The organism is Prevotella sp. E9-3, from assembly GCF_022024015.1.
Taxonomy (GTDB): Bacteria; Bacteroidota; Bacteroidia; order Bacteroidales; family Bacteroidaceae; genus Prevotella.
On record NZ_CP091786.1, the window covers coordinates 2,076,170 to 2,133,840 of the forward strand.

General features: G+C 43.1%; 58 protein-coding genes and 2 tRNA genes (1 of these 60 cut by a window edge). 31 read left to right on the top strand and 29 right to left on the bottom strand.

The window, feature by feature from the left end:
- The first annotated feature begins 212 nt into the window (after nt 1-212).
- The 3 genes from L6475_RS07725 (at nt 213) to L6475_RS07735 (ending at nt 6,387) form a co-directional block, all read left to right on the top strand.
- Nucleotides 213-2,696 carry a DUF262 domain-containing protein gene (locus L6475_RS07725; protein ID WP_237818755.1) on the top strand — a complete coding sequence of 828 codons (2,484 nt, stop codon included), beginning with the start codon at nt 213-215 and terminating at the stop codon, nt 2,694-2,696.
- A complete protein-coding gene (locus L6475_RS07730) occupies nt 2,677-5,043 on the top strand; it encodes a DUF262 domain-containing protein (protein WP_237818758.1) in 2,367 nt (788 codons plus the stop codon). Before L6475_RS07725 ends, L6475_RS07730 begins: the two co-directional genes overlap by 20 nt.
- A gap of 183 nt (nt 5,044-5,226) precedes the next feature.
- Nucleotides 5,227-6,387, top strand: a complete 1,161-nt coding sequence (locus L6475_RS07735) for an IS4 family transposase (RefSeq protein ID WP_370641581.1) — start codon at nt 5,227-5,229, stop codon at nt 6,385-6,387.
- Nucleotides 6,388-6,648: 261 nt separating this feature from the next.
- Here L6475_RS07735 and L6475_RS07740 read toward each other — a convergent pair whose 3' ends face one another.
- The 3 genes from L6475_RS07740 to L6475_RS07750 all read right to left on the bottom strand — a co-directional run bounded on the left by L6475_RS07740 (nt 6,649) and on the right by L6475_RS07750 (nt 9,352).
- Nucleotides 6,649-7,566, bottom strand: coding sequence for a nucleotidyl transferase AbiEii/AbiGii toxin family protein (locus tag L6475_RS07740; RefSeq protein ID WP_237818760.1), 918 nt, complete (start codon nt 7,564-7,566; stop codon nt 6,649-6,651).
- Nucleotides 7,559-8,323, bottom strand: coding sequence for a type IV toxin-antitoxin system AbiEi family antitoxin (locus L6475_RS07745; RefSeq protein ID WP_237818761.1), 765 nt, complete (start codon nt 8,321-8,323; stop codon nt 7,559-7,561). Before L6475_RS07745 ends, L6475_RS07740 begins: the two co-directional genes overlap by 8 nt.
- Before the next feature lie 390 nt (nt 8,324-8,713).
- The gene (locus L6475_RS07750) at nt 8,714-9,352 is read right to left on the bottom strand and encodes a VWA domain-containing protein (RefSeq protein ID WP_237818762.1); all 639 of its coding nucleotides are present in this window, start codon (nt 9,350-9,352) and stop codon (nt 8,714-8,716) included.
- 808 nt (nt 9,353-10,160) lie between these two features.
- On the opposite strand from L6475_RS07750, the gene L6475_RS07755 reads away from it, so the two are divergent.
- From L6475_RS07755 to L6475_RS07775, 5 genes are all read left to right on the top strand, one after another.
- Nucleotides 10,161-10,535, top strand: coding sequence for a hypothetical protein (locus tag L6475_RS07755; protein ID WP_237824085.1), 375 nt, complete (start codon nt 10,161-10,163; stop codon nt 10,533-10,535).
- Between the two features lie 10 nt (nt 10,536-10,545).
- A complete protein-coding gene (locus L6475_RS07760; protein ID WP_237818763.1) occupies nt 10,546-11,073 on the top strand; it encodes an N-acetyltransferase in 528 nt (175 codons plus the stop codon).
- A gap of 114 nt (nt 11,074-11,187) precedes the next feature.
- Nucleotides 11,188-11,589, top strand: coding sequence for an FKBP-type peptidyl-prolyl cis-trans isomerase (locus L6475_RS07765; RefSeq protein WP_237818764.1), 402 nt, complete (start codon nt 11,188-11,190; stop codon nt 11,587-11,589).
- Nucleotides 11,590-11,774: 185 nt separating this feature from the next.
- Nucleotides 11,775-12,269, top strand: a complete 495-nt coding sequence (gene fldA / locus L6475_RS07770) for a flavodoxin FldA (RefSeq protein ID WP_237818766.1) — start codon at nt 11,775-11,777, stop codon at nt 12,267-12,269.
- A gap of 11 nt (nt 12,270-12,280) precedes the next feature.
- Nucleotides 12,281-12,673 carry a DUF2023 family protein gene (locus L6475_RS07775; protein WP_370641582.1) on the top strand — a complete coding sequence of 131 codons (393 nt, stop codon included), beginning with the start codon at nt 12,281-12,283 and terminating at the stop codon, nt 12,671-12,673.
- A gap of 75 nt (nt 12,674-12,748) precedes the next feature.
- Here the strand turns inward: L6475_RS07775 and L6475_RS07780 are convergent, their stop codons facing one another.
- Both L6475_RS07780 and L6475_RS07785 read right to left on the bottom strand, forming a co-directional pair.
- Nucleotides 12,749-13,159 carry an Hsp20/alpha crystallin family protein gene (locus L6475_RS07780; protein ID WP_237818768.1) on the bottom strand — a complete coding sequence of 137 codons (411 nt, stop codon included), beginning with the start codon at nt 13,157-13,159 and terminating at the stop codon, nt 12,749-12,751.
- Nucleotides 13,160-13,384: 225 nt separating this feature from the next.
- Entirely contained in the window at nt 13,385-13,678 is a 294-nt protein-coding gene (locus tag L6475_RS07785; RefSeq protein ID WP_237818770.1) for a hypothetical protein, read from the bottom strand.
- Nucleotides 13,679-13,871: 193 nt separating this feature from the next.
- On the opposite strand from L6475_RS07785, the gene L6475_RS07790 reads away from it, so the two are divergent.
- On the top strand, nt 13,872-14,486 hold the full coding sequence (locus tag L6475_RS07790) for a YqiA/YcfP family alpha/beta fold hydrolase (protein WP_237818772.1): 615 nt from the start codon (nt 13,872-13,874) through the stop codon (nt 14,484-14,486).
- A 162-nt stretch (nt 14,487-14,648) separates the two neighbouring features.
- Here L6475_RS07790 and L6475_RS07795 read toward each other — a convergent pair whose 3' ends face one another.
- Nucleotides 14,649-15,710, bottom strand: a complete 1,062-nt coding sequence (locus L6475_RS07795) for a glycerate kinase (RefSeq protein ID WP_237818775.1) — start codon at nt 15,708-15,710, stop codon at nt 14,649-14,651.
- Nucleotides 15,711-15,852: 142 nt separating this feature from the next.
- On the opposite strand from L6475_RS07795, the gene L6475_RS07800 reads away from it, so the two are divergent.
- From L6475_RS07800 to L6475_RS07835, 8 genes are all read left to right on the top strand, one after another.
- Nucleotides 15,853-16,362: a NimIJ family nitroimidazole resistance protein gene (locus L6475_RS07800; protein ID WP_237818777.1), complete on the top strand. Its 510-nt coding sequence runs from the start codon at nt 15,853-15,855 to the stop codon at nt 16,360-16,362.
- A 10-nt stretch (nt 16,363-16,372) separates the two neighbouring features.
- Entirely contained in the window at nt 16,373-16,681 is a 309-nt protein-coding gene (locus L6475_RS07805; protein WP_237818779.1) for a hypothetical protein, read from the top strand.
- Nucleotides 16,674-17,240, top strand: coding sequence for a sugar O-acetyltransferase (locus tag L6475_RS07810; protein WP_370641584.1), 567 nt, complete (start codon nt 16,674-16,676; stop codon nt 17,238-17,240). Before L6475_RS07805 ends, L6475_RS07810 begins: the two co-directional genes overlap by 8 nt.
- 213 nt (nt 17,241-17,453) lie before the next feature.
- Entirely contained in the window at nt 17,454-17,978 is a 525-nt protein-coding gene (locus tag L6475_RS07815; protein ID WP_237818781.1) for a GNAT family N-acetyltransferase, read from the top strand.
- Nucleotides 17,979-18,267: 289 nt separating this feature from the next.
- Nucleotides 18,268-18,672 (top strand): PaaI family thioesterase, encoded by a 405-nt coding sequence (locus L6475_RS07820; protein ID WP_237818783.1) that lies wholly within the window; start codon nt 18,268-18,270, stop codon nt 18,670-18,672.
- Nucleotides 18,673-18,715: 43 nt separating this feature from the next.
- Entirely contained in the window at nt 18,716-19,057 is a 342-nt protein-coding gene (locus L6475_RS07825; protein ID WP_237818785.1) for a hypothetical protein, read from the top strand.
- Nucleotides 19,058-19,059: 2 nt separating this feature from the next.
- On the top strand, nt 19,060-19,596 hold the full coding sequence (locus L6475_RS07830; RefSeq protein ID WP_237818787.1) for a sugar O-acetyltransferase: 537 nt from the start codon (nt 19,060-19,062) through the stop codon (nt 19,594-19,596).
- A gap of 8 nt (nt 19,597-19,604) precedes the next feature.
- Nucleotides 19,605-19,913 carry a hypothetical protein gene (locus tag L6475_RS07835; RefSeq protein WP_237818789.1) on the top strand — a complete coding sequence of 103 codons (309 nt, stop codon included), beginning with the start codon at nt 19,605-19,607 and terminating at the stop codon, nt 19,911-19,913.
- Nucleotides 19,914-19,917: 4 nt separating this feature from the next.
- Here the strand turns inward: L6475_RS07835 and L6475_RS07840 are convergent, their stop codons facing one another.
- The 3 genes from L6475_RS07840 to L6475_RS07850 all read right to left on the bottom strand — a co-directional run bounded on the left by L6475_RS07840 (nt 19,918) and on the right by L6475_RS07850 (nt 21,877).
- Nucleotides 19,918-20,217 carry a glutaredoxin gene (locus L6475_RS07840; protein WP_237818791.1) on the bottom strand — a complete coding sequence of 100 codons (300 nt, stop codon included), beginning with the start codon at nt 20,215-20,217 and terminating at the stop codon, nt 19,918-19,920.
- 52 nt (nt 20,218-20,269) lie between these two features.
- A complete protein-coding gene (locus tag L6475_RS07845; protein ID WP_237818793.1) occupies nt 20,270-20,533 on the bottom strand; it encodes a GlsB/YeaQ/YmgE family stress response membrane protein in 264 nt (87 codons plus the stop codon).
- A 654-nt stretch (nt 20,534-21,187) separates the two neighbouring features.
- Nucleotides 21,188-21,877, bottom strand: a complete 690-nt coding sequence (locus L6475_RS07850) for an Abi family protein (protein WP_237818795.1) — start codon at nt 21,875-21,877, stop codon at nt 21,188-21,190.
- Between the two features lie 242 nt (nt 21,878-22,119).
- On the opposite strand from L6475_RS07850, the gene L6475_RS07855 reads away from it, so the two are divergent.
- From L6475_RS07855 to L6475_RS07865, 3 genes are read left to right on the top strand one after another with little or no spacing between them, the layout of a single operon-like run.
- Nucleotides 22,120-22,614, top strand: coding sequence for an RNA polymerase sigma factor (locus tag L6475_RS07855; RefSeq protein ID WP_237818797.1), 495 nt, complete (start codon nt 22,120-22,122; stop codon nt 22,612-22,614).
- The gene (locus tag L6475_RS07860; protein WP_237818798.1) at nt 22,611-22,985 is read left to right on the top strand and encodes a hypothetical protein; all 375 of its coding nucleotides are present in this window, start codon (nt 22,611-22,613) and stop codon (nt 22,983-22,985) included. Before L6475_RS07855 ends, L6475_RS07860 begins: the two co-directional genes overlap by 4 nt.
- 54 nt (nt 22,986-23,039) lie before the next feature.
- Complete coding sequence (locus L6475_RS07865) at nt 23,040-24,134, top strand: hypothetical protein (RefSeq protein ID WP_237818800.1); 1,095 nt, start codon at nt 23,040-23,042, stop codon at nt 24,132-24,134.
- A 565-nt stretch (nt 24,135-24,699) separates the two neighbouring features.
- Here L6475_RS07865 and L6475_RS07870 read toward each other — a convergent pair.
- The 5 genes from L6475_RS07870 to L6475_RS07890 form a co-directional block, all read right to left on the bottom strand.
- Nucleotides 24,700-25,731, bottom strand: coding sequence for a TlpA disulfide reductase family protein (locus L6475_RS07870; RefSeq protein ID WP_237818802.1), 1,032 nt, complete (start codon nt 25,729-25,731; stop codon nt 24,700-24,702).
- Nucleotides 25,732-25,895: 164 nt separating this feature from the next.
- On the bottom strand, nt 25,896-26,201 hold the full coding sequence (locus tag L6475_RS07875; protein WP_027455657.1) for a helix-turn-helix domain-containing protein: 306 nt from the start codon (nt 26,199-26,201) through the stop codon (nt 25,896-25,898).
- The gene (locus tag L6475_RS07880; RefSeq protein ID WP_027455656.1) at nt 26,173-26,514 is read right to left on the bottom strand and encodes a type II toxin-antitoxin system RelE/ParE family toxin; all 342 of its coding nucleotides are present in this window, start codon (nt 26,512-26,514) and stop codon (nt 26,173-26,175) included. The genes L6475_RS07875 and L6475_RS07880 overlap by 29 nt, the downstream gene beginning before the upstream one ends.
- 93 nt (nt 26,515-26,607) lie before the next feature.
- A tRNA-Arg gene (locus L6475_RS07885) sits at nt 26,608-26,681 on the bottom strand.
- Between the two features lie 34 nt (nt 26,682-26,715).
- Nucleotides 26,716-26,789 (bottom strand) — tRNA-Arg (locus L6475_RS07890).
- A 153-nt stretch (nt 26,790-26,942) separates the two neighbouring features.
- Between L6475_RS07890 and L6475_RS07895 the strand changes: the two genes are divergently transcribed.
- The 5 genes from L6475_RS07895 (at nt 26,943) to L6475_RS07915 (ending at nt 33,994) form a co-directional block, all read left to right on the top strand.
- Complete coding sequence (locus L6475_RS07895) at nt 26,943-28,151, top strand: GH25 family lysozyme (RefSeq protein ID WP_237818804.1); 1,209 nt, start codon at nt 26,943-26,945, stop codon at nt 28,149-28,151.
- A gap of 146 nt (nt 28,152-28,297) precedes the next feature.
- Nucleotides 28,298-31,582, top strand: coding sequence for a carbamoyl-phosphate synthase (glutamine-hydrolyzing) large subunit (gene carB, locus L6475_RS07900; RefSeq protein ID WP_237818806.1), 3,285 nt, complete (start codon nt 28,298-28,300; stop codon nt 31,580-31,582).
- Nucleotides 31,583-31,703: 121 nt separating this feature from the next.
- Nucleotides 31,704-32,105: a thioesterase family protein gene (locus L6475_RS07905; RefSeq protein WP_237818808.1), complete on the top strand. Its 402-nt coding sequence runs from the start codon at nt 31,704-31,706 to the stop codon at nt 32,103-32,105.
- A 39-nt stretch (nt 32,106-32,144) separates the two neighbouring features.
- The gene (locus L6475_RS07910) at nt 32,145-32,582 is read left to right on the top strand and encodes a LexA family transcriptional regulator (protein ID WP_237818811.1); all 438 of its coding nucleotides are present in this window, start codon (nt 32,145-32,147) and stop codon (nt 32,580-32,582) included.
- Between the two features lie 56 nt (nt 32,583-32,638).
- Nucleotides 32,639-33,994, top strand: coding sequence for a Y-family DNA polymerase (locus L6475_RS07915; protein WP_237818812.1), 1,356 nt, complete (start codon nt 32,639-32,641; stop codon nt 33,992-33,994).
- Nucleotides 33,995-34,085: 91 nt separating this feature from the next.
- Here L6475_RS07915 and L6475_RS07920 read toward each other — a convergent pair whose 3' ends face one another.
- From L6475_RS07920 to dapA, 5 genes are all read right to left on the bottom strand, one after another.
- On the bottom strand, nt 34,086-35,039 hold the full coding sequence (locus L6475_RS07920; RefSeq protein ID WP_237818814.1) for an SPFH domain-containing protein: 954 nt from the start codon (nt 35,037-35,039) through the stop codon (nt 34,086-34,088).
- 36 nt (nt 35,040-35,075) lie between these two features.
- Nucleotides 35,076-35,525: an NfeD family protein gene (locus L6475_RS07925; RefSeq protein WP_237818816.1), complete on the bottom strand. Its 450-nt coding sequence runs from the start codon at nt 35,523-35,525 to the stop codon at nt 35,076-35,078.
- Nucleotides 35,526-35,555: 30 nt separating this feature from the next.
- A complete protein-coding gene (locus L6475_RS07930; RefSeq protein ID WP_237818818.1) occupies nt 35,556-36,218 on the bottom strand; it encodes a hypothetical protein in 663 nt (220 codons plus the stop codon).
- A gap of 162 nt (nt 36,219-36,380) precedes the next feature.
- A complete protein-coding gene (gene pyk / locus L6475_RS07935; protein WP_237818820.1) occupies nt 36,381-37,781 on the bottom strand; it encodes a pyruvate kinase in 1,401 nt (466 codons plus the stop codon).
- A 34-nt stretch (nt 37,782-37,815) separates the two neighbouring features.
- Nucleotides 37,816-38,703, bottom strand: coding sequence for a 4-hydroxy-tetrahydrodipicolinate synthase (dapA, locus tag L6475_RS07940; RefSeq protein ID WP_237818822.1), 888 nt, complete (start codon nt 38,701-38,703; stop codon nt 37,816-37,818).
- Nucleotides 38,704-38,872: 169 nt separating this feature from the next.
- Here dapA and uxuA point away from each other — a divergent pair, with 169 nt between their 5' ends.
- From uxuA to L6475_RS07960, 4 genes are all read left to right on the top strand, one after another.
- Entirely contained in the window at nt 38,873-40,165 is a 1,293-nt protein-coding gene (gene uxuA, locus L6475_RS07945; RefSeq protein WP_237818824.1) for a mannonate dehydratase, read from the top strand.
- Nucleotides 40,166-40,180: 15 nt separating this feature from the next.
- Entirely contained in the window at nt 40,181-40,993 is an 813-nt protein-coding gene (locus L6475_RS07950) for an SDR family oxidoreductase (RefSeq protein WP_237824091.1), read from the top strand.
- A gap of 161 nt (nt 40,994-41,154) precedes the next feature.
- On the top strand, nt 41,155-42,510 hold the full coding sequence (locus tag L6475_RS07955) for a glucose-6-phosphate isomerase (RefSeq protein ID WP_237818826.1): 1,356 nt from the start codon (nt 41,155-41,157) through the stop codon (nt 42,508-42,510).
- A gap of 43 nt (nt 42,511-42,553) precedes the next feature.
- Nucleotides 42,554-43,291, top strand: a complete 738-nt coding sequence (locus L6475_RS07960) for an HAD family phosphatase (protein WP_237818828.1) — start codon at nt 42,554-42,556, stop codon at nt 43,289-43,291.
- Here L6475_RS07960 and L6475_RS07965 read toward each other — a convergent pair.
- The 10 genes from L6475_RS07965 to L6475_RS08010 all read right to left on the bottom strand — a co-directional run bounded on the left by L6475_RS07965 (nt 43,242) and on the right by L6475_RS08010 (nt 55,912).
- The gene (locus L6475_RS07965; RefSeq protein ID WP_237818830.1) at nt 43,242-43,796 is read right to left on the bottom strand and encodes a DUF4738 domain-containing protein; all 555 of its coding nucleotides are present in this window, start codon (nt 43,794-43,796) and stop codon (nt 43,242-43,244) included. The genes L6475_RS07960 and L6475_RS07965 overlap by 50 nt on opposite strands.
- 261 nt (nt 43,797-44,057) lie before the next feature.
- A complete protein-coding gene (locus L6475_RS07970) occupies nt 44,058-44,513 on the bottom strand; it encodes a DUF4890 domain-containing protein (RefSeq protein ID WP_237818832.1) in 456 nt (151 codons plus the stop codon).
- A 305-nt stretch (nt 44,514-44,818) separates the two neighbouring features.
- Nucleotides 44,819-47,380, bottom strand: coding sequence for a TonB-dependent siderophore receptor (locus L6475_RS07975; RefSeq protein WP_237818834.1), 2,562 nt, complete (start codon nt 47,378-47,380; stop codon nt 44,819-44,821).
- Nucleotides 47,377-48,195 carry a sensor histidine kinase gene (locus L6475_RS07980; RefSeq protein ID WP_237818836.1) on the bottom strand — a complete coding sequence of 273 codons (819 nt, stop codon included), beginning with the start codon at nt 48,193-48,195 and terminating at the stop codon, nt 47,377-47,379. The genes L6475_RS07975 and L6475_RS07980 overlap by 4 nt, the downstream gene beginning before the upstream one ends.
- A gap of 7 nt (nt 48,196-48,202) precedes the next feature.
- The gene (locus tag L6475_RS07985; RefSeq protein WP_237818838.1) at nt 48,203-50,971 is read right to left on the bottom strand and encodes an ATP-binding protein; all 2,769 of its coding nucleotides are present in this window, start codon (nt 50,969-50,971) and stop codon (nt 48,203-48,205) included.
- A gap of 22 nt (nt 50,972-50,993) precedes the next feature.
- Nucleotides 50,994-52,559, bottom strand: a complete 1,566-nt coding sequence (locus tag L6475_RS07990) for a hypothetical protein (protein WP_237818840.1) — start codon at nt 52,557-52,559, stop codon at nt 50,994-50,996.
- A gap of 24 nt (nt 52,560-52,583) precedes the next feature.
- The gene (locus tag L6475_RS07995; protein WP_237818842.1) at nt 52,584-53,750 is read right to left on the bottom strand and encodes a PP2C family protein-serine/threonine phosphatase; all 1,167 of its coding nucleotides are present in this window, start codon (nt 53,748-53,750) and stop codon (nt 52,584-52,586) included.
- A 90-nt stretch (nt 53,751-53,840) separates the two neighbouring features.
- Nucleotides 53,841-54,563 carry a tRNA (N6-threonylcarbamoyladenosine(37)-N6)-methyltransferase TrmO gene (tsaA, locus tag L6475_RS08000; RefSeq protein WP_237818844.1) on the bottom strand — a complete coding sequence of 241 codons (723 nt, stop codon included), beginning with the start codon at nt 54,561-54,563 and terminating at the stop codon, nt 53,841-53,843.
- A 13-nt stretch (nt 54,564-54,576) separates the two neighbouring features.
- The gene (locus L6475_RS08005; RefSeq protein ID WP_237818846.1) at nt 54,577-55,338 is read right to left on the bottom strand and encodes an ABC transporter permease; all 762 of its coding nucleotides are present in this window, start codon (nt 55,336-55,338) and stop codon (nt 54,577-54,579) included.
- 13 nt (nt 55,339-55,351) lie between these two features.
- Nucleotides 55,352-55,912, bottom strand: a complete 561-nt coding sequence (locus L6475_RS08010; RefSeq protein ID WP_237818848.1) for a hypothetical protein — start codon at nt 55,910-55,912, stop codon at nt 55,352-55,354.
- Between the two features lie 223 nt (nt 55,913-56,135).
- On the opposite strand from L6475_RS08010, the gene L6475_RS08015 reads away from it, so the two are divergent.
- Both L6475_RS08015 and L6475_RS08020 read left to right on the top strand, forming a co-directional pair.
- Nucleotides 56,136-57,155 carry an agmatine deiminase family protein gene (locus L6475_RS08015; RefSeq protein WP_237818850.1) on the top strand — a complete coding sequence of 340 codons (1,020 nt, stop codon included), beginning with the start codon at nt 56,136-56,138 and terminating at the stop codon, nt 57,153-57,155.
- A gap of 26 nt (nt 57,156-57,181) precedes the next feature.
- Nucleotides 57,182-57,671, top strand: the 5' portion of a protein-coding gene (locus L6475_RS08020; RefSeq protein WP_237818852.1) for a carbon-nitrogen hydrolase. It continues 401 nt past the right edge of the window; 490 of the gene's 891 nt are visible here — the first part of the coding sequence; its start codon is at nt 57,182-57,184; the stop codon falls past the right edge of the window.

A 57,671-nucleotide genomic window follows, 5' to 3' on the forward strand; every position in this document is an offset into this window, starting at 1 on the left:
TTTTTATGACGATTGACCCGATAAAGCTCATAAAAGAGTTCATTCACGATTATCTACATGATAATTTGGACGAATTAGTTAACTTCCGACTGTATGATCTAAGAGAAGACGAGAAGTATGGTTGTCCCAATCGGAAGTTCGATTCGGATGACACTAATATAATGCGTGCAATCTATTGTGTTTTATTCTCCGACGCATGGCAAGGGCTGACAATGGATACACTCGAAGATTATACCTTCAGAGGTGATACTATGAACACGTACAATACGATGTTTGGAAGACCATGTAATGATTCGCTTCATCCTGGATTAGATAAGTTCAGCCCGTCTAGTGAACTTATCACAAAGGTGGAATATTTCCAAAACTGTGTATGTGGCACCATTGGCAATATGTGTGTCCTGCCGAATATTGGGCATAAATACAACGGTGAGTACGAAACATTGAATACTTACCGAGGATGCCACTATATCTGGCATGACTTCTTCGATCAATTCCTTGTTGCTTTAGAATCCGTGTTGGAGAAAAAAAAAGATGCGGACTATCCTCTTCAGAAACATATAATGCTTAATGAGCAGGCTTTTCGCCCTTATATGAATGATGATGGTATTACACGCCTTTCCCAAGCCTTGCTGTGGGAAGACTACCTTAATAAGGATGGAAAGCCCTTTATATCATCTAAAGGTTTCTTCTATTGGAGGAATTTTGACATGACTGCTGATGATTATTTGCTTGAAGCGGAACGCTATGTAGATTTTGCTACAAGAGTCATCCGTCATAGAGCAGAAATTATGGTTAAGAAATTAAAGATTAAACTATATATGAAACACAGAACAATTGACCCAGTGGCAATTAAAGAGTTGACTTGCTTAGATTTTCATATTCCATCATATCAACGCGGTTACAGATGGACCACGCAACAGGTTAGCGAATTACTTGAAGATATTGAAGATTTCTGCGAAAAGGGAGCAAAAGGTATTTACTGCATACAGCCGCTTGTAGTGAAGGAACACGGCACTTCCTGGGACGTGATAGATGGACAGCAACGACTTACCACCATCAATATCATTCTTTCCTGTTTAAATCAGGAAAAGTATAAGCTGCAATATCAGACAAGGCCCAAAAGTCAGATGTTCCTCAGCTATATTCTCAATCGTACGGAAGAGGAAGCCAAGGAGAATATCGACTTCTATCACATGATTGAGGCACGTAACTTCATTCTTCGTTGGAAACAAGGTAAGGATGAAGAGTATATCAAGGAATTCACAAAAATCTTGTTAGACAAGGTTAAATTCATATGGTATGATACGGACACACAAGACCCAATTGAGGTATTTACTCGCTTAAACATTGATAAAATACCGCTTACTTCAGCAGAACTCATTAAAGCTATCCTGCTTAACCGTTCTAACTTCCCGTCAGACGATAACTATGAGAGGATTCGGCTCATACAACAGGATATCGCTTCACAATGGAACGAGATAGAAGCCATGTTACAAAACGATGAATTTTGGCTTTTCTTTCATGATGATACTTATACACAAGAAACACGAATTGATTTCATCTTTGAATTGATGTGTAGCCAGCGTGTATTGGGTGAGCCGACAGAGGATATTGGCACCGACCAATCTCGTGTATTTCGCTATTTTTATGGTTATTTTCACGATTCAAAATACAGCGAAACGACGCTAAAAATTGTTTGGGAAAAGGTTAAGAAAATATATAGTACACTCTATGAGTGGTTTACGCATCTTGAACTTTACCACTATATAGGATACTTGATGGCTCGTCCTAAGGAATCCACACGACAGAAAGGAAACCCCGCAGCCCAGCAAGCACTACTCTTCAAATATCTCACTGAATGGAACAAGCCAGGCATGACTATTGGAAAGTTCAAGGAATATCTCATTGGTGAAATCAACAACACGCTGAATGATTGCGCAGACCTTGGAAAGATTTACGAACTGAAAGGTTGCCCGAAGACACAATGTCGACCACTATTGCTCCTACATAATGTAGAATCGGTCATCCAACAGGGTCTGATCGTGCAGAAGGAGTATGGTCAGAGTGTCTTTACAAAATTCCCGTTCAATCTTTACAAAAAAGAAAAATGGGATGTAGAACACATTGACTCCAATACTTCTAATGAACTCACAAGTTTTAATGATCAGAAGGAATGGCTTCTGACAACATACATTATCTCGACTGATGAACAAAGGAAAGACATAAAGAACTTCTGTCTTAATATGCAGGACAACGATAATGAGGCAGAGCGTAAGCGTATTTTTGATAAACTGGCACAGGAGATTCTTCCAGAAGGAAATGCTGAAGAATATCTCGACGAAGAAGAAAAAAACATGGTATGGAACTTCACTCTGCTAGACGAAAGTACGAATAGAAGCTACGGAAACGCAATCTTTCCTGCCAAGCGTCGCACCATCATAGGGAAGGAACAAGGCGTGTATTATCCTATACCTACATTTAATAAGGAAAAAGGCTTTGAGGTTCCCGTGGAGCGCAAAGCCAAGTCTGCCTTCATTCCACCTTGCACGAAACAGGCATTCATGAAATATTACAGCCCTACATCCGGAAGCATGGTGGCATGGACTAAAAATGATGCCGAAGCTTATCTGAAGAATATTTATCGTATCTTATCCCAGAAATTCAAAGTTAAAGACTATGTTTCAGACACTATATAATATACTGCGTCAGCAACGCATCGAAATTCCCATTATTCAGCGCGATTACGCTCAGGGACGTGAAAATAAGGTGTATCTTCGTGAGCGCTTGCTCGGGAAGATGATTAAGGCTCTGCAAGATAAGTCTGGCAAAGATACTTTGAGCCTTGATTTCGTTTATGGCACAAATGAACATGGTGCCATGTGGCCATTGGATGGACAGCAACGTCTAACTACACTGTGGCTACTTCACTGGTATCTTGCCGTGAGGACAAATAACCTTGCCTCTGCAGAGGGGTGGCTCAGTCAGTTTACTTATGAAACCCGTACAACTTCTCGCGATTTCTGCAAGAGTCTCTGCAACATGGATACGGAGGCCTTCAATCAGAGTGGCATGAAACTCGTGGATTTCATTAAAGACCAGACATGGTTCTACTCCAAATATAAGCAAGATCCTACTATACAGGGAATGCTCCGGACGCTGGGAGGAACGAATATCACAAATTCTGAAAACGTGGACATTCAAGATGGTATAGAGGAGTTTCTTGCTGACGACAATAACTGTTCTGAGTATTGGGAGCGATTGTTAGCTGACGATTGTCCAATTTACTTTCTCTTCAAGGACATGAAGGATGAGAATCTGCCATTATCGGATGATCTTTATATAAAGATGAATGCCAGAGGAAAACAGCTGACGGACTTTGAAAACTTTAAAGCAGATCTTATCGGATATGCTCCAAACGAGGACAAGCCCAACGAAAAACTTTTCAATCATAAAACAGCTTCGCTCATTGACAATGAGTGGACGGATGTGTTCTGGAAAGAAGCGAGTTCTAAGGGTATTTTTAAGGTGGATGACATATACTATAAGTTCTTGCGCCGCTATTTTCTTGACAGGCTGATTGCCACGACATCCCGTAACGTACAGGAAACGCAACAGATTAATCTGTATCAAGACCTCTATAAAGGCAAAGAGAACTATGATGGACTAAAAGGATATGGCGAGGTACTAACATCAGAAACAATTAATTCTTTAGAAAAGCTGTTTGCTCGTTGGAATGGAGCGAAGATTGCTCCTTATTGGGAAGAAACCGACGTTTTCGCCTTTATTCCAGAATATGTTGTCAAAGAAACAGGCAAAGATGACGAGCCTACAGTTGTGGAGGTTTCATCTATTAGTCAAAAACAACGGGCTGTATTCCATGCAGTTTGTTGCTATTTTGAATATAATGAGATATTCAACAAAGAACAATTTGAACAATGGATGCGCTTCGTCTGGAATGTCGTGGAAAACAGCAGCTTGAACAACGAGGAAGCAATGATTGGTGCTATCCGTTTATTTGAAGAACTGCGTCCCCAAAGTGATAATATCTTGCAATTCCTCGCTTCTGATGAAAAAATACGATCTAGTTTCGCGGCAAAGCAGGTGGAAGAGGAACGCTTCAAGGCTAAACTGCTATGTGGTAAAAATAGAGAAGAATGGCTAAAACTCATAAGAGAAGCCGAGGAAATGCAGTTCTTTAAAGGAAACATCGCTTGTTTGCTCCGTTATGATAGCAAGGAATTCGTAGAGGATATTGAATGTTTCAAAGTGAAACTCTTGCATGCAAGTACTTACTTCGATGACAAAGAGGTCAGAAAGGAATATGCGCTGTCACTCACAAAAGCTTTAATCCGTATAGCTCATCACTGGGAGCAGCTCGTCGAACAATATATTTATGACACCAGTGCTGATGCATGGAAAGAAAAAATACTTCATAGCACAAATCCAAATTACTATAAGGAAGTACATACACTCTTGACAGCAGATAACCTTGATGAGCTTGACTTTATAAGCATTGAGGACAGAGAAAGGGATTGGGTTAAATCAGCCAATCATATTAAAATGCTATTCGCTGAAAGCAAATTCTTAGAGGAAGAACCATACTATCGTTATGGAAAAATCGTAAGTAATGGATCTGAATGGAGGCTTCACTGGACTGCAGGTGTATTGACATTCTTCCCATATAGAAGGAACTATGCCTACTGTTTCGATTGGATTGACACAGATAGTAACTACTCTTTCCGTCGAAATATTATGCTGTCGCATCCAAACATAGAAGTTGATTCTGATGTAAATTCATGTAACCAAGGAATATTCTGGAATTGGAGAGTGTATTTCAATTACAATGGAAACTCGTTCATGTGGGGATATGACAATATCATATATCTCCTTAATCGAATAAATGAACCCAAGAAAAGAGATTCAAATCATAAGAACGAAAGAGATGACAAATACTTCTGTATTCACATGAACGAACTGCCTGATATTTCGCAACAAGGACTGCTGATCCGGCTAACACATCTAGCAGAAGAAGCTTCAATGTGATTACGATTATCAAGGTGTCTCTTCAATCTAACGATTTTTGTTATAAACAATATCACTAGTGTCCGGTTAATTTTTTCCGAACGTTAATTAAATGTTTAAATTTCAATGAGATACAGCGATTTAAAAATTTTCCGATTTGATTTTTTATCTTTGTACTGTCTCATATATAAGATAGCACAGGATATGAATGCCGGAAATACTGTATTCTCGCAACTGATGTCTCTCATCCCTGACTACGAGCTCAGGAAATGTATTGACAGATATAGAGGGGATTTTCATGCAAGACGATTCACTTGCCGTGACCAGTTCCTTGTCATGAGTTATGCTCAGCTGACCAGCAGCGCAAGCCTCCGTAGCATAGAGGCTCAGTTGACTGCTTTCAACTCCAAGTTGTATCATGCCGGTCTGAAGGTGATGCCCAAGTCCACTCTCGCCGACATGAACGAGAAGAAGGACTGGCGTATCTATCAGGACTACGCAATGGTACTTGTCGAGAGGGCTAAAGTCCTGTATAAACATGAATACTATCGGTTGGGCATTGACAATATGGTGTATGCCTTTGACAGCAGTACCATCAACCTGTGTCTGCAACTCTGTCCATGGGCGAAGTTCCATCATGACAAAGGTGATTTCAAAATGCACACTTTGATTGATGTAAAGAACAACATACCCAACTTCATCATGCTTACTCCTGGCAATGTGCATGATACTCAGGCTATGGACAGCTTGCCTGTAGAAGCAGGGGCTTACTATCTGATGGATAAAGGCTATGTGGACTTTGACCGTCTTTTCCGTCTCTTCCAACAGCAGAAGGCTTACTTTGTAACCAGAGCAAAGGACAACATGAAATATTCCGTATTCGAGGCAAGAGAGGTTGACAGGCAGACTGGCGTCATCACTGACGAGTCCATCAGTCTTACTGGTCTCTTTACAGCCAAGAAGTACCCTGATTTGTTGCGTCTGGTCGTCTATGAGGACTTTGCGCAGAACGTAGCGTATCGATTCCTGACGAATGACTTCACCCTTGAAGCAATTACCATTGCGGAACTGTACCGAGAGCGCTGGACTATCGAAACGTTCTTCAAATGGATCAAGCAGCACCTGCACATCAAGACGTTCTATGGGACGTCCCAAAATGCAGTCTTCACACAGATATGGATTGCCATCTGTGACTACCTGCTGCTTATTATTGCTCTGAAGATGTATCATATCGAACAAAATCTTTACATATTCTCTAATGTCATCGGCCAAGTTCTATTTGAGAGGACTCCGCTGAATGAACTTTTTGACAAACCAATTATTAATCAAAATCCGGAAGATGACCGCCAACTTTCGCTTTGGTGAAATTTAACCAGACAGTAGTGAAGTTGCACATTTTCTTCAAAGTATTCATAATGGATGTCAGCGTCCCTGATGGGAGTCGTTATCTGAATGAAACGACTTTGCTGCCATGAGCGAGGACGGCAATATGCATATATCCGTTTTTTATTACCATACTTTTCCCTTATGGTATACTTGACGTCATCAACAAGTTCTTGATTAATCCAAACTGACATAATATATCATTAATTGAAGTTACTTTTATGTAAAACAGGATTTGTATTATCAATATAGCAAATCTTTTAGTCGCTCTGCTTCAACCTTCAACTTTTCTGGATTTAGGTCTGCCAGTTTTTGAAGGTTAAGAAGCTTCCATTTGACAGATGGAAAGTCCTTAAAATAAGCGAACTCATAGTTTTCCCATTCTGGGGCACCATATTCAAAGCTGACCAGGAAGTGGCGGTCGGCATCTGTTAAGATGTTATTAACGTCAGATATTAGTTTGGTACGAGTTTCTTCAAATTCTTCGTATGAAAATGGAGAATCGGTCATACCAACAAATTGATTGGCAAGTGCTTCATGCTGATCAATAAGAGTCGGAGCAAACGATTCATGAATGGGACGGTCACTGCCAAGTAAACAGAAAATGAGACCTTCACGGCAATCCTTCAGTGGAATAGTCATGTACTTTACATCGAATAGGTCTCGTGGATGTTGACGTGAGAGTGCTGCTGCTACCTTACCTCCATAGAGTTGTGAAATGGGAACAATGTCAGCGATGCAATATACTTGAAACTCATCCTGTGCCTTTTCGCATAATGGAAGATGCATTAACTCACCACCTACGATACCTCGTTTTGTTTGGTTTACCTCAACCTTGACTTGTTTGCCTCGGTATTCGCAGAGTAATTTGCATGTAGCATAGTTTGGAATGATGTGCATACCTGGGAATGCTTTACGTGCTTTCTCGCTAATCGATTTCAGATGGAAGTTAATGTCATCAATACTTTTCTTACGGTCAGCTAAAGGAATATAAGTGAGATCAATGTCAACTGAATACCTTGGAAGATTCCTTAGAAAGAGATTGATTGCCGTTCCCCCGTGTACAGCAAAAACCTTTTCTTCCATAACCAAAGGTAAAAGACGCAATAGGAGATCTACCTTCTGAGCATAAACGCTTGATTGTATATCTTGTTTATTCATATTCTGCTAATTCTCTTGGAATTGTGATTTTATATTTTGAGACATAGACACCACCTTTGCACAATTGTATTTTAGAAGTGCCAAGGTTTATTCGGCTAACATCAATTGCTTTATACCAAGGATAATTAGCCTTTTCTGCCATATAAAGGAACATTCTTTTGACAGTCATGTTATTAGTCGTTTCAAGCAATTGCTGAACTATGGTTGGGCGAAGTGCCGTTAATTGCTCCATGATGTAATATAAATCCATGAAGCTATATCTATTTGGGGCCAATAGAAGACATTCCATGAAAGCAAGTTCTGGTGAAGATGCTTGTACGGTATAATTATTCTGTTTTATTGCTTGTTTCTGGATTAGGCCGAAAGCCGATGTTGTAAAAAACTCTATTGCCATATCAAACAAATCGCTTTTTGCCCATTGAGGAGTTCTTGGCTCATTGCTGGCTACCATGAGTTGTGGTTTTCCCATTGGTACAAAATGGTAATAACCGGAAAGCTCAAGAGCAGAGTGGGCTGCTACACGATACTGTTTACCAGTTTGCTCCTGGCAACTTGCTAAAGCTGCCAATGCTGATAGAGAATCTCCGCTACGATACATAACCCCCTTAGACAAGGATGTCAGCCAGCCAGATTTACGGTACTGCTTCATCAACTGATCAGAATATCCCTGCTTCTTTAGTGCCTCGGAAAAAATAATTCCTCCGGGGAGTATATTCATTAGTAACGAGTTGATTTTGCTCTTTGTTTCTACAGCCATATTTTATAATACGTTGAATATTTCAACTACAAAGATATACTATTTCTTTGATAGAACCAAATGTTTGGTTAAAAAATATGCATTATTCTATATTTTCACTTTAGTTATAAGTTGAAATGGCTTTGAGATAAGGTTATAATTGTCTTTTGGGAAAGTAGGTTTAGTTTACTCCACATTATATATAAAGAGGGATAAACTAAACCTACTTCCCCATGCAGATATTATGGCAGATGCCATCGCTGCCTATAACAGTTTCATAAAGTAAGATATATAGTAAAAAATGATAGTGCTAATAACGATATTTCAGCAAAGCTTCTAGCGTCGTATCAATATCAAATGCTTTAAGAAACGGCAGGTCGTGAGGCCTGCCGTTTTGTTAATCTGTTAGTTTCATTCTTCCTCAAAGAACTTTCCTTTAGGAATCGGTGCAGCCTCAGCCAAGCAGCAGTTAAAGCGTTCGCGGCTTCGGCGTTCACGGGCGAACATCTCCTTGGTTCCTTTCTCATCCTGAGTAAATTCCATGTGTTCCTCGATGGCAAACGACTGAGCCATCTCCTCAACATCAAGATTATCTGTACCAATCAGCGTGAAGGTCCAGTTCTGCTTCTTCAGTTTCTCGATGAGATTACGTACCATCTTCAGCGTCCATTCCTCGCTGCAGTTCTCATAACCGTCAGTTATGATGGTCACAAGAACATGATCGCCATCTTCTACTTGGCCATTGACCTTTGAGATGCCCTTTCCGATAGCATCGTAAAGAGGTGTGGCAGAACACGGATGATATGCTTTCCACTTCAAATCCGTTGTCTTGTCTGCAAGTGTATTGTCGTAGTGCAGCTTAGTATGGTCGCTGTCAAAGGTTATCAACGTGACATACTGAATCTGGTTTGGATACTTCTTCTGCATCATGCGAACAGTCTGCAGGGTTTCATTCATACCAGTAAAGGCCTGCTTGCGGATGCACTCCATAGAACCGCTCTCGTCAACAATAATCAAATTGTGAACTCTTGTTGGAATTAAATCTTTCATAATCATCATGTTTTAAAGGATTAATACTTCTGTATCGTCATGTCTTTATCACTTTAAAGAAGATTTCCGGAAAAAATTAAGTAGTATCACATTTTTTTCGTAAATTCGCCCCATAAACTGTAATATGACCTATAGACGATTATCAGACAAGGACATTCTGAAGGGCTTCCGCAATGGCGACGCCGACATTATCCGTACCTATTTCTACGGGTACTGTGAAGTAGGCTATTATATATTCGACCAGCGGTATCAACTTCATGAGAAAGAGAATCTGGACTTCCTTTCGCTTGCCCATCAGTATGCTATATACTTGATGGAGCATGATTGGAAACCTCTGGAGGATCACTCCCCAAACGTATCCCTAAAGACTTGGTTAATCAATGGTTTTCGTTTTATTGTCCTCGATGCACTTAAATGGTACCGAAAGGAATATGGCAGCATCACATTTGAGGACTATCTCCAGTCGTTTGATGTCACGAGTAATCTTCGTCTGCAGTTTAACCGTATGGTTGAAGATGTCTGCGACCATGTTCCTATGGGCAGACAAGAGCGACTTATCATTGATATGATTCTCCTTCAGGGTTTCAAGTCAAAGGATGTTGCCACCCAGATGGGAATGACGCCTGCAGCCATATCACAGAAATACAAGAAAATCAAGGAAGACATCATCGTGCCGTATTTCCGTCAAAACTTTGATATGGACTTTGACATGCCTGAGATTATGCCGGACTTCGGTGTTGTCGGCGAGCCTATGTTGGAAGAGGCAGCGCCCTGCGCCATACATATGGATATTATGGAAAGAAGAACTATGGAAGAAAAACGTACTACTCCGGAGCGTATTACCTCGCTCCAGCCAAACGAGATTTTTGTCTTCGGGTCAAACCTTCGCGGAATGCATGGCGGAGGTGCAGCCTATATTGCTTATCGTCATTTCGGCGCCATCATGGGACAAGGTGTCGGTCTGCAGGGACAGAGCTATGCCATCCCCACGATGCAAGGTGGCGTAGAGACAATTCGTCCCTACGTCGATGAGTTCATCGAGTTCGCTAAGCAGCACCAGAACTTAACATTTCTGGTGACTCGCATTGGCTGCGGCATAGCTGGATTCACCGATGAAGAGATTGCCCCACTATTCGAAAAAGCCCACGAAGTAGAGAATATTATATTGCCGCAAGGTTGGTAGGAAGACAGATATGAAAGTAGAAATTATCTCGGCCAGACCCGAAGATACGGATTTCATAGCATGGATTGTAGCCCAAGGTATGCACATGGATGGTGTGCCGTCGTTTTTGAAAAAGCACGGTGCTCGCAATGATACGCTCTATAGTTGGCAGAATACTCGCCTTCTTCTGTGTGATGGCAGACTGGCTGGTGGTCTTATCTCCTACGATGGAGCCACGCATGAGGAAAGACGAAGGAATACCTGGGTAATGCCCAACGGTAAACTGCTCAGTTCTGGTGATGTACCAGAAACGACGGCCGGTGAATACTATCTTGACTCTCTGGCCATCGTACCAGAGTTTCGAGGAAATGGGCTGTGGAGATTGTTGTTTGATGATGCAGTAAAAATCGCCAAAGAAAAAGGTTTCCATCGCGTCACGTTGATTTACGATGAGGAGTATCCAAAGTTGGCACAGCTTTATACTTCTTATGGTTTTGTACCAGAAGACACATTCTTGTATTTCGACACACTCTGTCGTAAAATGTCACTCTCAATATAGAAACATGTACTCAACCTATACTGATAAACGTTTTTTCGATGAGTAAGATGAAAAAGAATAATAAAGAACTTACTATCATAAATTATAAACGGAGCACTATATAAACAAAAGCGAATGAAGAATAAACGGGAATACATACAGGCCAACAAGGAATGGTTGGAGGCGAAAGCCAAAGAGGAAGGTGTCAAGGCTTTGCCCAAAGGCATCTATTATAAGGTGCTGAGTGAGGGGAATCAGAATAGTCCAAGACCCACTGTCCGAAGTATCATCACAGCCCACTATACTGGCAAGACCATTGACGGAAAGCAGTTTGACAGCAGTCGTGGCGGTGTGCCGTTGGCCTGCAGGCTCTGCGACCTTATTGAGGGTTGGATCATCGCTATGCAACAGATGCATATTGGCGACAAGTGGGAACTTTACTTACCTGCCGAAATGGGTTACGGAAAATTTTCTCAGCCGGGTATTCCCGGCGGCTCAACACTTATCTTTGAAATAGAATTGATAGGCATAGCATGAAAGAGGATACATCTCTATTTGAAGAGAGACAGAATTTTGCTAATGATACCTATTTATGATTAATCTACTTTGAAAGCAGTTCTGAGGACGTGCCAAAAGAAAAGCATAACTTTTGAGTATTGCACAATTTATGAAATCGCCGTACCTTCGCATCCAGTTTATTAAACCATTAAGATAAAATAGAAATGAATAAAACTATTGTAGTATTTGGTTCCTCGACTGGAACATGCGAGGCTATCGCAGAGAAGATAGCCCAGAAACTTGGCTGTGAGGCCATCAACGTTCAGGATCTCACAGCTGATGTCGTCGAAAATAATCAGAACCTTATTCTCGGCACTTCAACATGGGGTGCCGGTGAGTTGCAGGACGACTGGTACGACGGACTGCGAGTACTAAAGGCAGCCAACCTTGCTGACAAGACCATCGCCCTCTTCGGTTGTGGTGATTGCGAGTCGTATGGCGACACCTTCGTGGGTGGTATCGGTGAACTGTATAACGGTATCAAGGAGAGCGGTGCAAACTTTGTGGGAAGTGTCAGTACTGACGGATACACATTCGATGCCTCTGAAGCTGTCGTAGATGGTAAGTTTGTGGGACTGCCCTTGGACGATGTCAACGAGGATGACAAGACTGATGTCCGCATCGATGCGTGGATTGCTGAGATTTCTTCAAACCTCTAAAACTTAGGTATATGCAGCAGACGGTGAATCGACAGATGACAGAGCAGGTACTCCCTCCAGAGGCCAAGGTGCTGATGAACCATATTTATGAATATAAGAAAGGTGTGCGCAGGATGATACTCTTCACATGCAATCGCCGTTTCGAGGCATTTGCCACGAACCGTCTGCGTCGCCAGTCTATCGACTATGTGGTGCAGCCCGCTGGCAAGGAGAATGTCAATGTGTATTTTGGTCGCAAGGAGTGCCTCGATGCCATCCGTCTTTTCATCACCCGTCCGCTGAATAAGCTGACTCCCGAAGAGGACTTCATCCTTGGAGCCATGCTTGGCTACGACATCTGCGCCCAGTGTGAGCGATACTGCGAACGCAAGGGACGGTGTGCCAATTGTCAGCATGTGCAATAGACATCTCAAGTACAATAAAAATCCCTGGCCTGCAATGCAAGCCAGGGATTTACTATTAGTTTAGAATCATCTGTCTTATGATACCTCAATGGCCTTGGTGACTTTCTCCTTCGGTTCGGCTTTCGGCATCGTGATGGTCAGGATGCCGTCCTCCACCTTGGCAGAAATCTTATCGCGGACCACATCATCAGGGAGTGTGTAGTTCTGCTCGTAGTTCGAATAACTGAACTCACGGCGCAGATAGTGACGGTGACTATCCTCATGCTTGTGTTCCTGTTTGTTCTCAATGGCGATGGTGAGGTTGCCCTCGTCGTTAATACCTATGCGGCAATATTCTTTCTTAATGCCTGGAGCTGCAAGTTCCATGATGTAGCTCTTGTCGGTCTCCTTGACATTGACTGCTGGTGCTGTACTATTGGCACGAGGCATCCAATCATTGTTAAAGAAATCCTCAAATACTGTTGGCATCCAACTGTTCTGAAACATTACTGGTAACATAATTAATACCTCCTAATTATATTTTTAGTTTGACATTTTATTGATTGCCTCGGCTTATTTGCTTCGGCTTACGCTAACAGATATGCAAAGTACATGCCTATGGAAACAGTGGTCAGCGTGTTTTGTCATTCTGGCATGGAATTTAAACTCGCTTAAACGATACTGACAATTCTTTAAACTCGCTTAAACATTGGCCGGAAAATCTGTCAGTCGCTATGTCCAAAACTCTTTTTCTCCAGTCTGCCGCATCTCGCCCTGACACTTCGGGCAGGTGTGTCCGTTCCATAGTCGGATGTTATCGCTTCCGCACTGCAAACAGAGTCGGCCTACCTCACTCCTGTACGATGGTGCCACGTCTGCAATAATTCCTCCCACCACGATGTTCTGGATGCTCTTACAGTCTGGGCACGACACAGCACGTATCTCCTGGCGGAAGACTCCTCTGCCTTCATATACCTCGGCTTCATAGCCACACTCGCTGCAGCGATATTTCAATTTCCAAGCCATTTCTTTACTAACAATCGTTTTGCAGGGCAAAAATACATAATTATGACCGATTTTTAGTACTTTTGCAACAAATAATATGATCTGAAGAATAATTGTCATTCTCAAAGGCAAAGTCAAGGTAACGACCTACAACGACAATGATGAGATGACATATTGGAAATAAAGAGAGAAAGAAATAAAGTACAGACTATATATGAAAAAGATATTATTCCTGCATGGTTTCTTTGCCAGCGGTCAGTGCGTACCTGCAGTGGCTTTGAGAGAGGCTTTCGAAGGACGTGTTGAGGTGCTTACTCCCGACTTGCCAATACATCCACAGATGGCACTGGAACAAATCCGGGGCATCTGTGATAGGGAGCATCCCGACCTGCTGGTGGGAAACAGTTGCGGTTCGTTCTATGCCCAGATGCTGGCGCCCATAGTTGGCATCCCTGCCCTGCTTGGCAACCCACATTTTCAGATGACGGCATTTCTGAAGGAACGCATCGGAGAGCATGAATACAAGTCACCACGCAAGGACGGCAACCAGCAGTTTGCTATCGATGAAAGCCTAATACAGGAGTTTGCAGAGTTGGAAAACGTTCAATTCAGCTATTGTACCCCCTACTACAAAGACAAAGTTTGGGGGGTGTTCGGTGATAAGGACACCCTAGCTCACTTCGAGCCGTTGTTTTTGAAACATTACAGCAATTCATTCCACTTTCCAGGTGCTCACACTCCAACGGCCAAAGAAGTACGCACATGGTATGTTCCACTGATAGAGAAGATGCTGATGGCGCTACCGGATGACTACAGACCGTTTCAGTGAAAAACTGAGCGTTGCAATATTGCAGGCGCTCAACAAGATCGGTCTCTTGAAGTATTTCCGCCCCATGCCTACTGAGCAAGTGACACATGTTATTATTTTGATGGCCAATATACAAATAATTCTTCATATCATACTGCCACAAAGAGAAATTTTTGTAAATATTTATGATATGAAGAACGATAGATCTCTTATCGTATCTGAAATATGCTTTCGCGCCACTTCCGGACGCATCGCTTCCTGTAGAGAAATCCCTTCGGGATTGATGCATCTGACGTCAGAGAAACCTGCTTGCAGAAGCGCCTCTCTGTCTCTGATGCGACCGGCTATCAAACATACCGGCACGTCACCAGACTGGTGCAACACGCCAACGGGCAACTTGCCCATGAGGGTCTGACTATCAGCAGATCCTTCGCCCGTGATGACAAGATCTGCATCTTTGACCACTTCTCTGAATCGGGCCGCTTCAAGAAGCACCTCTATGCCTGGTCTGCAAGTGGCATGCATGTATTGTAGGAAAGCATATCCTAATCCACCGGCTGCACCCGCTCCATCATCATTGGAACAGTCATAACCGAAATGTTTGGCTGAAACTTCAGCAAATTTTCTGGCACGAGCATCTAACCGCTCCACCATCTCAGGAGAGGCGCCTTTCTGTGGAGCAAAGATATGAGCAGCTCCTTGTGCACCACAAAGAGGATTCTTCACATCGGAAGCAATGGTAAACTGAATATCCTTGAGTTCTGTAATATCATCAAACTGCCCTTGCTTGGCAAAAGTGTCAATCAAGGCTCTAAGCATCCCCATACCGGCATCGCTGGTAGCACTGCCACCAAGTCCTACGATGATTTGTTTGGCCCCTTTTCGGATAGCATCGGCAATGAGTTGGCCTGTACCATAGCTGGTGGCTACCATGGGATTGCGCTCTTCTTCAGAGAGAAGAGTAAGTCCACTGGCCTGCGCAATCTCTATGACTGCCTCTTGCCCGCATAACAGATATTGGGCTGTAACGCAGCGCATCAATGGGTCGCGCACCGCCACTTCCTGAATTGTGCCGCCAATAGCTGCATGGAAGGCATCAACGAAACCTTCGCCACCATCGCTGACAGGTATCTGAACAATGTCTGCATCTGGAAAAACACTTCTAACACCATCAGCTGCCGCTTGATTGGCATCAGCAGAACTCAGACACCCTTTCATAGAATCTATGACAACGACAATTTTCATAACATATCATTTAAGTTGGTACAAGCCATTTCCTTACTTAAAATTATTTTGCTGGGCAAAAATACATAATTCTACCCGATTTTTAGTACTTTTGCAGCAGAATAATCAGGTATTGAAGAATAATTGATACAACAAATAGAACATGAGTATGTTTCGAGAAATGAGGCGTAAGCGTCAACAACTTACTGAAGAAGATAGTATTGCCATTCTGCAGAAGGCCACATCAGGTACTTTGGCACTACTCGGCGATGATGATTATCCCTATGCCGTTCCCATCAGCTATGTATATCATGACGGGAAACTATTCTTCCATAGTGCTATGGCAGGTCATAAGGTTGATGCTATCCGTAAGTGTGATAAGGCATCTTTCTGCGTCATCGAGCAGGATAATATCCAACCGGAAAAGTTCACCACCTTTTTCCGAAGTGTGATTGCTTTCGGCAGAATCCACATAGTCGAGGATGAGCAAGAGAAACTACAAATGGTTCGAATGCTTGGCAACCGTTACAATCCCAATCAGGATGAAGCCCTACAGAAAGAGATTGAGAGCGGTTTTTCGCATATGCTGGCCATTCGTTTCGACATCGAGCATCTGACGGGAAAGGAGGCTATTGAGCTGGTGAGGCAGCGCCCTCATAATACAGGCGAATGAATAAATACAAATGAAATTACCTAAGCTTATTATCACTATAGACGGGATATTCCGTCTGGGGATGGTTGACCAGCACAGAGACCTTCTGCAACCCAGCGACCAGTGCATTGGCGGTGGCTACTACGCTTTCGACTTCGTTTACAACCGCATCATCCTGGATAGAGAGTCATACGACTTTGGCCGACCGAAGTGGCACCTACTTGATACACTAAAGGTGCCATCAACATATCGCGGCCTTCGCATCGTCTATAAGTACGACGATGGTTTTCATGACGATTTCAATGTCAGCGAGGAACTAAAGATAGAATATTATGATTAAGCGTATGACAGAGAAAGAAAAAATGCTGGCTGGCGAGATATACTCAGCCGTTGACCCAGAGGTATTGAAAGAACTAACTGTTACAAGGGACAAGATATTTGAATACAACACTCTTCGCCCGTCAGAAACGAAGAGAATGAAGGAAATAATCAAGGAGTTGTTCGGTTCTGTAGGCGACGATAACTTTTTACTCAATCAGCCTTTTCGTTGCGACTATGGCAGGCAAATAAGTATTGGCAAGCGTTTCTTTGCCAATTTCAACTTCACGGTACTTGATGAAGCGCATGTCACCATTGGCGACGATTGTTTCATCGGCCCAAATGTAAGCATTTATACAGCTTGCCATAGCACAGACCCTATAGAGCGCAATAGTCGTCAGGAATGGGCAAAACCTGTCACCATAGGTAATAACGTATGGATTGGCGGCAGCGTAACAATACTACCTGGAGTAACTATCGGCAATAATGTAACTATCGGTGCAGGCTCAGTTGTGGTAAAGGACATACCATCTAACACTGTTGCCGTAGGTAATCCTTGCAAGGTCATAAAGAATATATGACAGGCTACGACTCCATCTGGCACATGCAGGACGAACTCCAAACGGTCTTCTAACTGCATCTGCAGATTCTCTTCGTCATGCAGTTCTGTTATGTCTATCAATAATAACAATTAAAACTGTTTGTAAAAGTACCACAAGATGCGGTATATTCAGTATCTTTGCATTGTATTTTGAGAATTATTAGAAATCGATATTAGTAAATAGACTAAAGCGATGATAGAAAAGAAGTTAACCTCTACACAAGAGGATATCATTCAGATCAAACAGCTCTACGAGACGGCTTTTCCTGAGAACGAGCGTATTCCTTGGCCCGACCTGATGCGTCTCATTGATGAGATGCATCTGGATTTCACCTCCTTTTATGATGATGACGCGCTGGTTGGCTTCTACATCGTATATCCTGGACCAAAGGTCAACTGGTTCTGGTACTTTGCCGTGAAAGAAGAACTCCGAGGCCAGGGTATTGGTCAGCAGATTCTCACGCTCCTAATTCAGAAGTACGAGGGCAAGACCATTGTCCTTGATATGGAAAATCCTTATCAAGAACCGTGTCCCAACCCAGAACAGCGCCAGCGTCGCCAACATTTCTACCTCCGCAACGGCTTCCGTGACACAAATCTTTTCAAGTCCTACGACGACATTGAAATGACTATCATGATGATGGGGCCTGGAGTATTTACCATGGCAGACTGGGACACCATCACCAACGAACTCCGCCAACACTGGGCATGGGACTAATTATGCAATCAGTTTTGTAACAACATAAAACGAAGGTATTATGAATCTATTTGTCGTTATTATCGTATTTATTATTATTGCTTTTGTTACTGCTTTTGTTTTGAACCTGAATAAAGAAAAGAAATTCGAGAATAGTCTTTCTGAAGGCGAGATCAAGACAAAAATGCTCTACAAAGGTAGCCTTGCACATTATCTAATGGTTGTAAGTGAAACTAATACCGTTATCAATAAACTTCATACCATTATTACTAGAAACTAGTTGTTGTTTATTATGGAAATCAAGGAATTATTGAATAAGACAGATCGTTTTGCTGCAAATACTGGCTGCCAGATAACAGAGGCGAACGAAAGGCATGCCGTTGCCGTGATGACAGTCACCAATGCTCATCTCAACGGCGGGAATGTGTGCCAGGGTGGGGCACTCTTTACGTTGGCTGACTTGGCCATTGCTGCATTGATGAATGCCTCCGGCCGTCTTACCTTTGGCATCAGCAACTCAATCATGTTTGTAGCTTCTGCACATGAAGGCGACGTCCTCCGTGCTGAAGCCGTCTTTGTGTCTGACCATCATAAGATTCCCGCTGTAGAAGTCTGCGTGACAAATCAGGACGATGTCCTCATCTGTCATGTCACCGGCATGGGATACCGCAAGAATGTTCCTCTACCACAATCTTGCTGGGGCAAAAACACATAATTATGACCGATTTTTCGTACTTTTGCAGCGAAAGAACAAGCTAATGTCGCTAAAAGATTTACTTCAATCCGCCAATACTGAGCAATATAACGACTCCCCGCTATTCATTCAGCTCAGCCAGACCAAGCCCGAATATGGCATGAATCACCATATTCAGGTGGCTCTCTCTGATGGTGGCAAGATTACCGTCACTAATTGTCACGTGGGCTCGTTGGGTGACATCCTCACATACCCCATCGATGTGGACCAAAATCTCAACATCTCCAAAACACAGTTGCTGGATGCCATCCTGAAAGAAATGGAGAACGATGGTTTCACCGCTTCCGAACAAAAGGACTTCTGGGACGACTTCGACAACCTTCAGAAAGCAAAAATCATTAGATAGATATGGAAAAGAACTGGTATAGCCGCACAGAAATTAGCCCAGAAGTACAGAAGATAATGGCCAAGACTTCGGTTTCAATCAAACAGATGAATAGTCTAACACTGATAGACTTCAAGGAGAAAGAAACACTCATTCGTGAGCTATTTGGATCTGTAGGAAGCGCTCCCTTTGTGGGCGATAATTTCCATTGCGATTTCGGACAGAATATTCATGTAGGTAATAACTTCCACGCAGACTACAATTGTACGATGCTCGACCTAGAGGAAATCCGTATTGGAGACAACTGTTTGATAGGCCCCGACGTTGGTATCTATACCGCAGGACACCGACTGGAGCCAGAAGGTCGCGTTCTTGATGTTTACGGTAGCCCTATTACCATAGGAAACGATGTTTGGATTGGCGGACATTCCACTATTTTATCGGGTGTCACCATCGGCGACGGTGTTGTTATAGCTGCAGGTTCTGTGGTGACAAATGACGTGGCTCCCAGAACACTCGTAGCTGGCAACCCCGCCATATTCAAGAAGAATATAAAATAATGAATTGAATGAATCTCCCAAAGTTTATTATCACAATGGACGGCGTTTTCCGTCTGGGAATGGTTGACCAGCACAAGCACCTACTGAAGCCAGGCGACCAGTGCATTGGCGGTGGCTACTACGCTTTCGACTTCGTATCAAACTGCATTATCCTAGATAGAGAGTCGTACGACTTCGGACGTCCCAAGTGGCACCTGTTGGACACGCTGAAGGTGCCATCAACATATCGCGGCCTTCGCATCGTCTATAAGTACGACGACAACTTTCACGAAGATTTCAACGTGAGTGAGGAAATGCAAATAAAATACTACGACTGACTACTTAACACCCTCTTCCATCGATACTGCAAGCAGCTCCTTCATCCTGAGGTCGTGGTTCCAAGCCGACATCCTTCGAGTAGAGCGTCACCGTACCATCCTCTAACACATAACAAGGGATGCCTAAATCATCTACTGCCTTTGCTTCGTCGAACGCCGGGTTTGTGTCACGAAGTTTGATAAACTGCTTCAGGTTCCTAACATGCTTACCAATGTCAATCACCTCAAAGTTAGGATTTCCCTCAACCTGCTTCTCGACATATTCACAGTCTGGACAGGTTTCCATCACATACATCTTAATCATAGTTATATTTCTTTTTTGAATTATTGTGTTCTGCAAATATCGCCCATAAATGTCAATCAAACAACTTCTTCCAAATCCAAAGTACAGTCACGGCACCAAGGACACAGAATACAAAGTTTGTGAAGTAGCCTTTACCAAATAGTTCGATATTCAGCAGATGACTAATGAACGTACCAGCATAACTACCTATAACACCTATAAAAAGGTTCATACAACACCCTTTACCTTCACCGCTCATAATGCGGTTGGCAACGTAGCCAATCAAAATGCCGGTGATGATGGGCCATGCCGTAAAATCTGCAATGTGTTCTAACATATCTAATACTTTTTATATGATACCGCAAAGATACGATTATTTTATACAAATCTATTCAATAAAAAAAGAAATATTTTTTATCTCTTGAAAATGATTGGGTCAAAGAACAAAAAAAAGGAGACTCGAAAGCAAGCTTTTTGTCTCCATTTCCTGTTCTTTATGATTCCGGCGAATTGACTTCGTCGATCCGTGGCCCTGCTACGGGCCAATCATTTAAAAGCAAAAAAATAACGAGCGAAAGTAAAACTTTGCTCGCTATTCCTTGGTTTTTGTGATTCCGGCGGAATTAACTCCTACCTTGTATTTCAATCACTTATACGTCTTTTTGTTACTCCGTTAACCTCGGTAGCAAATGACATAATATTTAGATTTCTCTAGTTCGCGAGGCATCTCTATGCCTTGTAAAACTCTTAACTAAGTTAGTTATTCGTTTTAACGGGTGCAAAGGTAGGCATTTTATTTGTTACCACCAAATTATGAACCTAAAAAATGTACTTGGGAAGTTTGGAAATGGGCAAAAAAACACCTGATAGTTTGAATGGCTTCAGGGACTACCAGGACTGAACGATGCAAAGGTAGGAAATAATTCTGAAACTTCCAAATAATTTGCTATTTTTCTTCCATTTTGAGGTATAATTACCTGTTTTTAACCTCTTATATACACATAATATGGCTACATTCATCACCTACATGATCCAAACCGTACATTAGCTTTGGAGCATCTATTCCCATCCAGTTAAACAACATCATCATACGAGCATAATTCATTAAAACATAGTTGGTGTCAATACTAATAGGACGTCCAAAACAAATTGGCTCATGATGAGCAATTCTGTTACGAATATTATTAATATGGTCTAGTTCCTGAAAGATTCGAGAATTATCAACTCTATTTTGAGCTGTTGTACGTGGCTTATTGGGAAAAATATTGAGCAAATAACGACCACCTAAACGATACTGTACATTATTAAACATATATTTCCAAACGCCAAACTCCATCTGCGATAATAGCTTTGAATGGCTATATGTATTTGAGAATACAAGTCCGTCGTATGCCTTCTTTACAATTTTCCGAGTACCATCCACTCTACCATCGGTAGCAAATGGGCCGCTTGGCATAATAATATCTCGCAACCAGTCACTACCCCAATGTTGCTGCATTTCCTTATCAATTCGGTTACGTAGCGCAACTTCAAAACAACTGATCATCGTGAACATCTCTTGCGAGAGTTTCAAGTTATGACGATAGAGGGTCATTGCCCTGCGAGTATCATTATTGCAGGCCACAAGATATTTCCTCATGCGGTCTGCTGATATAATATCTTCAAATTCCGTATATTTCATTGCTGCTGCATATTTACTTCATTCTTATCAATTAGCCAATAATTATCGGCATTTTCAGCATTTCTTTACTGCAAATGCTTATAGTTGAATATGGTGAAAAAACAACTGCTCCTATACGACTGATATGGGAGTAGTTGTTATTATTTTGTTATTCATCCAAATGATTTTAGGGGAAGAAGAAAAAAATTGAGTCTTCTTACAACCTTTTGGCATGTTGATACGTTTATATAACAGAAACAAATATGTCAATGACCCGAGAAGAATTCACCCAACTCGTCCGCAAAGAGCTCCCAAGCTTGCGCCGCTTCCTGTTAGCGGCATGCAGCGGCAACAACGAAGAAGCTGACGACGTGGCCCAGGACGCGCTGATGAAGGCCTACGTAGCTTCACGCTCTTTCGGCGACGGGGCGGGTTTCTCGGCCTGGCTCTACCGGATTGCCTGCAACACGCTGATAGACCACCAGCGGAAACAGACGACGCACGGCACGACCATTGACATTGGCAAGGCGCATGAGTTGGCCGCCGTTACACGTTCGGATGACAGCTTTGTCTATCAGGAACTGTATTGTGCTATTGACGGATTGAACGTCAGCGAACGAACGGCCGTGCTCCTCTTCTATATGGAGGACCGTCCTATCAAGGAGATCTGCACAATCATGAATGTGTCAGAAGGAACGGTGAAGGGCTATCTCTCACGAGGCCGCGAACACTTAAGAACGAAACTAAGTAAGAAATGACAGATATGAAGGATCAGGAACTACGAGACATAATACACGGCTATCGTCCGAAGATTGACGATAACGATGTGTTCATGGACAAAATTATGGCGCAGATGGATGCCGAAGATGCTCGGCAACAGCAAGCTCGCATCATTCCCCTCTACCACAGAATGTTGCCTTGGGCAGTGGGCATAGCAGCGGTGGTAGTTGCGGCGGTGTTCGTCATCAAGGAGCCCGCCCCCACACCCGTGACCTCATATAGCGAACCCCGTCTGCCAGAATACTATCACAACGCCCCATCCTATTCAGAATTTTCTTCCTACGAAGATATAGTCAACGAGATAGAGCGTAGCGGCAGACAGTTGGAGAATGCCATCGCACAACTATAATAAAACAGAAAAGACGTCTTGCTATTCATAATAATCATCAACAAAACATCAGCAATGAAAAAAGCATTATTCCTATTAGTAGCGTGTACGCTGTTATGCGCCTGTGCTTCAGAGAACATGAGTTCATCAGACCCCATAGAGAACTTGGTTTCCTATCTGGATAGTAAAGACTACTCCCTGACCCATAAGCGGATAAGATATGAGGGCGGCGCCATTCTGAAAACAGAGACAGAGTATTACGGTATCGGTGCTACGCCAGAGGCGCTCAAGTCAAAAGAGTACCAGAACCTGCCCAAAGAGCGATTACAGGAACAGCAGGAAAACATGGAGATTCAGGATTCTTGCCTCCGTGCCTTCCGCTGGGGCTGCTCCTTAGCTCGGCAGTGCTACCACAAAGAGAACCGTATGCTGGACAAGGATACCGTGCTCTATGCGTTGGCTCTCGACGGCATGGACGGAGAACGTATTGAACTGAAAGGTGCAGACAGCTATCAGGACTACTCCGTTGGCTTCAAAGCCGCACGTGCTGCAACCTTGAAGGTGAATGGCAACAAACAATACTCCCAATGGCAGATGCAATACATCATCCGCGAGGAGAAAGGACGGGAAGACCCCTTCAATATGCGCCCGCTCAACGACTTCATCAAAAACCTAATGGAGAATGTCGACAGCGTGAAAGTTTATGAAACCTCCTACGAAATAACATACGAGGACCTCGGCGGGAATCCCTCGCTGGTCGGAGAAGTTGCCCCCGACGAGGAGCACACCTATAGTGGCAAGACGACGGGACATCTCTACGTGGTGCCAGAAAAGTCAGCCAAGGATGTAGAAGAAGGATTGCGGTTCTGCGTGAAGAACGACTATTTGGGCTTGAACCCAAATCAGAAATTCTTTATCACCATGGATGAGGAAGGACTTGTTATCGGCAACAAAGAACCTCATTCATTCAGCATCAACGAAACCGTCAAGCATCAGTCATTATACGCCGAGAGGTCCGTCGATGGTCACTTCTACATCCTTATCCTCGACGAGACCACAGGTGCCTACTGCCTCCCCCGCTGCTGGAAACACATCATCCGCATCAAGGACCACAAGGAGTATCTCATCCCTGGCGGTCACAAGCCTAACAAGGATGGCTGGATAGATTAAGGAAAACGTAATCACAGCATAAAGATTTGTTGAGACTATAATCTGTCTCTCTCACTTATAATTATAGGCTACTCTAAAAAAGGGTAGTCTTTATTTATGAACTCTGTGATTTCAGCGGAGTTGACTTTGCCGAACCCTTAGCCCTGCCACGGGCTAAGGGTTACAATCAAAACAAAAAGACCAAGCTGAAGTAAACTTTGCTCGGTCTTTTTCTTTCCTTTGTGATTCCGGCGGAATTAACTCCTATCTTGTATTTCAATCACTTATACGTCTTTTTGTTACTCCGTTAACCTCGGTAGCAAATGACATAATATTTAGATTTCTCTAGTTCGCGAGGCATCTCTATGCCTTGTAAAACTCTTAACTAAGTTAGTTATTCGTTTTAACGGGTGCAAAGGTAGGCATTTTATTTGTTACCACCAAATTATGAACCTAAAAAATGTACTTGGGAAGTTTGGAAATGGGCAAAAAAACACCTGATAGTTTGAATGGCTTCAGGGACTACCAGGACTGAACGATGCAAAGGTACAGTTAATTTTTGATACATACAAGTTTTGAACCTATTTTATTTGGAAAAGATCTCTGCGAGTTTCGCCTGAAGCTGTTCGCCACGCAGGTCGATGTCTACCACCTTGCCCTCACCATCAAAGAGGATGTTGCTTGGGATGGCCTTGATGTCGTAGATGTCCGAGGCGATACTCTTCCAACCGGCCAGGTCGCTCAGATGAACCCAAGGCATCTTCATGTTCTTGATGGCGTTCAGCCAAGCGTTCTTTGTGTTGTCAAACGAGATGGCAACGATGTCGAGACCTTTGTCGTGATATTTCTCGTAGCATGCCGTCACGTTGGGCATCTCAGCACGACAAGGTCCACACCAGGAAGCCCAGAAGTCGACAAGCACATAACGGCCCTTACCACACCACTCACTCAATTTATGAGCTTTGCCCTCAGTGTCGTTCATCGTCAGGTCGATAAACGGTTTGCCTATAGAGCGTACCGACTTTTCTGAAAGCAGATCCAGACGCTGCTTGGCCTCCTGCATCGATGGATACTCAGTATAATTAGGATGAGCATCAAAAATCTTCTGAAGGTCGCCAGCCGAGAGTCCTTCAGCAATCATGGGTATGAAATGTACGGGAATTTCAGAATCCAGATTCTCCATCACAGCCTTATGCATCACCTTATACGCCTCTTCTTTCGAATTCTTAATCATACACGAATATAATCCCCTGACAGCCTCATTCATAGCCATAGAGGTCTTGGAGCCCTTGACGGTGCCAGCAGTCAAATCTACCTCCGTCGGTGTCTCGTCAACCATCACGGCAACCATGTTATTAAGTAAATCCTGAGGCGATTGTATGCGTTTGATGTCGGCTACGATGCATAGCATGCTACGCCCCACGGGCTGCTCTGCTTTATAGCTCCACTTTCCATTGTTTACCCTTGTGCTGTCAACAGGCTGCCCCATGTTTATTTGGTTGAAAAGAAAGATAGTCTCAGCATCATTTGCTGCTATGCCCTTAATGTTGACTTTTGTTTGTGCCCAGCTCGTCATTGTGACAAGAGGAAGCAAAATAGTTGTAATAATTATCCTCATATATTTAAGTTGTTGTATATATATACGCTCAATATTGGGGAATATCTCGCATATGGATTTTAATTATTGCAAAAAGACAAAACTATGCAGCTCCCTCTGCCCGAAACCACATGACTATTAATCATCGCGTCTCATCATAGGTTATGGTCTGGAATAGTCAACTCTTAATAAAGTGGTTTTACCACTTCTACTCTCAATCCAAGTGCATTGATGATACGATAGAACACTCCAACACTGGGAACGATGACACCATTCTCAATCTTAGAGATATATGACTTTGTGGTGTTAGTACGACGTGCCAACTCCTCCTGAGTCACTTTTGCCTCCTTTCTTGCATCCTGGAGTATCTGACCAGAATAGAAAGAATAAGCAGCTTCTTCTGCCTGAATACGCTCAGGTGTACCCTCCTTGCCAAACTTGGCGTCAAGTACGAGATCGTAGTCAACGATTTTGTGATTGTTTGTCTGCATAATATGCCTCCTTAATTTTAATTGCTTTTTCTATTTCATTTGCTGGCGTTTTCTGGGTTTTCTTTTGAAAGCCATTGAACAGTACTACTATCTGACCATCATCGAAGATAAAAAATACACGGTAGATATTACCGCCATATTCCGTGCGAAGTTCATAGACGCCGTCTTTGATGTGCTTAACGAACTTCTTCGACAGCCTATCTTGAGTTTTCAAGAGAAGTAATCCATATTGGACCTTCTCTTGCTCCTTCTCTTTCAGAGTGGCCATGAACGCCTCAAAATAGCCACCATATGTAAGTATCTTACGCTTCATGGGTGCAAAGATACAAAAAGTTGTCGTATCTTACAACTTTTTATGATAATTTTTTAATAATAAAAAAAAGAGGTATTAAAATACCTCTCTTTGTGATTCCGGCGGGATTCAAACCCACAACCTTCTGATCCGTAGTCAGATGCTCTATTCAGTTGAGCTACGGAACCAACGTTCCATTGAACTATTGCAAAACTAAAGAAGTGATTCCGGCGGGATTCAAACCCACAACCTTCTGATCCGTAGTCAGATGCTCTATTCAGTTGAGCTACGGAACCATGTTCCTCGTTTGCGGGTGCAAAGGTAAAGACTTTTTTTGGCACCACCAAATGTTTTATATGACTTTTTTCAAAAAAAGTGCTATTTTTGAAGTTTTCAGCCGATAATTTTGTATATTTGCAGTCAGATTAAGTATTTTTCATCAGGAAACAATGCATAAGTTGCTATATTTATTATTTGCGTTTGTTCTCTCCAGTAGTATCAGCAGCGAACTGGACTACTACCTTCAACGCCACAGTATTGAAGATGAAGGGTATGACATGGTGGTAAGATATGCAACAGTGGGCGATAGTTTGATACGCTCTTACCGCAATATGGGCCCTATCTCACCGCTAGCTCTATTGAATCTTAGGAATGGTGTTCGTCAGGGGGTAGGTATTACTCATGACGCGCGCGAACGTATATATATAGGTATATGGAAAGATGATACGCTGACCATTGGAACCAGAATTGACAGAAAAGGAATATATGCAGGTGAATTTAACCGATGGATGGACGCTCATGGACACGGATGTTACCGAAACAATGATGGCACTTACTATGAAGGCCATTGGCAAGACGACGAACGTCATGGATTTGGTATTAGCATCAGTATATCCCCTACCCGCCTGTTAGCTGGAACATGGCAGAAAAACCGCTTCAAAGGCGAACACATTAAGCATACCGAGGAAAGGATATACGGCATAGACCTTTCACGCTATCAACACGAGAAAGGACGAAAGCGTTTTGGCATCAACTGGACAAGCCTTAGAGTTAAGAGTTTGGGCAGAAGAATCAAAGAGAGTCTGAAAGGAGAAGTAAACTATCCTGTAAGATTTGCTTATCTAAAAGCCACTCAGGGCATCACCATCCGCAACCGTTACTTTGCAGAAGACTATCGTAATGCGAGAAGGCACAACATTCCTGTAGGTGCTTACCATTTTTTCTCTACGGTACAGAGCGGCCGACTGCAAGCCAACTATTTTCTGCATGAAGGCATTTTCCAGAAAGGCGACCTTCCTCCTGTACTCGATATTGAACCTACCAATGGACAGGTGAAGAGAATGGGCGGAACATCCGCATTGATACGCGAAATAAAGTCATGGATAAAAGTAGTAGAGGGCCGACTGAACGTAAAGCCTATCCTTTACGTGAACCAACGACTGGTGGACGAACACTTGTCGCAGGATGCTGAATTGCTAGCAAACTACCCTATCTGGATAGCCCGTTATGGTGAATACAAACCTGGACATCATCTGGACTTCTGGCAACTGTCGGCAGATGGCAGAGTGAACGGCATACAGACAGAGGTGGATGTAAACATCTTTAATGGCTACGAACCACAATGGAAGGCCTTTTTGAAGAACGAAACCATCAAATAAATGACCTGAATACTTTATGTTATGTTATCTTAAATCATTAACATAATAAAAAAGGATGATTTTTTTCTGACAAACAGAAAGTTTTTTCACGCTTTTTGTTTACCTTTGCACCCCAAACAACCACACCCATAAAATTTCAATACATTATGACCAAAGCTAAATTCAGTAAGGTATTAGTGCTGGGCTCAGGAGCCCTGAAGATTGGACAGGCTGGCGAATTTGACTATTCAGGATCGCAGGCTCTGAAAGCATTGCGTGAAGAAGGTATCAAAAGCGTGCTCGTAAATCCGAACATTGCAACGATTCAAACTTCTGAAGGTATTGCCGACAAAGTTTATTTCCAGCCAGTAACCACTCACTTCGTTACCGAAATTATCAAGAAGGAACGTCCAGATGGTATTCTCTTGGCATTCGGTGGACAAACCGCTCTTAATTGCGGAACAGAGCTCTACCAAAAAGGTATCTTAAAAGAATATGGTGTTGAAGTTCTCGGAACCAGTGTTGAAGCCATTATGAACACTGAGGACCGAGACCTTTTTGTAAAGAAACTTAACGAAATTCAGCTAAAGACTCCCGTTAGTCACGCTGTAGAGAACATGGACGATGCGTTGAAGGCTGCTCGTGAGATAGGCTTCCCCATTATGATTCGTTCAGCTTACGCTCTTGGCGGTTTGGGTTCAGGTATTTGTCCTGACGAGAAGGCATTCAAGGAACTGGCCGAGAGTGCCTTTACTTTTGCCCCACAGATTCTGGTGGAAGAGTCACTGAAAGGATGGAAGGAGATAGAATTCGAGTGCATCCGCGACGCCAACGACCACTGCTTTACAGTTGCCTCAATGGAAAACTTCGACCCTCTGGGCATTCACACTGGCGAGTCAATTGTTGTGGCTCCTACTTGCTCACTGAAGGAAGAACAGGTGAAGATGTTGCAGGATATCACTATCCGCTGCGTACGCCATCTGGGCATCGTAGGCGAATGCAACATTCAGTTTGCCTTCAATGCAGAGACAAACGACTATCGTATCATTGAGATTAACGCCCGTCTGAGCCGTTCTTCAGCTCTGGCTTCAAAGGCTACTGGTTATCCTCTGGCTTTCGTAGCTGCTAAGATTGCTCTTGGCTATACCCTCGACCAGATTGGCGAAATGGGTACTCCCAACTCAGCTTACGTAGCTCCAAGCCTCGACTACATGATTTGTAAGATACCCCGCTGGGACCTCACCAAGTTTGCTGGTGTAAGCCGCAAGATTGGTTCTTCAATGAAATCAGTAGGCGAAATCATGTCAATTGGTCGTTCATTTGAGGAAATGATTCAGAAAGGCCTGCGCATGATTGGTCAGGGAATGCACGGATTCGTGGGTAACGATCATACTAAGTTCGACAATCTGGACGATGCACTGGCAAATCCCACAGACCTTCGTATCTTCGCCATCGCTCAGGCACTGGAAGAAGGATATACTATTGAGCGTATTGAAGAACTTACCAAGATTGATGTATGGTTCTTGGAGCGCCTGAAGCATATCGTAGATTTGAAGCACGAGCTTCAGAAATACAACAAGCTGGAAGACCTGCCTACAGAGCTGTTGGTAGAGGTGAAACGTGCCGGATTCAGCGATTTCCAGATAGCACGCTTCGTTCTGAAACCTCAGAACGGCAACATGGAGAAGGAAAACCTCGAAGTGCGCAAACTGCGTAAAGAGCGCGGCATCATTCCTTCAGTAAAACGTATTGAGACCGTTGCTTCAGAACATCCTGAACTGACCAACTATCTGTACTTCACTTACGCCGAGAAGCCTGCCTTCCAGGATGACTTCACCACAGGCAACAAAACTGCAGGTGAGCCATATAAGCATACACACGACATCAACTACTATAACAACGAAAAATCGGTTGTAGTACTTGGCTCAGGAGCTTATCGTATCGGTTCAAGCGTAGAGTTTGACTGGTGTTCAGTAAACGCTATTCAAACTGCTCGCAAACTGGGATACAAGAGTATCATGATTAACTACAATCCTGAGACTGTATCTACCGACTATGATATGTGCGACCGTCTGTACTTCGACGAATTGTCACTGGAACGCGTGCTTGATGTCATCGATTTGGAGATGCCTCGCGGTGTGATTGTATCAGTGGGTGGACAGATTCCAAACAACTTGGCCATGAAACTGTACCGTCAGGGAGTTCCTGTACTGGGTACAAGTCCTGTAGATATTGACCGTGCTGAGAACCGCGACAAGTTCTCTGCTATGCTCGACAAACTTGGAATTGACCAGCCCGCTTGGCGTGCACTGACCTCATTTGAGGATATCAAAGATTTTGTTGCACAGGTAGGCTATCCCGTTTTGGTGCGTCCCTCATATGTACTTTCAGGTGCAGCTATGAACGTTTGCTACGATGACGAAGAGCTTCATCGCTTCCTGAATATGGCTACTGAGGTGTCTAAGGAATTCCCCGTTGTAGTTAGTCAGTTCATGCAGGAGACCAAGGAGATTGAGTTCGACGCTGTTGCCGATAAGGGTGAAGTGGTAGAATATGCTATTTCAGAGCACGTAGAGTATGCTGGTGTACACTCTGGCGATGCCACAATGGTATTCCCCGCTCAGCACATCTACTTCTCAACCATCCGTCAGATTAAGAAGATCTCACATAAGATTGCAAAAGAGTTGAACATCAGCGGTCCGTTCAACATTCAGTTCCTGGCCAAGAACCGTGAGGTAAAGGTTATCGAGTGTAACCTGCGCGCCAGCCGTTCGTTCCCCTTCGTATCAAAGATTCTGAAGCGCAACTTCATAGAAACTGCTACGAAGATTATGCTTGACGCTCCTTACACACGTCCTGACAAGTCTGAGTTCGACATCGATCGCATTGGTGTGAAGGCATCTCAGTTCTCATTCGCACGTCTGCAGAATGCTGACCCTGTACTGGGCGTAGATATGAGTTCAACTGGTGAGGTTGGCTGTCTAGGTGATGACCTGAACGAGGCATTGCTCAATGCACTGATTGCCACTGGCTATCGTCTGCCTAAGAAATCGGTACTTATCAGCTCTGGTGCTGCTAAGGGTAAGGTATCTCTCCTTGAGCCTGCCAAGAATCTTATTAAGGAAGGCTATGATGTTTACGCCACCGGTGGTACCGCCAAGTTCTTTAATGAGAACGGTGTGCCTGCAGTAGCAGTAAGCTGGCCCGACGAAGAGGGTGAGAACAATGTACTCGACATGATTGCTGAGCACAAGTTCGACCTGATTATCAATGTGCCAAAGAACCACTCAAAGCGCGAATTGACCAATGGCTATCGCATTCGTCGTGGTGCTATCGACCACAACATTCCTTTGATGACAAATGTTCGTCTGGCTAAAGCTTTCATCGAAGCTTTCACCGCCATGAAAGAAAACGACATCAAGATCAAGAGTTGGCAGGAATACAACGCTTAATCCTGCTTCACTTATAGAAACAGACAAAATGGGAGGGAAATAGAATTATTTTCCTCCCGTTTTTATGTCCTTATTTGACGATTTTTCAGTACTTTTGCAGCATTTATTAATAGAAATATTTATGATAGAAATCGGATTGAAACATACCAGCGAGTTGATAGTTTCTGAAGCCGTTACTGCCATCGCTGTTGGTTCTGGCGATATGCCTGTATTGGCAACACCCATGATGATGGCTTTAATGGAAAATGCCGCCATGCAGGCCGTGAAAGATTATCTGCCCGAAGGATGTACCACTGTTGGCGGACATATTGAGTCATCGCATCTGAAACCTTCAAGAATTGGCGAAACCATCAAGGCCATAGCTGAAGTTAAAAAGATTGATGGAAAAAAGATTGAATTCGAAGTGGCTGCCTATTCCCAAGACACGCTCATTGGCAAAGGTACACACCTTAGATTTATTGTTAACAAAGAAAGATTCCTGAATCCTGACAACTCCACACAGAACAAAACAAAGAAGGCATGATTCAAACCCTTCAAACAAAAACCATTTAACGAGATTATTATGGGCAACATAAAAATTCGTCAGGGCGGTTTTGCCACAAAACTCGAGCTTCAACACGCTGGTGTGAAAGCAGGCTTTCCCTCCCCTGCTCAAGACTATATCCACGACACGCTGGACTTCAACCGCGATTATATCCGCCATCCAGAGGCTTCATTCTATGGTGATGTAGAGGGCGATTCGATGAAAGATGCCGGTATTTTCGATGGTGACCGTGTAATCATCGACAAATCTGTTGACCCACACAATGGTTCTATTGTTGTTGCTTATTGGAACGGCGAATTCACCATGAAGTATCTCGACCTCACCCACAAATCAGAAGGTTATATCGAGCTACGCCCTGCCAATCCTAATTACCCCGTGTTCAAGGTAGAAGCAGGTGACAACTTCGAGGTATGGGGGGTCGTCATCCATCTGATAAGGACTTTTGAAAAACTATAATTGCAGTAGAAAGTTACTCACTTTTCACTCATCACTTTTCATTTTTCGCTTAAAAAATGTACGGAATAGCCGACCTTGACAACTGTTACGTTTCATGCGAACGTGTCTTCAGACCTGATTTGAAAGGGGTACCCGTTGTTGTATTATCAAACAACGATGGCTGTGTTGTGGCCCGTTCAAACGAGGCCAAAGCCATAGGCGTGAAGGAAGGCACCCCCTATTATCAATTGGCTGAGCTATTTCCAAACAACAAAATTGCAGTATTTTCTTCGAATTATGAGTTATATGGTGAGTTAACAGGACGTGTAATTAGTATCATACGAAAAGAGACCCCCGCTTATTTCCGATACTCCATTGATGAATGCTTTATGTATCTCGATGGTATAGCACTTGAACAGTTGCAGACATGGGGCGAGCGACTCCAAAAACGAGTAAAACGTGAAGTGGGCATACCAATCAGCATCGGTTTGGCACCGAACAAGACACTGGCAAAGATAGCATCTAAATTAGCAAAGAAGTTTGAAGCTTATAACCATTGCTGCATGATCGATACGGACTACAAACGCGAACGTGCACTTGAATGGTGCCCTATAGACGATGTTTGGGGCATCGGTCGCCGTTATGCGGCAAAGCTACAGTCGCTCGGCTGTAAGACAGCGCTCGACTTTGCCAAGCATCATAAGGACTGGGTTCGCCAAACTTTCAACGATATCAACATTGTGCGCACTTGGCAGGAACTAAACGGTGAGGATGCTGTTCCCAACGAAGAACTTGCCAAAAAGAAAAGTATCTGTACCAGTCGCTCATTCAATGGAATGATTGATGACTTTGAAACCCTGCGTACTAATGTTTCAAACTATGCCGCACGGTGTTCCGAGAAACTTCGCCTACAGAATACGGTAGCTACTACTGTGGGTGTATTTGTAAACACTAATGCATTTCGTGAAGACCTTGCCCAATACTGGAATTTCCAAGAAACTCGACTTATCACCCCAACGAACAGTACTATCCCAATCGTCAGCGCAGCCTGTGATGTACTTCAGAAGATTTTTCGCCAAGGCTATAAATACAAAAAGGCGGGTGTCATCGTAATGGGAATAGGTCCTGAAAGCCCTATTCAGCAGGATTTATTCGATCTGAATGCTGAACAGATTGAGAAGATGCGCCGATTGGACAAAGTGATTGATCGTATCAATAGACTTAATGGTTCTGAGACAATTGTCATCGGTGCACAGCAGTACACACTAAAAGAGACTGACGAACATGAGCAGAACCAGAATTGCATGGAAACTACTGGATGCAAACATGCTAAACCGAAAATCAAAGTTGATGTATTTGCCAATGCTATCAAACACGATTTCAAAAGTCCGAATCCTACCACACGCTGGAGCGATATCATAAAACTAAAATAGAGATAACAAGGTAAACAAAAAATCGGGACATCACTATCACAATGATGTCCCGATTTTTGTATAGACTTAAATGACTCAAAGTCGTTATATTCTATTCACTCTTGAACAAGTCCTTGATACCGCCAATAGAGCCCATAAGGTTGGTAGCTTCATAAGGCAGGTAAACTGTCTTAGTCTTATCGCCAGTAGCCAGTTCCTGTAGCATTTGGATATACTTCTGAGCCAACAGGTAATTAGCGGGATTAGTACTCTTGCCAACGGCTTCAGTAATCAGTTCAATCGCTTTAGCCTCTGCCTCTGCCTTACGGATACGTGCCTGAGCTTCACCCTCAGCAGTAAGGATAGCCTGCTGTTTAGCCGCTTCAGCACGGTTTACCATAGCAGTTTTCTCACCTTCTGACGCCAGGATCTCAGCAGCTTTCTCACCTTCAGAGGTCAGAATCTGTGCACGCTTGTTACGCTCTGCCTGCATCTGTTTCTCCATAGCATTGAGTACAGTTGCAGGAGGAGTAATATCCTGCAGTTCGACACGGTTCACTTTCACACCCCATTTGTCGGTAGCCTCATCAAGAACCAGACGCAATTTGTTGTTGATGGTATCGCGCGAAGTAAGTGTTTCATCAAGTTCCAGTTCACCGATGATATTACGCAGGGTGGTCTGAGTCAATTTCTCAATAGCATTGGGAAGGTTGTTAATTTCGTAGGCCGCCTTGTAAGGATCAACAATCTGGAAATAAAGCAAAGCATTGATTTCCATCTGGATATTATCCTTTGTGATTACATTCTGCGAAGGGAAATCATAAACCTGTTCACGCAAATCAATGGTCGATGAATAGCTATAACGGCCGTGTGAGAGTACTACAATATTCTTAGCACTATCAATGAATGGAATAATCCAGTTCACACCAGCCTGAAGAGTTTCATTATACTTACCCAATCGCTCAATAATCTTAGTCTCTGACTGAGGTATGATAAGTAATGATTTCTTTACAATAATGATAGCCAATACGGCTACAAAAATCAGAAAATAGAATGTAAGAGTCATAGTTTATTATTATTAAGTGAAACATTATTTATTCTTTTAGTTATCTAACTCTACGGTCAGAATGGTACTTTCGCGAGAAATCACCCTCACTAGAGAACCTTCAGCGATAGCAGTATCGTCGGCTGCTACAGCTTTCCAACGGTCGCCATCGAGTGCCACATACCCTGAGCCCTGAGCCTGAATGGTTTCAGTAACACGGCCTTTCCGACCAATCAGCGCATCAGCATTGCTTAAACGGTTAGGAGCTTTACCCCTAAGATAGCGCAAAGCAAAGGGACGCACCTGCCAAAGACATAACAGCGTGACCACACTGAAAACAATCAGGTGGACATAGATACTGGTGAAAGGAGCAACAACGGCTGCACCAGCAGCACCAATGGCGATACACATTATGAAGAAATCACCAGAGGTCAATTCGATTATCAACCCCAGAACGGCGAGTACCGCCCACAATTGCCACATATTGGCCAAAAGATATTCAATCATATGCTTAATATTTTAAACAGGTTATTATTATCATATTGAATAAATAAAATCGTCCCAATCTTTTGTAGAGCCTTTCTTTCCAAATATCTTCTGGTAAAGGCGGCTGCGCGTAGTAGCCACACTTTCTTTAGAATGAGCCGTCAGCAAGGCTATATCCTTCGGTTGGAAACGAATCTTGATAAGCAGACAAACGTGATAGTCGTTGACCGAAAGATTGTAAAGGCTATACAATTTGTCGGTAAAACCAGTATAAATGCCATCAACTAACGCTGCCAACTGTTTCCATTGTTCATCATTCAGACTTTTTCCTTCATTTAGATATTTCTGGATATTCAGATATACATCTGAAGTAAATATATCGACTTCAGCACGCTCGCGCTTTTCGCTTTCTATTCGCGCCATTGTATTCGCATAGTCCAGGCGAGCTTTCTTCTCTTCCAATTCCAGTCTCAGCATCGAGTTTTCTGATCCCAGCTTGGCAATTAGTCGTTTCAGTTCTTCAATTTTCTGCTTGTTCGCTTCCACGTCTTGAGTCTGCAGCATCTCATGAACTTTGTCTAATCGCTGCTGCAAAAGCAGAACCTTGCGTCTGCTATTCTGCCAAGTCACAACAAACAAGGTTATATAAGTAACTGTTCCTATTATTAATAGAAAGAGTTCACGATTGGTAAGTATGGTCAATGTTTCGTTCATGGTGCAAAGATAAATCAAAAATAGAGATGCACCAAACAATTGACTTTGCAATAGTTCGCAATTCAACAAATAAGTTCGCAAAAGTTTGCAAACTGACTTAAAAAAGGAAAGAGCGGAAATTCACACTCGGGAATTACCGCTCTTTTATTGAATAAAGGTTATCTATCGCAACACTTCGTTTACTATATCTATTTCAAGACGCTTAGGTTCGCCTTCACGCCCACTAAGACAAGCAATTTTATCGTCATGGGTCAAATAGCCTTTCTGACGCAGCATGCGCACTGCGGCACGAAACAAAGTATTGGGAGATATCTGATCTTTCTGATAAACAGGTATCACACCATAGGACAAGGCCAACTCGCGTTGTAAACGGTCTGTATAACATATAGCCAGCACTGGGTGAGGGCCACGGAATGAGGCTAAATGGCGAACAGTTAAGCCTGTTCCCGAACTACAGATGATGCCTTTCACCCCCAATTTTTCAGTAGATTCAATGGCACTATGAGCCAAGAATTCACGAACGTCACTCTTTCCACTCCTTTGAACAGCATAATCATGACCATGAATTTTCTCCTGCTCGGCCTGTTCGGCAATAGAAGCCATCGTTTCAACAGCCTCAACAGGATACTTACCACTTGCTGTTTCTCCTGAAAGCATTAGCGCATCTGTGCGAGAGTAGATAGCATTGGCAATATCAGTCACCTCAGCACGTGTAGGGCGAGGGTTCTGAATCATCGAATGCAACATCTGGGTAGCTACAATAACAGGACGCTTCGCCTGTACGCACTTATGAATAATTTTTCGCTGAATACCTGGAATACGCTCTATGGGAACCTCAATACCAAGGTCGCCACGAGCCACCATTATACCATATGAGGCTTCGATAATCTCGTCAATATTATCAACACCCTCCTGATTCTCAATTTTTGAGATAATCTTGATGTCAGAATTATATGCGTCGAGCAGAGCCTGTACAGCACGTACATCAGCAGCCGAACGAACAAATGAATGGGCAATGAAGTCGATATCGAGTTCAATGGCTAGCATTATCATACGGCGATCACGATCGGTAAGAGCAGGAAGATCAACATGAACACCAGGCACATTGACACTCTTGTGAGCGCCTAAAATTCCATCGTTCTCAACACGAGCCACAACCTGCGGGCCATTGATTCCCATAATCTCCATAGACAGTGTTCCGTCATCAAAGAGAACATGATCACCTTCACGAACATCGGCTGAAAAATCTGAATAGGTAAGATTTATAATATCATGAGTGCAATCAACCTCTGGGCGACCGAAAATCTTTACCACATCACCTGCCTTATACTCAATCGGAGCGGCACATCCTGTGGTACGAATTTCTGGTCCTTTAGTATCTATCAGCAGAGCGATATGTGGACTAACTTCACGAACATTTTTTACAATTTTGCGAATACCTTCTTCTGAGGCATGCGCAGTGTTCATCCTGACTACATTCATGCCGGCGTCAAACAGTTTTCTGATAAAATCGGTATCGCACCGACGGTCACTGACGCTGGCAACAATCTTTGTTTGCTTCATAAAAAATTTAGTTATCTAGTAGAAGAAAATGACATTAAATTTTCAATTCCTTCATAATCTCTGACATACGTTGGAGTGTTGAAATACGTGTAGGCACAAGAGGCAGACGAAGCACATTTTCAATAAATCCCATTTCATGCAACATTGCCTTTACACCTGCAGGGTTACCATCAACAAAAAGCAATGAGAAAAGATCTGTAAAACGGTGGTGAATTTTACGGGCTGGATCATACTCGCCTTTCATCTGCAAACGAATCATTTTCGAGAACTCCTTAGGCAAAGCATTTCCAATAACAGAAATAACACCTACAGCACCACAACTTATCATTGGGAATGTCAGCGAATCATCGCCCGAAATCACATCAAAATCCTTTGGCTTGTTCTTTATGATCTCATCTACCTGTTCCAGATTGCCAGAAGCCTCCTTGATGGCTACGATATTTTTGCAATCGCGAGCTAGTCTAACGGTTGTAGCAGCCTGAAGATTCACGCCAGTTCTGCCTGGAACATTATATAGAACAACGGGAAGTGAAGTGGCAGCAGAGATGGCTTTGAAATGCTGATAAAGGCCTTCCTGCGAAGGTTTATTATAATAAGGGCACACGCTTAAAACGCCATCAATTCCATGGAAATCTCCTTCCTGCAACTCGCGTACAACAGCTGCGGTGTTGTTTCCGCCACATCCCATAAGGATAGGAACCCGTCCACGCACACGTTCTACAATCATATTCTTGATTGTTGACTTTTCGTCAGGCGACAATGTTGGGGTTTCACCTGTAGTAGCAAGGATGCAAAAGAAGTCAGCTCCGTTATCCAATTGATAATCAACCAAGCGCATCAACGCATCATAATCAACCTCTCCATTTTGCTGAAAAGGGGTAATCAAGGCGATGCCCAGCCCCTTAAAAATATTACGTACCATAAAGTCGCTGTCTAATTCCGCATGCAAAGGTACAAAAAAAATGAGAAATCGCAAACGTTTACATGTGTTTTTGCGACAGAAAATAACGTGCAATAACAAATAAGTTGTACTTTTGCAAACTGAAGGAATAATTATAAAAAACAATATAAATCCACATTATTATAATTATATGGAAAGAACCTGGAGATGGTTTGGCAAGAAAGACAAGATAACTCTGGCCATGCTGAAACAGATTGGCGTAGAAGGAATTGTAACCGCATTGCACGATGTGCCACTAGGTGAAGTATGGACTCGTGAGAAAATTCGTGAACTTCGTCAATACATTGAAAGTTACGGTATGCGCTGGAGCGTTGTTGAGAGTCTGCCAGTAGTAGAAACTATAAAGTATGGTGGTCCAGACCGCGATCATCAAATTGAGGTTTACAAAGAGTCATTGAGAAATCTCTCGGCAGAAGGTATTCACACCATTTGCTACAACTTTATGCCTGTGCTCGACTGGGCACGTACAGATTTACTTCATGCCAACCCCAACGGTGCTTCAAATCTTTTCTTCAGCTACGCCGAGTTTGCTTATTTCGATATCTATATACTAAAACGTGAGGGAGCACGTGAAGAGTGGAGTAAAGCCACAAGTCCGTCTCCAACAGGTGAGCCCAGAAATATACTTGAAGAGGCCGACGAACTAGCCAAGACAATGACGCCTGAAAAGGATCACAAACTGGTTGAAAACATCATTATCAAAACCCAAGGCTTTGTATCGGGTAATTTCAACGAAAATGACGAGACTCCCGTTGAAAAATTCCGTGAATTCTTAAACCTTTATAAAGGGGTCGACAAAAAGCAGTTGCGTCAGAACATGAAGTATTTTTTGGAAGCTATCATGCCTGTCTGCGACGAGTGCAACATGAATATGTGTGTGCACCCTGACGATCCTCCAATTGAAGTTCTTGGCTTGCCCAGAATTGTCCGTACAGAAGAGGATATTCAATGGATGCTCGATGCCGTGCCCAACAAACATAATGGCCTAACTTTCTGCGCCGGCTCATTGTCGGCAGGTGCCTACAATAATGTAGTTGATATGGCTGAAAAATTTGCATCGCGTACACATTTCGTACATCTACGCTCATGTCATATCTTCTCCAATGGCGACTTTACCGAAGCCAGCCATTTAGGTGGAAGGGCTGATATTATTGAATTGGCGCGCATCTTTGAAAAAGAGGGCCAACGCCGAGCAGCCGATTCCCAGTCCTCAATTCTCGATACTCAATTACCCATGCGTGTTGACCACGGCATGACTTTTACTGATGCCCCAGGAGGTATTATGGACGAAAGTAGTCATGGCCACAATGCCGGTTATACACTTTTAGGACGCATGTTTGCTCTCGGACAGGTACAGGGAATATTAGCTACCGTTGACCGGGAACTGGGTATCGAGTACAAGCAACCAGGTTTCTACGACTAATATTATTTTAATATGATTAACAACCTATTCGACATTAACGGAAACGTTACAGTTATTACCGGTGGAACAGGCGTCTTGGGCCGCACCATAGCAAAGTATCTGGCCCTGAATGGAGCCAAAGTAATTATTCTGGGACGCAAAGAGGAAATTGGCAAAGAAATAGTTGACGATATCCAGAAGAACGGTGGTGTATGCGAATTTTTGAAGACAGACGTGATGAATGCTCAATTGGTGCAGGACAACTGCGACTACATAGTAGAGAAATACGGCCATATTGACACATTGCTCAACGCTGCCGGCGGTAATATGCCTGGAGCCACCATCGGTCCCGACAAGACCTTTTTCGATCTCGATGCCGAACAGTTTTCACGTGTTTTAGAGTTAAATCTTACAGGCACAGTGATTCCTACCCAAATATTCCTTAAGCCAATGGCTAAACAGGGAAAAGGCTCAATCATTAATTTCTCATCAATGGCAGCCTTCCGTCCTATGACACGCGTTTGTGGCTATGCCGCCGCCAAAGCCGGCATCAGCAACTTTACCGCTTACATGGCTACGGAATGCGCCAAGAAATTTGGCGAAGGTATCCGTGTAAATGCCATAGCCCCAGGCTTTTTCATTACCGAGCAGAACCGTTCACTACTCACCAATCCCGACGGTTCTTACACCCAGCGCGGCCAAGATGTGATACGTCAGACTCCTTTTGGACGCATGGGCGAACCTGAAGAGCTCTGTGGCACCATTCATTACTTAATGTCTGATGCCTCAAAATTCGTAACAGGAACGGTTGCAGTAGTCGATGGAGGCTTCAATGTGTTTGCCATGTAAGCAACTTTTTGGGGAGGCAAAGGAAAAACGAATGTCACTGACTATAAGCAGAATATGAATTGTTTTTTCATTTTTTAATAAGTAGGTGATACACAATATCACTTATTCTTTGTAACTTTGCGCCACAAAAAAAACGACATTTTAACATCAATAGAAAAAAAATGAAGAACATTAGTCTTGACATTACAAAGGCATCCTGCTTTCTGAAAGAGGGTGCTGTAGCTGCGTTTGAACCATGTGTGAAGGCCGCTCAAGAATCTCTTGAGAATGGCACCTGCCCAGGAAACGACTTTTTGGGATGGTTGCATCTGCCTTCATCTATCACCCCTGCATTCCTTGATGAGATTGAAGCAACAGCAAAAGTACTCCGCGAGAATTGTGAGGCTATCGTTGTAGCAGGCATAGGTGGTAGCTATCTGGGCGCTCGTGCCGTGATTGAAGCACTGAGCAATTCGTTCAACTGGCTCATTCAGGACAAGAACAATCCTACCATTCTCTTTGCAGGTAATAACATCGGCGAAGATTATCTGTTCGAACTTACCGAATACCTGAAAGGAAAGAAATTTGGCGTCATCAATATTTCTAAGAGTGGTACCACCACCGAAACCGCTCTTACCTTCCGTCTGCTGAAGAAGCAGTGCGAAGCTCAGCGCGGCAAGGAAGAAGCGAAGAAAGTTATTGTGGCTGTAACCGATGCTAAGCGCGGTGCTGCACGTACCTGTGCCGACAAGGAAGGCTACAAGAGTTTCATCATTCCCGACAATGTAGGTGGTCGTTTCTCTGTTCTTACTCCTGTAGGACTTCTGCCCATTGCCTGCGCCGGATTCGACGTAAAGGCTTTGGTGGCTGGTGCTCAGGAAATGGAGAAGGCTTGCGGCAAGGATGTTCCCTTCGAGCAGAATCTGGCTGCACAATATGCAGCTGTACGCAACGGTCTGTATCAGAGCGGCAAGAAGATTGAGATTATGGTGAACTATCAGCCCAAGTTGCACTTCTTCTCTGAGTGGTGGAAACAACTCTACGGCGAGTCTGAGGGTAAGGATGGTAAGGGAATCTTCCCTGCCAGTGTTGACTTTACCACCGACCTGCACTCTATGGGGCAATGGATTCAGGAAGGCGAGCGCACCATCTTCGAGACTGTTATCTCTGTAGAGAAACCCGAAAAGAAATTGCTCTTCCCTGAGGATGAGGAGAACCTGGATGGTCTGAACTTCCTGGCTGGCAAGCGTGTGGACGAAGTAAACAAGATGGCCGAACTGGGCACTCGTCTGGCTCACGTAGATGGCGGTGTACCCAATATGCGTATCTGCGTTCCTCAGCTCAACGAATACTACATCGGTCAGCTCATCTATTTCTTTGAAATAGCCTGCGGCATCAGCGGCAATATCCTTCAGGTGAATCCCTTCAATCAGCCTGGCGTTGAGGCCTATAAGAAGAACATGTTCGCTCTTCTTGAGAAACCCGGCTACGAAGCTGAAACAAAGGCTATCAAGGAGCGCCTGAACAAGGAGAAATAAATAATCTCTATTTCGCAGATTAACAGATTAAACGACCTTTGAATTGAAAGAAATTATTCAACAATATTTAGAGAAATACGGCTTTGAGGCATTATGCCCCAAAGCCGTGCTCTTTGATATGGATGGCGTATTGTACGATTCCATGCCCAATCATGCCGTAGCCTGGCAACGCTCAATGGCCACGTTTGGCATAGAGATGACTGCCAGCGATGCCTATGCAACCGAAGGTGCAAGAGGAGTAGATACCATTCGCATGATGGTAAAAAAGCAACAAGGAAGAGACATCGACGAGCAGGAAGCCCAGCGTATGTATGATGAAAAGACACGCCAATTCCATTTAATGCCCGAGGCCCCGATAATGCCTGGAGTTTTGGAACTAATGAAACAGATAAAGGATTGCGGACTTCAGATTGGAGTAGTAACAGGAAGCGGCCAACGCCCTTTGATTCAACGTCTTCTGAACGACTTTAAAAATTACTTGGCCGAAGAGCACATTACCACAGCCTACGATGTCAAACGCGGTAAACCCAATCCAGACCCTTATCTGGCCGGATTGAAGAAAGCTGGAAACTTAAAGTCCTATGAAGCAATAGTAGTAGAGAATGCTCCTCTGGGCGTTAGAGCCGGTGTTGCAGCAAAAATCTTTACTGTAGCAGTTAACACAGGCCCCCTACCCGATGAATCTCTTATCAAAGAAGGTGCAAACCTATTGTTTGCCGATATGCCATCGTTCAACCTTCAATGGAATCATTTATTTCATCAAATATATGACCTTCGGTAATGCGTAAGCCTCCCTGCCGGTCTATAAAGAGATCGAGTGGAATAAACTCGTCTTCACTGCCGGGACGGCTTATGGCTACGCCGAATTTCAAACATCCGTTTTCAACATTCTGGAAAATAATATTTTCCAAATATCCGTTCTTTCGGAAATCACTATCAAGATAAGAGGTAAACGATTCCTTAGTAAATACCTGTTTAAAAAATATAGAACTATCAGTACGCTGAACAGTAATCGTAACCTGATTGTCAATATATTGCTGTCCTATTTCATCAGTCAGCACAGGCAACGATTCGTTAGCCGTCCTATTAGTAGATATAGCATAGAAGGCATTCAGCCATTTTGTATCAGTATGCCGTAAGTCATTGTTCAATCGAATAGGATCCTTGGGTTGTTCAGGTACATACTTGGCTACAATAATATCGTCACTTTTCTTTTTTTCTTTGCACGAAACAGTTCCAAAAACAAGCATTCCTGCAGCCAGGCATAAGGGGAAAATAGATTTCATTTTCTTCGTTTTAATATGTTTTTAGGACACAAAGTTACAAATAATCTTTGAGCCAAACAAATAAAATCTTTTATTTCTATTTGAAACGAAATAGAGAATACTTATCCATTCTCCACAAAAATAAGAAAAAACGCCTGCCACTTTTCGCAGCAGACGTTGTATATCCATCAAATCTTTTTACGAGCATTTCTACCCATTGAGATAATAGGTTCACTTACCTATTTTCAAAACATTATGTTAACCTAAATCACTTTAAACAATTTATCTTCTGTGCATCATTTTCTTCCGATCATTCTCGTAGGCAGAGAATTGCTCTTCAGTCAGAATGCCTTTCAATTCTGAGTTGTAAGCATCCATTTTCGCGCGCATTTTTTCAAAATCTCCTTTGCGGAATTCTCTGTGAAAATTCTTCTGCTTGTCCTTATTCAAAACACTATCCTTTTCAATGCGCTCCCGCTTTCCAGGATTCATTCCCTGAGGATGACGCCCATGCTCGCCACGTGGTCTTGCCATTAAGTCGGCATATTTAGTGTTTAGTTCTGTCAACTTAGCTTTCTGCTCGTCGGTCAGCGAATAACGTTGAGCCATACGCTCCGTACGATGCTGAATCATCTCACCTTTAGTTGGTTGTTTACGTTCAGAACTATTATCATCCTGTGCTATTGCTCCTGCTGCTGCAAAAAGAGCTACTGTCATAGCGACTATAAACTTTTTCATAATTGTACGCTCAAATTAGTTGTTTTAATATCAGTTTATTATTTATTTTAAGTTGCAACTATTAGTTTGATGCAATTACAAAGAAAAAGTTTAATCCTTGGTAGAAATAAATATCTATTTAAAGAAATATGTTACCTATTTAACCTTTATTCACACATAACCTTTTTACCGCAACTCAATACATCTTATAGCGAAACGTACTGGCAATTATACCGAAAGGTACTGGCAATTATACCGAAAGGTACTAGCAATTGTGCCGCAACTGAATGGCAATTGCGGTATAGAATGAATACTGTTATGGTATTTTAGAGTCGCACCCCTATGCTGCCCATGACCCAACGCCCTTTCTGCGGAATCAGATTGGTGTTCATGCCACTACGATAATAGTGGGTACCAAACAAATTGTGAACATTCAGACCGAAGGTAACAGGACCTAGTGTATAGTCTCCGCCGATATTGACAATGACACGTGCCGGCATTTCTTTGTGCATAATCAACTCACTGGCAGTAGCCTTGGCGCTGTTCATGGCTTCCTCAGCTTCTTTATACATACCCTTAGACGAATAGGTAATGGCACTAAGCAGACTGCCCGATGTTTGAACAGCTTTCACTAAATCTGTGTTGTAGGATGTCTGCTTGCCTTCAAACAACAGATGAGTATGAAGTTTCAACCTAGGTGTAAACTGCCATCCAAGCACGGCATTCGACATAATGGCAGGAGTGTTGTTATTGGCATCTAGATTGATAGAAGTAAGAGATTTCAAATCATCAGGCAGTCCAAAGTCCATCAGGTTGGCCCTGAAGGTATTGGTCCACGTAAAGTTCCAATCCGCCGTGAACTTTGGCTGTTTGTAGCTAGCCATTAATTCTACGCCACAAGTGTAGTTTTTACTTACATTCTCGTAATCAAGAATACTGGTAAGAATCAGATTGGATGCACGATTATAGAATCCGTTAATTTCAAAATTCAATCCTTTCGTCCAATTGGTACCAGCAAAGGAAAGTTGGATGGAGTGTACTCTCTCAGGCGAAAGATTCAAAGCATCGTAATTAACGCTATGACCGCTACCACTACCCGTCTGCTGACTGCCACTTGCCAGCATGAGCGTTGACAACAGATTGGCCTTGCGATAGATATATGGGGCATCAACGAACGACTTTGAATAGCTCAGTTTGATGTTCCATTTTGGACGCAACATGATGAGGGCCACACGGGGCGAAAGCTCGCGAATCTTGGTGTTGTCGTAGCGAATTTTATGATCGTAACGAATGCCAGCATTAAGAATCAGCGAATGCCACTGGTGTTTCAACTGCAAATAGGTATTGGTACTGTACTCCCTACCCGTTCCTTCATTACGAAGTATGGGTTCTTCAGGGAAAGTTCGTTCAAAATCATAGCCTATCTGATAGCGGTTGTCATCGAGCTTGAAATAGGCATATTCAGCACCAAAACCAATATTTCCCTTATGGTCGTCACCTAAACGGTACGAATAGTTTCCTTTCAGCTGTGCGCCATAATCCTGTTCCTGACCATTCACATAGCGATAAATGCCGCCATATTCTTCAAATATCTTGGTCATCTGCTCGGGCAGTGAGAGTACCAGTCCCAAGGTGGGCATCGGCTCATCGTTGATTACCTGATAGCGTGTGAGGTCGGACCTATCATAGGTAACAGCAGCTTTCCATTGTACATTGAACATTGACCATTGATAGGTAAGGTCGGCATGACGGGAGGAAACGCTGAAACCAGGTTTCAGTCCGTTGAAGGTGCGATATCGGTCGTAATCATATGAAAGGGCCATGGATGCCACGGTGAAAGGAGCGGCCACCTGCGAGAAGTGGGCATCGTACATGAACTGTAACCCCCTATAGCCCAATTGCAGTCCGAAGTCGTAACTGGGATGATTGCCAATGTGCCCTATGCGAACGTGGTCAACGGGCATACCATACAGGCTTTCGTCTATACGACTGCGCTCGTTGGTAACATCGTACTTTTCTCCACTGCAATGATAGAGACTGCCCCATACAAGCATGTCAAGGTCAAAATAGTGCTTTCCCAGAATGGCGTCGGCCTTCACCTGTCCGTGGTTTCCTGCTGCTGCCATTGCTTGCAATCCGTCAATGTCGGCTCCTTTTTTGGTGATGATGTTTACAACTGCCGTCAAGGCCACTCCACCATAGAGCGAGGAAGCCGGTCCGCGCAGCACTTCAATCTGCTTTATCTTCTCCAGGGAAATGCTGAAGTCGGGTGCTGCCGTATTGGTGGCATAGCTGTTGAGCCGATGTCCATTGAGCATGACCAGTATTTTTTCCTGCGTATTACTATATATGCCACGCATGGCAATGTTGATATCATCATCGCAGTCAATGATGTTCATGCCCGGCACATAGGCAGCCAACACCTCCTGCAGATTGCGGGCTCCACTGGTCTTTATCATCTCGGCCGTGATAAGTGTAGTGGGCACGGGCACCTCTGCCAGACTTTCTGCCTGACTGGAAGCTGTGGTAATGGTAGCCGTCATGCCAGCCTTTATATTTGCGATGATATCGGAAAAAGCCAAAGGGTCGTTAGAAGACGGACTATAGTATGGATTCTCCTGTAACATCATTGTGGCATACCGTTCGGTCTGTTCTATGTCGAAACGTGCCAGATAGCTGAGCGCAATAAGTCGAAAGGCATTTTGGCGCATATTGCCATGAAACTGACCGAGGTGTGCAATCAGTGCATCGCGCGCCTGCTCGATCCTACCTATCTGATAGTCGTTCTCGGCCTGTACATAGACTTCACGAATGGTGCTTTCGTCTTGGGCGTAGGCCGCCAAAGTACATTGAAGAAACAACAATAATATGTATATGCTCTTTCTCATATTTCGAAAGGTATGGTAAAGGAGATAGTGGTTCCTACATTCTTGGTCGATGTAAAGTCCACCTTTCCCTTGTGTTTGTTCTCTATAATATCACGAGTAATACTCATGCCGAGTCCTGTACCCTCACCTATAGGTTTGGTAGTAAAGAAATTATCGAAAAGTCGTTTTTTCACCTCGTCGGTCATTCCTTCTCCATTGTCGGCAATACGGATGATAAGATTATTATCCTGAACGGCAACACTGATGCCAATTTCCGGCGAATAGTTTCCGGCATTACTCTGCGACTTATTCCACACTGCATAGCATGCATTGTTCATCACGTTCAGTATAGCCCGGCTCAAATCTTGCGGAATGACTTTTATCAGCGGCAGCCCGTCCTGATACTCTTCTCGTATGGTGACATTGAATCCCTGATGATTGGCCCTCATGGCATGATAGGCCAATCGAACATATTCTTTCACTATGTGTACGACATCGGTAGGCACATACTCATTCTCTTTTCCACGAGAAACAAGAAGTATGCCTTGAATGATGCTAACAGCACGTTCGCCATTGTCCTCAATCTGCTTCAGGTTTTCTTTCAAACCGGTCACTATTTCGTTCAGGTCTTCACGGTCATCCTCTGTGAGACTGTCAGCATAGCCATCTACAATGTCAATCAAATCGGCCAACAGATGCCCTGACATTTTCGAGAAATTAATGACAAAGTTCAACGGGTTCTGTATTTCGTGAGCAATGCCAGCACTCAGAAGTCCGAGCGATGCCAGTTTTTCCTGTTTCTGAAGTTGTAGCTTAAGTTGTTCAATCTCAGTCATACTCTAATTATTTTGATAATGTGACAGTAAACTCAGTATATTCATCCTTGACAGACTTGACAGTAATCGTTCCTCCATGATTCTGAATAATTTCTCGACTCAGATAGAGGCCAACGCCAGCTGCTTCATCTGTAGTCTTGGTGGTAAAGAAGGGATCAAATACCTTATCAAGAATCTTCTCTTCAATGCCTATGCCATTGTCTCGGATAGTCAGTATGTATGTATCCTTTGAGGGAATGGATACTGTGAACCCAATCTCAGGAACATAAGACTGAGCTGAAGAACCAGCATTCATTTTTTGTGCTTTCTTAATGACCGCATAAATTGAATTGCCCAACAGGCTCATCATCGTTTTGCTGAGCATTTCAGGATTTCCGTGAAGAGGCATCTGCTCGGCTGGCAATGAGAAGACGACCTGAATATGATACTCTTCAATCTCCTTAGAATAATAATTGTACAGCATTTCCTTGTTCTGCACAAGAACAGGCAGTAGGTCTGTATCAACATATCCACCATTTCGGTCTTTCAGCATCTCTTCCATTGCTTTCAGTATTCGAGTAGTGTTTTGTCCGTACTGGTCAACATTCTGAAGATTTTCAGTAAGCATGTCGAGTACGTCAAGCGTGTCATCATAGTCATCCTCGTTGATGGATTCCTTATTCTTGTCAATATTCTCTTTAAGGTCTTTCAGCAGATCATTTGACATTTTGGAAAAGTTGATGATATAGTTCATCGGATTCAGAATGCGGTCAATAAGTCCTTCAGTCAGTTTACCTACCGAGGCCATTTTCTCCTGACGTATCAGTTCGCCCTGAGCATTACGAAGATCGGCAGTACGTTCCTCAACAATCTTTTCCAGTTTTATCTTGTCTTTTTTCAGTTTTTTCAAGCGATATAAGAATAGCAAATAGACAACGTATGCAAAGAGGAACAAATAGAGCACTAGCATGTACCAGCGCATGAAAAGCGGATAGGCGATGGTAAAATCAATTGATGTCACCTCTGACAGTTCGCCATTGGCCAACTTTGCCTGTACACTAAGTGTATATGAACCGTAGGGTAAGTTCAGGTACTCTATATCTTGCTTGTCTGTCCATCCGCTCCAGTTGTTGTTGCTTAACTTATAGCGATAGAGAGTCTTGCCAGAAAGAGGTGAGTAGTCAAGAGCATAGAAGAAATGCAGATGGCGCTCATTGCTACTCAATTTAGGTAATGCCTTAGGCATATTTCCGAAACCGCCCCACAACACGCTATCATTACCCATGATAATAGAACGGAAACGTACCGTCCGACTATCGGCAAGTGCTAACAAATTTTTCTTGTCTGTATCAATGATTGCCAGCACTTCATCTCCTCCTATCCATACTTGATTGCCATACAGATATTGGGCTTTCACTTCAATATCACTTACAGGCATAAGCAAATTGTCGGAGATGTCAGCAAGAGGCTCTTTGACTGCCTCAGGATTGCTGCCTATTGTCTCGCCATGAACATTTTGGAACCAAAGACCTGTCTGATTATCATTCTGACGGGGAGCTTTTGATTGATTATTTTTATTTGTAGAGCGACGAATGTCTGTTACCAACTGAAGATCATTCAACTTTATGCGCTGTTTGAAGTCTGACTCGTAAAGCCATACTCCGTCTGGTTCGCCGGCATAAACCTTTTCTCCATCTACAAATATGGCCGTAGTGGCATTGGAAGTCATTCTAGAGGTTTCTACCCTACCCTTGGTTGCATGCAAAGACTTTATCTTATAAATACCACTCGATGTTGCAGCCAGGAGATCCTGACCATAACTACTTAACATCCAGCAAATATTATTTACTTCATTGATGCGCTTACACTGTCGGGATGAAATGAAATAAATGCCATTCGAGCTGCCAGCGAATATCATATCATTGAAAGCCGTGATTGCATGAACCTCACCTGTAAAACCATCCTTCGCTAAGAAATAGCTATACACCGATGGCAGTTCAATAGCGAAAATGCCATGCAGAGTAGCCCCCCAAAGCATGCCATGACCATCATAAGCCACATAAGCAATCTGGTTTGAGCAAAGACCATTTTCCTCAGTAATAGTATATAGTTCCTTGCCTAAACTGTCAGTAATAATCAAGCCATTATTCTTTTTTACAACAACTTGCAAACCACCATCCAATTGTTCTATCTGTGTTACATCATCCAAAATAGCATTTTCCTTACCATTTTTCAAGGCTTCCAACGAAACTATATCAGAATCTATACCTGGAAGGAAATTTGCATTGGTACGCATTTTCAGCGAAATGGTGTTATCGCGAACTGAATATATATTGTTGTCGCTGGCAACGAACTGAAGCGATCCGTCTTCCTCAAATATTTCCATCACTTCGCCTTTGAACCTGCCTTTCTGCTCAAAGGGCTCCATATACAGTTCACCATTATCCTTCTTTTCCAAACGGGCAAAAAGATTGTAGCCACCAACCCATATGGTATTCTGGCTATCACGATAGACAACCGTTACGCGACTGATGTCGGGGGCATGAATGATGCGCCATCTTACATGATCGTAATATAGCAGGCCTTCAAAGTTTGCTACATAAATAGTGCCATCATCACCTATCTCAATATCAAAACATCGATTATGTCCACCGTATTCATTGGTTGTAAAATTTCGGATAAGAGGAAGGCCCTGTGCATTTACATGATTAGCTAAGAGCGAAAAGTGGAGCATGAAGAGTACTGCACACAACAGTATTCTCCGTACTGAAACTTTAATGACAAGATTCCTATTCATAGCGTTAGCAGACTTTCATTGTTTAGATATCGCCTTTCACTTTCCTATAAGGAATTCCCTTTCCCACATGATAGTCCCATTCCTCTTGTGTAAAGTTTCGCTTTACATTATCGCGTAGCCGCTTGGCTATCTGTGTAATTGAGATAAGATATTCTGATATGGTGCCAGTGTAATCACCAGTCCAGATATTGTTTCTATCAGTACTGAAAGTAAAATCGGTAAGCCAGCTACCTGACTGAAACAGGGTGATAGGCTTTATCTGTGTGTCAGTAATAAGCCAAAAAAGCAATTTACCATCGTAACTGGAAGAATAGAGACGCTGACCATCAAACTCCAATTTAGTAACCTGCGACAGATGCCCAACCAGTTTGTAAGTTTTGCCGGTTTTGGCGGTCAACCAGATAGTACCATCGGCCATACCATAAGCTGCCAATTGATTGTCTTTACTGCTAGCATACGAAGTAGCCAATCCTTGTACAGGCACTGCTTCATTAGTTATATTATCAAGACTATTCACAAGATGCATGCCACCACGATTATCAAAAAGAAGGGGTTTGTTATCACGCTGGCTACAGAATGTTACATGGAACGGAAGGCGACAAAAACCAATTACCTTCTCATCATCTATATCAAAAAGGACCAGACTGTTCTCGCCTACAATAAGCAACTGACGGTTGTCGTTCATGCTATGAATAGCAATAGGACGGTCCACATTCTCTAAGAAAATACTATGAGTATGCTGGGCATTGATGACTACCAAATGGCCAGAAAGACTGATGGCAAAACTTTTTCCTGTTTTTGAAGAATAAGCATCACGGAAACAATAGTGCCTATCACTGAACAGCCTACTGGTTATCAGTTTGTCAGTCTGCATCTCATGAACAAAAATTTCTCCATAAGTGCTCACGGTAAGCAAACGGTTGCCATCGGACAAAAAGCATATATGAGAGATACTTCCATCATGTACGTTCCAACTGCGGCGCCCACCTGCTGACTGGGTTAGCGCCTGAAATACAGAGGGAGTAAAAAGATCGCCTTTATAATCGCTTGTAAACAGATAAGATGCATAGGCAAGCATATTACCTAGTTCCTTTTCACCAGTCTGATAGATTGAGTACGACTGTGCTCCAAGGGTTCGTCCCAAAGAGATATAGTTTAGTGTGTCGGCCACCAATTTGGCATGTTCAGCCTGCTTGCGCTGTTCTTCCGCTTCTACTCTCTGACGTTCAGCCATCTGATAAGCATTAAGAGCCTCATCTGCTGCATTCTCGGCTATGGCTTGAGCTTGAATAGCATTCTTTCGCTCCGCTTCTGAACGAAGGGTCATCTCCTGCGCAATTTTGGATTGACGGATAGCTTCTTGACTTCGTTCTTCCGATAAAGCTTCCTGGCCGTTAGCAATCTCTTCCATCTGTTTGCTCACCTGACGAGCCACTTCCAATTGTTTCTCATGTTCGCGCAAAGCCGATAGCTGAGTTTCTAATTCCAGAATGCGCTCATCATTACTGTGTCGCAAATATAGTACTGCTGCTACCAACAACAATAGCAGGAATCCCATACACCCTATGATGACAATGTGCCTTTTCACTATTTACTCCTCGTACTTTTCAGTTTACTTTCTTTTGAGTACCAACATTGTTATATCATCACTCTGTTCGGCACCGTCAACAAATTCCTTGATACCTTCTTTAACAGATTCAATAATCTGCTGGCTACTTGCATTGGACAATCCCCGGATGATATTGTCAAGACGGGCATTTCCAAACTCTTCATTGGAAGAATTTATGGCTTCATTGACACCATCGGTAAACATTACCAACGTATCACCATGATTCAATTGCAGACTTTCCTCAAAATAATTCAAATCATCGAATGCTCCCACAACAGTATTCTTAGATTGTGGCAATTCACAGACAGTACCGTCAGCTTTCAACAAATGGGGAGGATTATGTCCAGCATTGCAATAGGTAACACTGCCTGTTTGGGTATTATAAATTGCATAGAATACTGTAACAAACATACAATCGACTGAGTATGATGCCAACAAATGATTGGACTCTGCAATACACTCACTCGCACTAACGCCCTGCATACCTTTAGCCCGAATCATAGTTCGACTGACAGCCATAAACAAAGCTGCAGGAATACCTTTTCCACATACATCGGCAATAACCAACGCTATATGATCGGCATCAATACGGAAGAAATCGTAAAAGTCGCCACCGATATCCTTTGCAGCCTCCATCGAAGCGAAAATATCTATATTGTCAATATCTTCTGGAAATGGAGGAAACACCTGTGGTAAAATATACTGCTGAATATCCCTTGCTGTGGTCAGGTCTTTCTTCAGTGACTCCAATTGAGAATGTTCCTTTTGAGACTCATGCACAAATTTTATCTGCTCAATAGCCTTCTCAATAGTCAGACTCAAATCTTCCATATCGATAGGCTTTGTGGCAAAATCGAACGCTCCGTTGTTCATAGCCTGTCGGATGTTCTTCATATCGCCATATGCACTTACCATAATAACGCGCAAAGCAGGATTACGCATCTCATTGACCTTTGCCAGAAGAGTTAATCCATCCATTTCAGGCATGTTGATGTCTGAAAGGATTATTTCAATGTCTGGATTGTTATACAAGATAGCAAGAGCCTCTAAGCCATTATGTGCAAAAAAGAACTCATATTCACCATTTCGGATTTTGCGTCTGAAATACTGTTTCATCAACAACTCCAATGGTGCCTCATCGTCAACACTTAGTATTTTTATTGCTGCCATAGTAGATTAAAAAAATCAAATAATGTACAAAGATATATTTTTTTTTAATATAAAGAAAGAATTAGCGTCTTTTTTTAGTTATTGGTCTTTTTATGAGGTCGGTTTCTGTACACCGACAACTATTACCTGACCATCAGAGACATTGAACTTCACATCGTAACCAGCAAAAGGCATTCCATAAATGCGCTGCGGCTGATGATGATATTGTGGGCGAGGATCAAAGGATAGTACTTCTTGAAGGCTTTTCAGTTCCTCATGAGAAAAAATGGATGCCCATTTATCAGGAATAACAACTTCAAGGCGAGGCCAATCCTTTTGATCAACGAAACCGCTGCGAGCATTTGGATGACAATCAGCATAGCGCACATAGGGCTTTATATCATAGATGGGAGTTCCATCCATAATGTCAGCGCCAAGAACATGAATAACAGGCCCTAACTGTGGATGCATTTCTACTCTATCAATTAATGCACATGTGAGACCTAAAGGATTGGGACGGAAAGGCGAACGAGAGGCAAACACTCCCACCCTTTCGTTTCCACCTAAACGTGGAGGACGCACCGTGAGGTTCTGATGTATGCTGGATTCACCGCCATTATCCATTATTGGCTCATGAGTTTTCCTGTTGGCTGAAAACTCCCAAATCAACCAAAGATGAGAAAAATCTTCTATACCGCGAACTGCTTCGGCATGACGATAAGCTGGCTCAAAAATAATTTGACCTGACAAAGAAGTTGCTAACCCGCCTTGACGGGGAATACCAAACTTTGAGGTTAATGGTGAATGGAAATAAGCAATCGGGGTTATCTGCATGGTGAGTAAAAAACTAAATCAACAAACGTCCTGATCGGTCAAAAATAAACCGGTCGGAAAACAGCATTGCGATGACAGCCACAAAAAAGCAGATTGCCACACCAAGAAAAGACAACAAGACAACCACCGTTACTGCCAACAAAGGTGACATACCTGATAATAACAACGCACAGTAAAAAACAGGAGGAGCCACTACAATAGGAGAAGTGAGAGGATGCAACAATGGCATTACCGAAGCACGCAAGCATCGGCGCACACTTGGTTGAATAGCCTCGAAGTGAGTTGCTCCATTGGACAACAAATAGATATAGTGCTCATTGGTATGTTTCAAACTGTTCACATATACTTTAATGGCCGAGCCTGTTGATAGAATAAACAAGCTAGACATCATCCCGGCAACTGCCGTGATTGTAATAACAGGGGAAGATTTTATCAGCAACAAAGAACAACCTACGCCTATTATCATTCCAATCATCTGAGACAATGCTATTGGGAGCAGGAAACGCCCTAAAGGTATTTTGCCCTTCAGAACAGAGAAATATGAAGTGACCACACTAATAGTTAATGCACCCAAAAGTGCTACCCACCATTGATTCAGTTTCAGGAGCCCCCATGCATAACAACCCACAAGAGCCAAACTGAAGGCAAAATAAACGAATACACGTACAACACGAGAAAGGATACGACGATCAACGAAGGAGAACATTCCTAGAAAAAAAGCAACCAGTACTACAATGGCAAAAACGCCTAAATAAGAAATCACGGTTATCTGCATAAAAAAATGTCCTTTACAATTCAACAACTAAATCAGATGCTCGCAATACTTCAGGATTGTCTGAGGTAACTATAACTATTTTTCCTTTTGCCGCCTGTTGTTTCAAATACTCAACAGAATCTTCATGAGGATTGTCAACCAAAAGGATTGGTTTATCGAGCAAAACGGCAACAGCCAACAACTGAACACGAATATCAGAAGCGTCAGCTTCTATTTTACGTATCTCCTCGCCTAAAATACCATTTGAAATAGGTCGTTCCCGATTCACGCGAAGACTAAACACATCCTGTATGGTAGGCGGCTCATAGACCGTCACTTCGCCAATAGCAGACAAGCGAGCTGGTGCGTATGACATCAATTGTCTAAAAGCCAATGCCGAGCAACTGGTCAATGGCTCACCATCCAAACAAATATAACCATGAACTATCGGTTCAAATCCCATCATGGAGATGAGACAACGATAACGCTGCAAAGGCTTACCGCCAGTAAGACATGTTAGTTTGCCCGACTGTGCCATCATCGAAAGCGTCTGACGATCATCTTTCAAAAGGACTTCATTCAGTTCCAGTATCATTACTGTTTCCTCGTTTTGAGCGCAAAGATAAATAAAATAATCGAAAACACTATCTTTTTGTGCAACGTTAACAAAAACAAAAAACGCATTTGTCCCGTTTAAAACCACAAATGAATTGTTTGAACAATGCAAAAATATCGTTTGAAACAATTACTTATTTTACTACAATAGAAAAATGTTCTTTCCTTTTGTTTATTCGGTCTACTTTTTGTAACTTTGCACCATGATTCAGAAACATGAATATAGACTGCCCGCCGAATGGGAGCCACAGAGTGGAGTACAACTAACTTGGCCCCATAAAGACACAGACTGGGCACCTATGCTCGAAGAAATTGAGAGCACTTATAGAGAAATGGCTTTGGAAATAAGTCAACGTGAACCACTTCTTTTGGTGGTACCGGATTATTTTAAACAATCATTTCAGAATTCCCAACTCTCAATTCTAAATTCAAACGACACGTGGGCTCGTGATCATGGTTTCATCACACTTGTAAACGATGAAACCAAAACCGCAAAACTCCTTGATTTTAAATTCAACGGATGGGGCGAAAAGTTCCCTTCCGAACTTGATAACGCACTCAACCTAGGTCTATTCGACAAAGAAATATTCAACGGTGAATATGAAAATCATTTGGATTTTGTACTTGAAGGAGGTTCAATTGAAAGCGACGGAAAAGGAACAGTCTTCACAACCTCATGCTGTCTGATGGCTCCTCATCGCAACCAACCGTTGACGAAAGAAGAGATAGAACAGCGCTTGAAGACCTATCTGAATGCTGAACGAGTGTTGTGGATAGACCATGGCGCACTCATTGGAGATGATACCGATGGACATATTGACACATTGGTACGCATATGTCCTAATGACACGCTATTATACGTTGGCTGCGATGATGCTGATGACGAACAGTATGAAGACTTACGCTTGATGGAGGAGCAATTGAAATCATTCAGAACACTGAAAGGAGAACCGTACAGGCTAATGAAGTTGCCCATGCCACGCCCCATCTATGACGAGGATGGAGAACGTCTGCCTGCTACATATGCTAATTTTCTCATCATTAACGGTGCCGTACTTTGCCCAGTTTATAACCAGCCAGACATAGACGCTGAAGCCTTACAAATAATTGGCAAAGCATTTCCAGGCTATGAGATTGTATCAATCGACTGTCGCAGTATCATCAAACAACATGGTTCCTTGCATTGCTGCACGATGCAATTTCCAGAACATGTACTAAAATAGTCATTTTTAAATTCATAGAGCTTAATATGAAAGAACTACATATAGGATTCTTGCAGCAGCACAACACGGCTGACGTTGTCAACAATATTGAACGTCTTACAGAGGGTATACTTGATTTAGCTCGCAGAGGGGCAGAACTCATTGTTCTGCAGGAACTTCACAATTCACTATATTTTTGTCAAGTAGAAACTGTGGATAACTTTGACTTAGCTGAATCAATACCAGGTCCATCAACCGACATATACGGGAAATTAGCGAAGGAATGTGGTGTAGTACTAGTCACTTCACTCTTTGAACGTAGAGCCCCTGGTCTCTATCACAATACTGCAGTAGTGTTTGAAAAAGACGGAACAATATCAGGAAAATACCGGAAGATGCATATACCCGATGACCCAGCCTACTACGAGAAGTTTTACTTTACCCCAGGCGACCTGGGATTTAAGCCAATCGACACATCAGTAGGCAGATTAGGAGTTCTTGTATGCTGGGATCAATGGTATCCAGAAGCAGCTCGTT

Excerpts from the sequence above, each read along its gene's own strand:
- L6475_RS07725 (WP_237818755.1), top strand. The coding sequence starts at position 213 with ATGGATACACTCGAAGATTATACCTTCAGAGGTGATACTATGAACACG.
- L6475_RS07730 (WP_237818758.1), top strand. The coding sequence starts at position 2,677 with ATGTTTCAGACACTATATAATATACTGCGTCAGCAACGCATCGAAATT.
- L6475_RS07735 (WP_370641581.1), top strand. The coding sequence starts at position 5,227 with ATGAATGCCGGAAATACTGTATTCTCGCAACTGATGTCTCTCATCCCT.
- L6475_RS07740 (WP_237818760.1), bottom strand. The coding sequence starts at position 7,566 with ATGAATAAACAAGATATACAATCAAGCGTTTATGCTCAGAAGGTAGAT.
- L6475_RS07745 (WP_237818761.1), bottom strand. The coding sequence starts at position 8,323 with ATGGCTGTAGAAACAAAGAGCAAAATCAACTCGTTACTAATGAATATA.
- L6475_RS07750 (WP_237818762.1), bottom strand. The coding sequence starts at position 9,352 with ATGAAAGATTTAATTCCAACAAGAGTTCACAATTTGATTATTGTTGAC.
- L6475_RS07755 (WP_237824085.1), top strand. The coding sequence starts at position 10,161 with ATGGAAGAAAAACGTACTACTCCGGAGCGTATTACCTCGCTCCAGCCA.
- L6475_RS07760 (WP_237818763.1), top strand. The coding sequence starts at position 10,546 with ATGAAAGTAGAAATTATCTCGGCCAGACCCGAAGATACGGATTTCATA.
- L6475_RS07765 (WP_237818764.1), top strand. The coding sequence starts at position 11,188 with ATGAAGAATAAACGGGAATACATACAGGCCAACAAGGAATGGTTGGAG.
- fldA (WP_237818766.1), top strand. The coding sequence starts at position 11,775 with ATGAATAAAACTATTGTAGTATTTGGTTCCTCGACTGGAACATGCGAG.
- L6475_RS07775 (WP_370641582.1), top strand. The coding sequence starts at position 12,281 with ATGCAGCAGACGGTGAATCGACAGATGACAGAGCAGGTACTCCCTCCA.
- L6475_RS07780 (WP_237818768.1), bottom strand. The coding sequence starts at position 13,159 with ATGTTTCAGAACAGTTGGATGCCAACAGTATTTGAGGATTTCTTTAAC.
- L6475_RS07785 (WP_237818770.1), bottom strand. The coding sequence starts at position 13,678 with ATGGCTTGGAAATTGAAATATCGCTGCAGCGAGTGTGGCTATGAAGCC.
- L6475_RS07790 (WP_237818772.1), top strand. The coding sequence starts at position 13,872 with ATGAAAAAGATATTATTCCTGCATGGTTTCTTTGCCAGCGGTCAGTGC.
- L6475_RS07795 (WP_237818775.1), bottom strand. The coding sequence starts at position 15,710 with ATGAAAATTGTCGTTGTCATAGATTCTATGAAAGGGTGTCTGAGTTCT.
- L6475_RS07800 (WP_237818777.1), top strand. The coding sequence starts at position 15,853 with ATGAGTATGTTTCGAGAAATGAGGCGTAAGCGTCAACAACTTACTGAA.
- L6475_RS07805 (WP_237818779.1), top strand. The coding sequence starts at position 16,373 with ATGAAATTACCTAAGCTTATTATCACTATAGACGGGATATTCCGTCTG.
- L6475_RS07810 (WP_370641584.1), top strand. The coding sequence starts at position 16,674 with ATGATTAAGCGTATGACAGAGAAAGAAAAAATGCTGGCTGGCGAGATA.
- L6475_RS07815 (WP_237818781.1), top strand. The coding sequence starts at position 17,454 with ATGATAGAAAAGAAGTTAACCTCTACACAAGAGGATATCATTCAGATC.
- L6475_RS07825 (WP_237818785.1), top strand. The coding sequence starts at position 18,716 with ATGTCGCTAAAAGATTTACTTCAATCCGCCAATACTGAGCAATATAAC.
- L6475_RS07830 (WP_237818787.1), top strand. The coding sequence starts at position 19,060 with ATGGAAAAGAACTGGTATAGCCGCACAGAAATTAGCCCAGAAGTACAG.
- L6475_RS07835 (WP_237818789.1), top strand. The coding sequence starts at position 19,605 with ATGAATCTCCCAAAGTTTATTATCACAATGGACGGCGTTTTCCGTCTG.
- L6475_RS07840 (WP_237818791.1), bottom strand. The coding sequence starts at position 20,217 with ATGATTAAGATGTATGTGATGGAAACCTGTCCAGACTGTGAATATGTC.
- L6475_RS07845 (WP_237818793.1), bottom strand. The coding sequence starts at position 20,533 with ATGTTAGAACACATTGCAGATTTTACGGCATGGCCCATCATCACCGGC.
- L6475_RS07850 (WP_237818795.1), bottom strand. The coding sequence starts at position 21,877 with ATGAAATATACGGAATTTGAAGATATTATATCAGCAGACCGCATGAGG.
- L6475_RS07855 (WP_237818797.1), top strand. The coding sequence starts at position 22,120 with ATGTCAATGACCCGAGAAGAATTCACCCAACTCGTCCGCAAAGAGCTC.
- L6475_RS07860 (WP_237818798.1), top strand. The coding sequence starts at position 22,611 with ATGACAGATATGAAGGATCAGGAACTACGAGACATAATACACGGCTAT.
- L6475_RS07865 (WP_237818800.1), top strand. The coding sequence starts at position 23,040 with ATGAAAAAAGCATTATTCCTATTAGTAGCGTGTACGCTGTTATGCGCC.
- L6475_RS07870 (WP_237818802.1), bottom strand. The coding sequence starts at position 25,731 with ATGAGGATAATTATTACAACTATTTTGCTTCCTCTTGTCACAATGACG.
- L6475_RS07875 (WP_027455657.1), bottom strand. The coding sequence starts at position 26,201 with ATGCAGACAAACAATCACAAAATCGTTGACTACGATCTCGTACTTGAC.
- L6475_RS07880 (WP_027455656.1), bottom strand. The coding sequence starts at position 26,514 with ATGAAGCGTAAGATACTTACATATGGTGGCTATTTTGAGGCGTTCATG.
- L6475_RS07895 (WP_237818804.1), top strand. The coding sequence starts at position 26,943 with ATGCATAAGTTGCTATATTTATTATTTGCGTTTGTTCTCTCCAGTAGT.
- carB (WP_237818806.1), top strand. The coding sequence starts at position 28,298 with ATGACCAAAGCTAAATTCAGTAAGGTATTAGTGCTGGGCTCAGGAGCC.
- L6475_RS07905 (WP_237818808.1), top strand. The coding sequence starts at position 31,704 with ATGATAGAAATCGGATTGAAACATACCAGCGAGTTGATAGTTTCTGAA.
- L6475_RS07910 (WP_237818811.1), top strand. The coding sequence starts at position 32,145 with ATGGGCAACATAAAAATTCGTCAGGGCGGTTTTGCCACAAAACTCGAG.
- L6475_RS07915 (WP_237818812.1), top strand. The coding sequence starts at position 32,639 with ATGTACGGAATAGCCGACCTTGACAACTGTTACGTTTCATGCGAACGT.
- L6475_RS07920 (WP_237818814.1), bottom strand. The coding sequence starts at position 35,039 with ATGACTCTTACATTCTATTTTCTGATTTTTGTAGCCGTATTGGCTATC.
- L6475_RS07925 (WP_237818816.1), bottom strand. The coding sequence starts at position 35,525 with ATGATTGAATATCTTTTGGCCAATATGTGGCAATTGTGGGCGGTACTC.
- L6475_RS07930 (WP_237818818.1), bottom strand. The coding sequence starts at position 36,218 with ATGAACGAAACATTGACCATACTTACCAATCGTGAACTCTTTCTATTA.
- pyk (WP_237818820.1), bottom strand. The coding sequence starts at position 37,781 with ATGAAGCAAACAAAGATTGTTGCCAGCGTCAGTGACCGTCGGTGCGAT.
- dapA (WP_237818822.1), bottom strand. The coding sequence starts at position 38,703 with ATGGTACGTAATATTTTTAAGGGGCTGGGCATCGCCTTGATTACCCCT.
- uxuA (WP_237818824.1), top strand. The coding sequence starts at position 38,873 with ATGGAAAGAACCTGGAGATGGTTTGGCAAGAAAGACAAGATAACTCTG.
- L6475_RS07955 (WP_237818826.1), top strand. The coding sequence starts at position 41,155 with ATGAAGAACATTAGTCTTGACATTACAAAGGCATCCTGCTTTCTGAAA.
- L6475_RS07965 (WP_237818830.1), bottom strand. The coding sequence starts at position 43,796 with ATGAAATCTATTTTCCCCTTATGCCTGGCTGCAGGAATGCTTGTTTTT.
- L6475_RS07970 (WP_237818832.1), bottom strand. The coding sequence starts at position 44,513 with ATGAAAAAGTTTATAGTCGCTATGACAGTAGCTCTTTTTGCAGCAGCA.
- L6475_RS07975 (WP_237818834.1), bottom strand. The coding sequence starts at position 47,380 with ATGAGAAAGAGCATATACATATTATTGTTGTTTCTTCAATGTACTTTG.
- L6475_RS07980 (WP_237818836.1), bottom strand. The coding sequence starts at position 48,195 with ATGACTGAGATTGAACAACTTAAGCTACAACTTCAGAAACAGGAAAAA.
- L6475_RS07985 (WP_237818838.1), bottom strand. The coding sequence starts at position 50,971 with ATGAATAGGAATCTTGTCATTAAAGTTTCAGTACGGAGAATACTGTTG.
- L6475_RS07995 (WP_237818842.1), bottom strand. The coding sequence starts at position 53,750 with ATGGCAGCAATAAAAATACTAAGTGTTGACGATGAGGCACCATTGGAG.
- tsaA (WP_237818844.1), bottom strand. The coding sequence starts at position 54,563 with ATGCAGATAACCCCGATTGCTTATTTCCATTCACCATTAACCTCAAAG.
- L6475_RS08005 (WP_237818846.1), bottom strand. The coding sequence starts at position 55,338 with ATGCAGATAACCGTGATTTCTTATTTAGGCGTTTTTGCCATTGTAGTA.
- L6475_RS08010 (WP_237818848.1), bottom strand. The coding sequence starts at position 55,912 with ATGATACTGGAACTGAATGAAGTCCTTTTGAAAGATGATCGTCAGACG.
- L6475_RS08015 (WP_237818850.1), top strand. The coding sequence starts at position 56,136 with ATGATTCAGAAACATGAATATAGACTGCCCGCCGAATGGGAGCCACAG.